Below are 57,671 nucleotides of genomic sequence, written 5' to 3' on the forward strand. Positions count from 1 at the left end.
TCGTATTGTGCCGGCGGTTATAAGCAGCAATATCCCGTTTAGGATAAATACGACTGGAATCGATACAAATCCCGCTAATCCACCACCAACGATGGGGCCAGTCAATGTACCTAACTGAGTGAAGGATTGATTCAAGCTGAACGCTCGACCTCTAAAATCAGGAGTAGTCGCGCGTACGATCAAGGCGTTGAGCGACGGATATACGGCTGCAAAGAACAGACCATAGACGAATCTCAGAACACCAAAAGCAATGAGATTATGGAAGAAGAATTGCAATACATTACCGATACCACCGCCAAGCAAGCCGATCATAAGTGTTTTGCGAAAGCCAATTTTGGCTCCAATCTTACCCCACTGTGGTGCAGCTAGTACCGTGGCAATCCCGACAGCCGAGAAGATAATCCCTGAGCTGAGTGAAGCATCCTCATGGGACACGCCCATATCGAGTACATAGAGACTGAGCAGCGGCTCTATCAGCATGATCGACGCGCTAATAACCATTACCGTGATCAATTGATTGAAAAGTGGACGATTCCTGGATGCCTGCTTCAGATCATCGATGACATGTGAGCGAACACGATTGCGGTCAAACTTCTCTTCTTTAATACCGAATAAAGCGATGAAGGCTGAGATGAGAACGACTGCACCAGATAGCATGAATGTTGTCCGATATCCAAAATAACCACTCATAATCCCGCCAACCATTGGGCCAATAATATTGCCTGATGCGCTTGCTGTTGCCATGATGCCAAGGGCGTAGCCGACTTTATTCTCAGGTGTATTCGTTCCCACAAGTGCAATTGCTGCAGGAACATAGCCTGCAAGCAAGCCAGATAGAATCCTTACTGCAATCAATTCGTAAGGATTCTGCACAAACGAAGTGAGAATATAGATCGCACATAAAGCGAAGCCAGAACGCAGCAGCATCGGTTTACGACCATACTTGTCAGCCAATGAACCCCAGAAGGGAGCAATCAAAGCGCTTGCCAGGAACGTAATACCGAAGGAAAGGCCTGACCATAGGGTCAAATGTGACTCTACATGAAGGTCATTGCTGATAAAGAGCGAGAGGAACGGGACCGACATCGAGAACGCCATACTACAGAAGAAAACACCTGTCCATAGTACAAATAAGTTTCTTTTCCATAATAATTCCATCTCTTCACTTCCACAATTATGACTTAAAATTATTGATATCTAAATATTCTAACATGTTAATTTCATAAATTGAACCTTTTTGCTCGATTTTGTATTGTTAACCTAAGCATTATTTAATTGTTAACCTAATATAAATATTTATGGTTGACAATTAATTTGTTTTCAACGATACTAAAAAAGGCACAAATGAGATGGGAGAAAAACGGGATATGATCTATCAATATAAAGCTGGTCAATCGTTCTTTCATGGGCTCGATCCAATCACCAAGTTTGGATGGTTAATAGGCGTTTCCCTATTAGCCTTGCTATTTGATACCGGCTTAACGCAGCTTATTCTATTGGCGGTTATTATGATCATGGGAAGAACGCTAGCAGGTTTAACTTGGCATGAAATGTGGAGGGGGATGCGGATTCCTTTTTGGTTTGGATTGCCATATTTCTTGTTACAATTGTTATTCCTACCTGGGGATTCTGTTCTGTATCAAATAGGTTCATTCCACTTAACAATTGAAGCAATCGATTATGCGGCTGCAATCACACTTCGATTCGTGACGCTTGTACTCGCATCGTTGCTGTATATTATCTCTACAGACCCAAGACATGTCGTGCTAGCCTTGGCTCAGAAGCTTAAGGTTCCCTATCGTTTTGCTTTTGCGATCAGTATTGCGCTTCGATTCTTGCCCATTCTAGAAGCGGAAGCAGCTACGATACAGTCAGCTCAGCGGATGAGAGGGCTTAGCATGCCAACAGGATGGATCGATAAGTTCTATTGGTGGAAGAGCTTTGTGATTGCGATCTTTATCCATGCAGTAAGACGTGTTGGCCAAATCGCAGATGGGATGGATATGAAGGGGTTTGGAGCTTATCCGGATCGTACATATGTACACATGCTTGAAGTGACAAAGAAAGGAATTGTGTTCGTTGCAATAAGCGGACTCATCACTTTAATGGCAATCATCGTTTGGATTTTATATTAAGGAAGTAAGGGAGTAAATCAGAATGAATAATAAGAAATTTTTTACAACGCTTGATATCGTATTAATGGCATTACTCGCAGTAGGGAACGGGATTTTGACGAATTATTTAGCTTTTGTTAATAAGTCTTTGACTACATTAGGGGGACCTATTGCAACTTCTACAATTGTTGGTTTGTACATGATCTACGGTGTACTTGCGATGTATATTATTCGTAAGCCTGGAGCTGCCGCAATAACGTACTTGATTGGAGCTATTATACAGAGCTTGCTTGGCATTAGTTACGGTATGGCTTCTGCATTTATCGCAGCAGGGTGCTATGCAGTCATGGTTGAGCTCATCTATTTATTGTTCCGTTACAAAAATTGGGGTTATCTAAGCATATCGCTCGCAAGCTTGTTTGCAGTTCCGCTATGGTTTGTATTTGCGGCTAATATGTACGGTTATTATAAATGGGATATCGAAATTCTGATCATTGCTTTTATTGTTAGATGTATTAGTGGGGTCATTCTTTGTGGCTGGTTAAGTAAGTGGATTGGAGATGCGATGGCGAAAACAGGTATGCTGAAGCGTTTTGCTATCGGTAAGCGAAGAGAGGTGTAATTTGTGGAGGAGACTGCTATCATCCAGTTTCATCACGTCAATTATACTTTTGAAGAAGAGCAGAGTCCGTTTATGTGCGATCTTAACTTTCAGATTAAGCAAGGAGAATGGGTATCTGTTGTAGGGGAGAGCGGCTCGGGCAAGTCGACACTTTGTCAGCTCATAGCTGGAACGAAGCCAGCGGATACGAGTCAAGATGGTGGGATATGGATCAATGGCAAGCAGAGGACAGAGATGGAGACAGAGCGAGAACATGCGATTGGCATGGTTATGCAAGACCCTGATGCGCAGATCATTCAATCCTTAGTGGAAGATGAACTTGCTTTTGGTCCAGAAAATTTGCGTGTTGAGCGAAATGAGATTCTAAACCGCATTGAATCAGCCTTATCGGAAGTCGGCTTGTCCGAATATCGCCTGCATTCAACGAATGAACTATCTGGTGGTCAAAAGCAGCGAATCGCTATTGCCTCTGTCCTTACAATGAATCCCAACATTCTCATATTGGATGATGCGATTGCAAGCCTAGATCGTCCAGCAATCGAACAGTTTCGAGAGACTTTGTTGAAGCTTAAGAGACAAGGGCTAACGATTATTAACGCTTCAACCCGATTAGATCCGTTAGATCAGGAACATGGAGATCGACTTATTGTACTTGAACAGGGGCGAATTATTGCGAATGGCCCCACTCCGTCGGTAATGATATCGTTTAAGGAGAAATTGATTCGATTCGGCTGTATCCCTGACAATCTAGCAGAGAATACGCAAGTTATTTCAGAGCAGATGAAAGCTGATGATCGATTGCCATTGCTAGAAATCAAGAATTTAACTTATCAGTATCCTGTAAAAGGAAAGCAAGATCTGCATCAAAAGCCATTGCTTAATGGCATTAACTATCAGCTGTATGCAGGTGAACTTGTCGCTTTAGTAGGGGCGAACGGATCAGGCAAAACGACGCTCGGCAAGCTGATCGCTGGTCTGCTTCCTGCACCACAAGACAGCATTTGGCTTCATGGTCAAGAAAAATCAACTTACTCGACGCATGAATTTGCACGGAAAATCGGGTATGTATTCCAGAATCCTGAGCATCAATTTATCGCAGATACACTGTTAGAAGAATGTGTCTTTGGTTTGAAAATAGCACAAGGATATAAGCCATGGCAGTTAACGCCTGCTTCCATACTTGCTGAAGGTGAACGGGTTCTGGCTGAATTTGGACTGCTGGCTTATAAACATAAGCATCCCTTTGTCTTAAGTAAAGGTGAACAGCGTTTGCTAAGCGTTGCGTCTGCGATTTTGTTACAGCCAGAGCTGATTCTATTAGATGAACCGACAGCAGGGCTGGATTATGCAAGCATGACGCGCTTGATGGAGTGGTGTACTGATTATAAGAAGCAAGGTCATAGTATTCTGATGATTACACATGATTTGGAATATATAAACTCTTGGTTAACGCATACTTGGAAAATAGAGAATTATGTCAGTTAAGGTCAAATTTTGTCGATAAATTTTAAGCCTCTCTTAAGGTTCATACGTTAGTATGGTCTACGGGAGGTTTTTTTATTATGTCTAAATCACAAATAAAGTGGTGGAGCAGACCTTTTATTGTCTTTACTATTTTATTGTTCATTAAGATGTCTGTCAGCCATTCTATTATTTTTAAAACCGTAACTGATTTCAAAGTTGTTTTTACTGCATTGCCTATCATTATGGCAATTTTATTATTGTTAGAGCTATTGATGCGCAAACATAAATTGCTAGGTTATATGCTTGTGAATCTCGTAATATCCTGTATCCTTTTCATTACGATGATGTATAACAAGTATTATGGTGTGATCGTAACTCACCACGCGCTTCAACAGATGGGGCAGGTTGGTGAAGTCAAATCGAGTATTATGGATGTGCTCGATCCCATGTATTTTTTTGTTTTCGCAGATTTGATCGTGCTTGTCCTTGTATTGCTGTTCAGCAGCAAATTACGTAAATGGGGTCTGCCGCGATTGCAGTTTAAACGCAGCATTACATTGATTGGTTTTGTTGCAGCCATAGCTTTGCTTGTAACTAATATGGTTATGCACAAAGATATTGTAAATGAGTTCAAAAAAGCAGAAGAAATGGGCACGCTGAACTATCAGGTGTATCGAATCGTTAAAGATACCATTTTGCCACAAGGCAAATCTGAAACGATAACACAGCAAGATATTTTGGATGTCAAAAATGTGCAGTTGCCTGATTCACCAGAAAAATATGGAGTAGCGGCGGGTAAGAATTTGATTATTATCCAGCTTGAATCATTCCAGAATTTACTGTTGAATGAGAAGGTAGGTGACCAGGAAATCACGCCTGTGCTCAATGATCTAATGAAGCAATCTTATTATTTCCCAAATTTCTATCAGCAGATTGGTCAGGGGAATACATCGGATGCTGAGTACCTGATTAACACATCTTTATATCCATCTCCTGATGGGGCCGCATCGCAGACATACAGTGATAAGGCGCTTCCGAGTCTACCAAAAATCATGCATGATAATAACTACCAATCCTTAACGTTCCATGCAAATGACGTATCGTTCTGGAATCGTAATCAGCTATATCCAGCGCTTGGGTTTGATCATTATTATGATAAATCATTTTTCGGAGATGAGGATGTTATTAGCTTTGCTGCTTCTGATGAAGTTCTTTATAAGAAAACGGCCGAAGAGCTCAAGCGTCTGCATGATGAGGATCAGAAATTCTACGCGCATGTCATTTCACTGACGAATCATCATCCGTTTGAACTGCCAGCTTCTAAGAATCCAATTCAGCTGCCAGCGGAATATGATAACACGCTAGTCGGTAATTATTATCGTACCGCGCATTATACGGACTATGCATTAGGGTTATTTATCGATCAGCTTAAGGAGTCAGGAGTCTGGGATGATAGTATTGTTGTCATTTATGGCGATCATTTTGGTTTACCGCTAAACTCCTTATCCGATCATGAGAAAGAGATGTTGAGCGATCGAGTTGGCAAGGAATACAGTAAAGCCGACATGTTTAACATTCCACTGATTATTTCGATTCCTGGTGTTACAGATGGCACTGTATATGAACAGCTTGGCGGTCAGGTTGACGTAATGCCTACAATTGCTAATTTGATGGGGATCTCACTGAAAGATCACATTTACTTTGGTCAAGACTTGTTCAATAATCAAGATAATTTATTGCCAGAGCGGTATTATCTGCCTACAGGTTCGTTCCTTACAACCGGATCGATGTTTGTTCCAGGGAAAGATTTTGCAGATGGAGAAAATACGAAATTAAAACCGGACTCCACGATTCCATCGAATCAAAAGATGGAAGTAGATTATGCAAAAGCCCTTAAACTGCTTCAAATGTCGGACGATTACGTTAAGAGCTTGCCTGCCAGGTAAAGAAGCTCTCGGTTGGAAAAAAATAGTTGCTATTTTCGTTCCTTTCGTGTAGAGTATGGATAATTTAAACACAAATAATGCGATTATCAAGGATATAAGCTTATGGATGGTTTGTTCAGAGAGGGAGCCCTTGTTCTGTAAGGCACCCCGAACCGCTATATCGCTTCCCACCTTGTAGCTGCAATGGGGAACTTGTCTTGACTATCCATTGCCGGGGAAACACCTCGTTAACGAAATTGAGATGATTGCTTCTATTTCATGATGCAATTCAATATAGGGTGGTACCACGAACACATTCGTCCCTGACGAATGTGTTTTTGTGTTTTTATAAAAGAATATTTAAGGGAGGAATTGAACGATGAAACAGAGTATGATGCTTATTCCAACACTACGAGAGGTGCCAGCAGAAGCTGAAGCTGCAAGCCATCAACTGCTGCTTCGGAGCGGGTTCATTAGGCAAGTAGCTGCCGGAATATATACGTATTTACCGCTTGGCTGGCGAGTTATGGAGAAAATAAAGCGAATCATTCGTCAAGAGATGAATGCTATAGGAGCACATGAGCTCCATATGCCAGCGATGCAACCGACAGAATTGTGGAAATTGTCAGGAAGATATGAGGTTTATGAGGCAGAATTAATTCGATTCGAGGATCGACACAAACGAGAGTTCGCATTAGGTCCAACACATGAAGAAGTCATAACTGCTTTAATCGGAGAGGAAGTAAGCTCCTATCGGGAGCTGCCGCTTGTATTGTATCAAATACAGACAAAATACCGCGATGAGTCAAGACCAAGATATGGGCTATTGCGCGGCAGAGAGTTTCTAATGAAGGATGCCTATTCTTTTCACATGGATCAGGAAGGCTTAGATCATACTTTTACGTCGATGTATCATGCCTACCACAGCATATTTAAGCGCTGCGGTTTACAATTCCGTGCAGTAGAGGCCGATTCTGGTGCAATTGGCGGCGATGGTGAGACATTTGAATTTATGGCTTTAGCAGAGATTGGTGAAGATACGATTGTTTCATGTGATCAATGTGGATATGCAGCAAATATGGAACGTGCTGAATCACGAGAAGGTAAGGGTGTTTATGGTCAAGTAAAGGAAGGAGATCATTGTTTAAAATGCGAAGGAAGCCTTACAATAATTCGTGGAATTGAACTCGGACATATTTTCAAATTAGGAACAAAGTATACAGAGGCGATGCAAATTAATTTGCTCACAAATGAAGGGACACAGCAGCATCCTATCATGGGCTGTTATGGGATAGGCATCTCACGGCTTCTAGCTGCGATTATAGAGCAGAACCATGATCAACAAGGAATCGTCTGGCCAGCTCATGTAGCACCTGCTGATGTGCATTTGATCACTGTATCGATGCAAGATCAAGTTCAGCTTGATTTATCCGAGCAGTTATACAGACAGTTAACGGAGAGCGGTGTAGAAGTACTATGGGATAATCGAATGGAACGACCAGGCGTTAAATTCAATGATGCTGATTTAATTGGCATTCCGATTCGATTGATTGTTGGTAAACAAGCGGAACAAGGAAGAATTGAGTATAGAGAACGCCTATCACAAGATACTATTCTGATGACACTTGATGAGATCGTAGAGCGAGTAACGAATAACTATTCCGTCTAAATGGAGGAATTCAGAATGAAAATGCTGGATTATTGCGTTATTTAAGTTCTTGATACGAAATATAAGCTATATAAGTTACAATAGAGCTATGTTACAATAGGAAACTGTGAGAGATGAAGCGTAGTAAAGGTAAAGTAAGCACAAAATATGATCTAAAAAAGAGAGGCATCTTATGACTAAATCATTTGCCGATATCGGTATCGGATCGGTTCTATCCTTAAAATTAAAACGCTCGGGTTTAACAACACCAACGCCTGTTCAAGCTCAAGCGATTCCTGAATTGCTTGCAGGCAAGGACGTCATTGCTCAGGCGCAGACCGGAACGGGTAAGACCCTTGCATTTGTTCTACCTATATTAGAGAAAATTGACCCAGAATTGCCAGCTGTTCAAGCTTTAATCGTAACGCCAACTCGTGAGCTTGCGATCCAGATTACAGCAGAAGTGAAAAAGCTGGCTCCTGCAGTAGGTGCAACTGTACTTGCGGCTTATGGCGGGCAAGACGTGGAAGCGCAAATTCATAAATTGAATAAGCAATCAGGTGCTCCGCATATCGTTGTGGGAACACCAGGACGGATTCTAGATCACTTGCGCAGAGAGACGATCGATTTGTCTCGAGTATCTAAGCTTGTTCTTGATGAGGCAGACCAAATGCTGCATATCGGCTTCCTAACTGAAGTTGAAGAGATTATCAGACATACGCCTTATAAGCGACAAACGATGCTATTCTCGGCAACGATGTCCGATCCCGTTCGCAGATTGGCATCGGATTACATGCGTAGTCCAATTGACATTCATATTCAGGGGAAAAAAGTTACATTAGAGGGTACCAAGCAATTTATCGTTGAGACGACGGATCGTGACAAGCAGAATAAACTGCTTAGTTTGATTGAGGTTCAGCAGCCTTTTCTAGCCGTAATCTTCTGTCGGACCAAGATTCGTGCCAAGAACTTGACAGCAGCGCTGCAAGATAAAGGCTATGACGCAGATGAACTGCATGGCGATTTAACGCAGGCGAAGCGGGAGAATGTAATGAAACGGTTCCGTGATGCTAGGTTGCAAATTTTAGTTGCAACAGATGTAGCAGCTCGCGGCTTGGATGTTGAAGGTGTATCTCATGTGTACAACTATGACATCCCGCATGATGTTGAAAGCTATATCCACCGAATCGGTCGTACGGGTCGAGCAGGGCAGACGGGGATTGCTGTTACTTTTGCAGCTCCACGTGACAGAGCGCATCTGCTTGAAATCGAGCGCGGTACGAATTCTACTCTCGAACAGATCGATGCTGCAACGGGCAGCCGCATAGCACGAGGTGGTGCTGGCGGTGGTCGAAATGACAGAACTGATCGAAATGACAGAACGGCTGGCAGTCGTAGAGGCGGAGCGCGTAGCGAGGGAAGAAAAGCACCAAGAAAAGAATCCAGAAATGATCGTGCTGCCAAACCAAGTAGAGGTGAGCAAAGTTCAAGGAATACTTGGAACGATGTGAAGCCGGGTGCCGGTAGAGAAAGTGCGGAAGCTCGAAGAGGTCGCAGCGATCGTGCATCTAATGCGCCCAAAGGACGTAATGAGCGTGGATTCAATGCGGCAAGAGGTGAAGGTGATCTGAGTATTGCTGGATTCAGCTCTGAGAGATCAACTCGTGGTGCACAAGACAAGAATAAGCGCAAAGGAGCTCGTGACGGAGCGACAGCAAGAGTTAAGGGAGGCGCAGGCACATCTGATCGCTCTAGAGGCAAAGGAGAGCAAGATCGAAGAGGTGCTTCGGCTAAACCAGCGCGTAATGAGCGTAGAACAACATCACGCGACAACAACCAAAGATCTGGCAGACGCGGACGCTAATAGGCAAAGGTGCATGATCGGATGTTGAGCTATTAGCTTATGATTTGGGGGAGGACTTTGGGGATGGAAACGATAATCTGGCAAGGGAAGCCATTTCAATTTGGTTTCCCGAGTTTTACTAACTATACGATTAGTGATTCTCGATTACTTGTGGAAAAAGGTGTTTTTACCAAACGCAGGGAAGAAATTAGATTATATCGAGTGAGGGATATCTCAGTCACTAGAAGTTTAATTAAGCGTATTTTTGGTATGGGGGATATCACTGTTTTCTCGTCAGATACGAGCAGTCCCAAGTATGTTCTTCGCAATGTCCGCGATACTGCCAAAGTGGCTGATTTACTAGGTGAGGCAGCGGAAGAAGCGCGTCTCAAGTACAAGGCATTTGAAGTAACTGAAATCGCGCAGCAATGACAATTTGATCGGCGGCAAAGAATTCTCAGCTCTGATTAATAAGTGAATAAGCATCAGCAGCAAAAATAGCGGATATTCCAATCCGCTATTTTTGCTTATTGACAGAATAGATCAACAGATCTATATTAATAGTGAACGGGGGTTTATTATTGTGCAAGTTTTGAAAGATGAGATCAAAGAACTGATATTAAAGACAGCCGAGCAGACGTTCCTTGAACAAGGCTACGAGAAAGCCTCGATGAAGGAGATCTCCAAACAAGTCCAAGTATCGACTGGCAACCTATATCGTTATTTTGCGAATAAGGAAGCTTTATTCGATGCTGTTACTTTACCAGCGTATCAGAGCTTGCAGTACCTGATTGAAGCGCATGATCAGAATGATGACTTAAGCATACCGCTTGGCATTGGGATTGTTGATCAGTTAGCTGCCCTATTATCGGAATTATTGGTAGATAATCGCGAAGGCTTGCTTATTCTGATTTATGGAAGTGAAGGAACAAGTAGGGCAGGAGCGAAGGAAGAGCTATGTCAAATGTTCGCAGCCCATATAGAGACACACTTGATAACTGATCATACATCGAATCAAGGAAGTAGAGCGGAGAGATCCATCTTCACTTCCCAGATCGCAAAGCCAATTGCTGTTGCGTTTCTTGAAGGGTATTTTGAAATTATCCGTTTGTATACGGATCGCAGTCAGATTCACGAGGCGACCAGACAATATATTACGCTGTGGTTTATGGGGCTGCAGAGCTTGGCATAATTTTTTTGAACTAATAATGAATTATAGTTCATTATTGGACACTGCATATAAAAGGAGAGAAACAGATGATTACCGTTAAGAATGTAGGATTTACATATCCAGGTCAGATTGCACGAGCCATTCACGGAATAAATTTTCAAATTAAAGCAGGTGAAATATTCGGATTCTTAGGTCCATCAGGCGCTGGCAAGAGCACGATTCAGAAAATACTGATCGGTATCCTGAAACGTTATGAGGGTAGTGTTCAAGTGCTGGGACAGGAGTTAAGGGAAGCAGGTTCAGCTTATTTTGAGCAAATAGGTGTTGCCTTTGAGTTTCCAAATTTCTATAGTCGTTTCACAGCGCTCGAGAACCTTTCTCTGTTCCGTTCACTGTATCAGTCTAACACCGTTGAACCGCGTCAGTTATTGGCAAGACTCGATCTTGAGAAGCATGCGAATGCTAAAGTTTCCGAATTCTCCAAAGGGATGAAAATGCGGCTGAACCTGTGCAGAGCATTGCTGAATCAACCAGAGGTGTTATTCCTTGATGAACCGACATCAGGTCTTGATCCTGTGAATACGAAGCTCGTAAAGGATATCATTCTGGAAAAGAAGGCAGAAGGGAAAACAGTCTTAATAACCACACACAATATGAATATCGCGGCGGAATTATGCGATCAAGTGGCATTTATCGTCGATGGTCAGGTTAAGCTGATCTCTTCACCGAAGGAATTAATGCTTAGTCATAATTCCAGACAAATTCGCGTGGAATACAGACAGGCACGAGAACTCATCCAGCAGGATTTTGCATTAGAAAATTTAGGGCAGAATGCAAGTTTCATTAAACTCCTGCAAGATAAGCAGATCGAAACCATTCATACCCAGGAAGCGTCGTTAGAGGAAATTTTCATCCAAGTTACAGGGAGGAAGCTGGCATGAGATTCACTTCTGCTTTGTTATATGATGTTAAGCTGCAGCAGAGACATGGATTCTATATCGCCTATGGGCTCATCACAATGGTCTATATCATCTTCTTGAGACTGCTGCCGCTTGACGTGAGAGAAACGGTTGATATTGTGCTGACCTTTTCAGATCCGAGTGTACTGGGGTTCTTCTTTATCGGGGGACTGGTACTGCTCGAGAAGGGGCAGGGCATTTATGATAATTTATTCGTAACGCCATACAAGCCCGAAGAGTACATTTGGTCCAAAACTCTCTCTTTGTCTTTGTTATCCGTTTTAACGAGTACCATCATCCATTTAAGTGTATTTGGCGGAATGTCACATGCGTTTTATTTTATTAGTGGAGTAATGATTACTTCGATGTTCTTTACGTTGATAGGAATCGGTGTTGCCGTTCGATGCCAAACACTCAACTCGTTCTTCATGTTAGCATCCGTTTACTCTTTTGTGTTTATCGTTCCGTTAGTCGAGGTTGTTGGATTGTGGCATAGTCCTTTACTAAGCTTGCTGCCGTCCAAAGGTTCATTATTATTGCTCAGCAGTTCTTTCAAGCCAATTCCTTTATTAGAGATCGTATATGCCTATTGCATTTTGATTGTTTGGACGGTGCTTGCATATAGATGGGCAAAAAGCTCATTTAGAAAATTTATTATATTAAACATTAATGGGGTTAAATAAAATGAACCGAATTCTACATCTGATCCGACTGGATCTAAAACAAGTTATGCGTGATTCCATGTTAGCTATCGCTTTAATTGGTCCGTTATTATTAATTCTGGTTGTTCGTTATGGCATTCCATTCATCAGGGAATGGTTATACCAGCAATTCACCTTGGATATTATGACTTACAGTGACTTGATTCTAAGCTTCGTGCTTGTCCTTATTCCACTAATGCTCGGCATGCTCACAGGATTCATGATGTTGGATGAACGGGATGAAAATTTGATTCAATATTATGCGATAACACCTTTGCGTAAAATGGGGTACTTTCTGTACCGATTGACAATGCCTGTTGCTTTATCTTTGTTCTATAATGCTTTGTTGCTTTGCTCAGTACAGACTCAATTACCGCCGCTCGTATGCATCATTCCTGTGCTGTTCATGCTCGCATTAGAAGCACCACTGATCACGCTGCTGCTGGTTGGATTTGCAAATAATAAAATCGAGGGGCTCGCTTTGTCCAAAGGAATCGGTATAGTTGTTTTTGTACCTGCGATTGTTTATTTCGTCCCATTTCCATGGCATTTAGTCGCAAGTTTCATTCCGACCTATTGGGCAGCGCAGACGCTTATCTCTGGCATGCAAGGTAACATAACGAACAGTATGATCTACGCCATCATCGGTTTGCTTGTTCATATCCTAACATTATGGGTGCTTGCCATCCGTTTCAGTAGAAGGGCAGATTAATCAAGAAATCATTGAGTTATCAAGGTCCGTGAATTGATTCTACTGAAAATTATAAGGAATGCAGCCAAGATTCTATGGTATGATAATGAGGTTCATCATATTATTTGACGAGGAGCGATTGCCATGGAAGAAAGACTGAAGCGATCAGAAGTACCAGTAGAAGCAACTTGGAATCTGAAAGATTTATTCGAAACAAAAGAAGCATGGGAAGCAGAAGTTCAGTCCATTCAAGCAAGTGTGTCAGGTATTACACAATACAAAGGCCAATTAACACTTAATGCTGCAACCTTGCTGGCATGCCTGAATGCGCAAGAAGAACTTCAAGGCCGCCTAATCAGGGCTTATGCATATGCGAGTCTACATATGTCTGGCGATGCGACAGATAGTGCGAATGTACAATTAATGGGTCATATGAATGGGGTATATGCGGAAATCGCAGCTGAATTATCTTTTGTTGATTCAGAAATATCTGAACTATCAGAAGATGCAGTGGCACAATTTTACGCATTAGAGCCAGAGCTTGAAGTGTTCCGCAATCATATTCAGGATTTGTTAGATTCCAAGCCACACAAGTTATCTGCTGAAACAGAGCAAGTGCTCGCTTCATTAGGTGGACTAATGGGTTCTCCTTATAAAATTTATCAACGCAGCAAACTATCGGATATGACTTTTGATTCGATAGAAGATGAGAATGGTAAGAAATTGCCTGTATCGTTCGCATTGTACGAGAATAAGTATGAACAATTGCCTGATACACAGATTCGCCGTGCAGCGTTCCAGTCTTTTAGCAATACTTTGCAGAAATATAAGCAGACCATTGCCGAAACCTATGCGACAGAAGTGAAGAAGCAGGTTATCATGTCCCGTCTTCGCAAATATGATTCTGTTACGGATATGCTGCTTGAATCCCATAAAGTAACGCATGAGATGTACAACAATATTCTGGATATTATCCAAAAAGAGCTTGCCCCGCATATGCGCCGCCTCGCTCGTTTGAAGAAACGTGTGCTTGGTCTTGATCGCATGACATTCTGCGACTTGAAAGTGCCGCTTGATCCCGAGTTCAGCCCTTCGATTAGCTATGAAGAAGCAGGCAAGCTGGTTCTGGATTCACTGCAGGTGCTTGGACCAGAATATAGTGAATTTATGTCGAGAGCACTTACCGAGCGCTGGATCGATTATGCAGATAACGTAGGTAAATCAACAGGCGCATTCTGCTCAAGTCCATACGGAGCACATTCGTATATCCTGATTTCATGGGCAAATAACATGAGAGGCGCTTTTACTTTAGCACATGAGCTAGGTCACGCAGGACATTTCATGCTTGCAGGACGTTACCAACGTCATGCGAACGTAAGACCTTCTATGTATTTTATCGAAGCGCCATCGACGATGAACGAGATGCTGCTTGCTGAGCACATTCTAAAGCAATCTACGGATGTTAGAATGAAACGCTGGGTCATTATGCAGCTTCTGAATACTTACTATCACAACTTTGTTACTCATTTGCTTGAAGGTGAATTGCAGCGCAGGGTATATGCTGCAGCTATGGAGAATAAGACGATTACAGCAGATTTCCTATCGAATGAGAAGGGGGCTATCCTCGAATCCTTCTGGGGTGATGAAGTAGAGATCGATGAAGGTGCGAAATTAACTTGGATGCGTCAACCTCATTACTATATGGGGCTGTATCCATACACGTATTCGGCTGGATTAACAGCTTCAACCGCTGTATCACGCCTTATTATCGAAGAAGGCGCTCCTGCAGTTGAGCGTTGGCTGCAAGTACTTAAAGCTGGTGGTTCTATGAATCCGCTTGAACTAATGAAGCTTGCTGGTGTTGATATGAGTGATCCACAGCCGATCAAGAATGCTGTAGCTTATGTAGGGTCACTTGTTGAGGAATTAGAAGCCTTATTTGAATAGTCAGGATTGTAATAAATTATCTCTAGCTTAAATTATTGAAGGCATGTATACTACTACATATGTTTGAACAAACTCGTATAATTGCGGGAATTGGCCCGTTAAGTTTCTACCTGATCACCGGAAATGATCGGACTACGAGAAGATAGAGTAGTGTACGAAGAAGAGCGATCTTCTTTTCTGCATGCATTTGCATACCTTTGCAACAAATAGGTTGTTATTTGGTTATGTCTAATATGTAACTCGAGCTTCTTGTTTCTGATTTTATGGAGAGACAAGGGGTTCGAGTTTTTTTATGTATGATCGAATACAAGGGGGATTAAGAAATGAAACGGCTTGAAGACAAAATTCTAAGTGAAGGCATTGCGTTAAATGAACAAGTACTTAAGGTGGATTCATTCCTGAACCATCAGGTAGATCCGAAGCTTATGCAAGATATTGGCCAAGAATTTGCTAGACGGTTCCGTGATAATGGCGCAACTAAGGTGCTAACTATTGAAAGCTCAGGTATCGCACCAGCCATTTTTGCAGCGCTGGAGCTGGACGTGCCGTTGATTTTTGCAAAGAAGCAAAAATCCATCACGTTAACAGATGAGCTAATTGTTGAGCCTGTTTATTCGTTTACAAAGCAGATGACAAGTCACGTAGCTGTATCGCGTAAATTTTTGAATAGCGAAGATCGCATTCTGATTATTGATGACTTCTTGGCAAATGGTGAAGCTGCGTTAGGACTTGGCAAAATTGTAGAGAAGACTGGTGCTAGCGTTGTAGGCATCGGAATCGTGATTGAGAAATCGTTCCAACCTGGTAGAGACAAGCTGATCGAAGCGGGTTATCAAGTCGAATCCTTGGCACGGATCAAAGCTTTAGCTAAAGATAACATTAGCTTTGTAGAAAAGGGAGAGTAGTTAGCGCGATGCAACCGAAGAATATTTTTCAGACATATGCGCTTGGTCTTCAGCATGTGCTGGCGATGTACGCAGGAGCTGTCATTGTACCGCTTATTGTAGGACGTCAGTTAGGTTTAAACGAGGAACAGCTGACATATCTGATCGCTATTGATTTGCTAACGTGCGGGATTGCTACTTTGCTTCAGTCATGGAAGAACAAATTTTTTGGCATCGGATTACCAGTTGTACTCGGATGTGCCTTCCAAGCGGTTGCACCGATGATTGCCATTGGTCATGAGTATGGAATGAGCGCGATCTATGGCTCGATTATTGCATCAGGTTTATTTGTAGTGATTTTTGCTGGATTTTTTGGCAAGTTGATTCGTTTCTTTCCGCCTGTCGTTACAGGCTCCGTTGTTACCGTAATCGGTGTTACTCTGATTCCAGTCGCTTTAGGTGACCTAGGTGGCGGTCAAGGACAGCCTGATTTTGGCAGCTTGGAGAATATTGGCTTAGGCTTTGGTGTACTGCTATTTATTATTCTGTTGAATCGATTTGCCAAAGGCTTCTGGCGTGCGATCTCGATCTTATGCGGATTAGTTGCTGGAACGGTAGTGGCTGGATTGATGGGCAAATTGGATTACAATCCAATTCAAACCGCGGATTGGGTGCATGGCGTTACGCCATTCTATTTTGGAACACCAACTTTTGCGATTTCAGGAATTCTAACGATGATTATTGTATCAATCGTCAGCGTTGCAGAATCAACAGGTGTATTCATGGCGCTTGGCAAAATTTGCGATCAGGAATTAACATCAAAGGATCTAGCGCGCGGCTATCGTGCTGAGGGTCTGGCAATTATGCTTGGCGGTATATTCAACTCATTCCCATACACGACGTATTCCCAAAATGTCGGTTTAATTCAAATGAGCAAGGTGAAAACACGCAATGTAATCGTTGCTGCAGGTATTATTCTTATCATTATCGGCTTTGTTCCCAAAATTGCAGCTTTCACTATTCTGATCCCGAAGTCAGTCCTAGGTGGTGCGATGATCGCGATGTTCGGTATGGTTGTATCTTCAGGCATCAAAATGATCGGAACACAAGTTGATCTTAATCGTCATGAGAATCTCCTGATTATTGCATGTTCAGTTGCGATGGGACTAGGGGTTACGGTTGTTCCTGGTCTATTTGATCAATTCCCAGATGCCATTCGAATCTTAACAGATAATGGAATCGTAGCAGGAAGCTTTACTGCGATTCTGCTGAATTTATTATTTAATGTGCTCGGCAGCAAGAAGGATAAAACTGAAGAAGTAGTGGATAATGGTTCTGCTAATCATGTATAATACCTGTAATAAAATTAAACGTGATGAAGAGAAGAGTAAATAAATCCATTCTTTAACAGAGAGCTCCAGGTGGTGCAAAGGAGCAAGAATGCTTTATTGAACCAAGCCTCCGAACAGCATGTCGGAACCGATTAGGGGATGGCATGACAGGTGCTCCTGTTACAGAGCTAGAGTATAAGCAGTCCTTAGCATGGAATGCCGTACTCGATGAGGTTAATATGGCGACATATTAGCGAAACTGGGGTGGCACGCGAATGATCTCGCCCCCAAGACAATGTCTTGGGGGTGGGATTTTTTTTATTTAGAGAAATTTTTATCTTAATCAAGGAGGGTATGAAATATGAGCGATGAAATGGGAAGAGTCCCAGATAATTTTATTTATAAGCTGATTCAAGAAGATCTGGAAACGGGGGCACTTAATAGGGAAATATGCACAAGATTCCCACCTGAACCGAATGGATATCTGCATATCGGCAGCGCTTATGCGATCTATACGAATTACAATGTCGCTAAGCATTTTAATGGAAAGTTCAATTTGCGCTTCGATGATACGAATCCGCTCAAAGAAGATATGGAATTTGTGAACGCGATTAAGGAAGATATCAACTGGCTAGGATGCAGTCCTGGTGACCGTATCTATTATGGATCAGACTATTCGGAACAAATATATGAAGCGGCAATCAGGCTGATTCTTAAAGGTAAAGCCTATGTCTGCGATCTATCTCCAGCAGAAGTAACGGAGTATAGAGGCACACTTACGGAACCAGGTAAGAATAGTCCTTACAGAGGCCGAACGGTGGAAGACAATTTGCGCTTATTCCAAGAGATGAGAGAAGGTGTTCATCCGACTGGTTCAAGAGTTGTACGGGCCAAGATCGATATGAGCTCGCCTAATATGAATCTCAGAGATCCTGTCATTTATCGAATTATTCATAAGGAGCACTACAGGACAGGTGATAAATGGTGTATTTATCCCATGTATGACTTTGCGCATCCGATTCAAGACGCGATAGAATGCATCACGCATTCCTTATGTTCTATCGAATTTAAGGATCATCGTCCTTTGTATGAATGGGTGCTGAATGAACTTGATACGGCCCGGGCTCCTAAGCAAAGAGAGTTCGGAAGGCTGAATATTACAGGTGTCGTGACGAGTAAACGATATTTAAGACAACTGGTTGAAGGACAGCATGTAGATGGTTGGGACGATCCAAGAATGCCCACGATTCGTGGTCTGCGGAGAAGAGGCTTTACGCCAGAGAGTATCAAAAATTTTATTGATGAAATTGGACTGATTAGACAACAAAGCACAGTAGATATTGCGATGTTAGAGCATGCGCTCAGGCAAGATTTGAAACCTAAGGTTCATAGCACGATGGTTGTAATTGATCCTCTTAAAGTCGTCATCACTAATTATCCGGAAGACGCAGCAGAATTTGTGAACGTTGAAAATAGTGGAGAGAATAAGGAGCTTGGGCATCGAGAGATTCCTTTTGGCAGGAACATATTTATTGAAAAAGAAGATTTTATGGAAGAACCAATACCCGGATTTCATCGGCTATCAATTGACTCAGAAGTAAGGCTTAAGGGTGCTTATTACATTAGATGTAATGAGGTCATCAAAGATGAACAAACAGGTGAGATTATCGAGCTTCATTGTACTTATGATCCGCTGACAAAGAGTGGAACTGGCTTTACAGGTCGAAAGGTGAAGAGTACGATTCATTGGGTATCTGCCGAGCATTGCGTACCTGTTGAAATCCACCTATACGATAAGTTAATTCTGAATCCAGAGTTAGTGAAAGAGGATAATCAATCTTGGGAGACACTGATTAATCCGGACTCGTTCATCCGGCTTGAGAATTGCATGGCTGAACCTTCTCTTGCTGGTGCGGAGGTAGAGGATAAATTTCAGTTCATCCGACATGGATATTTTTGTGTGGACTCCAGATATACGACAGCTGATAAAAAGGTATTTAACCGTATCGTATCGCTTAAGGATACGTGGAAGAAGCAGCAATAAACAAACAAAATGGATAGCGGGAGAGATCAGGTTCTCATCTTGCTATCCATTATTTATATTAATCTGCTAACCGATATCCAATTCCTCTAATAGTCGCAATGTATGTCGGTGATTTAGGATCATCCTTAAGTTTATTACGAAGACCCTTAATATGCGCATCTACCGTATTACTGCCACCATAATATTCAGCACCCCACACAGCATCAAGCAGCTCTTGGCGGCTAAGTGCGGCACCATCGGCAGCGAGCAGCACTTTAAGCAAATCAAACTCTGTCCGTGTCAGGTCAATGCGTTCGTTATTCTGAGTCACAACGATTCGCTTGTAATCAACTGTCAAATCCTTGAAAGCTACGAGAGTAGACATTCCTATATTTGAAGTACAGCTTGATTCCATAAGCTGTACAATTTGGGCAGTTATTTCTTGTATGTCAGCAGGCCATACGATGCATTGATTAGATAATTGATCCGAATCATCAGATGGCTTGGCTAGGAGATTCAGGGTTGAGATATTGGAATCGAGAAGGGGCATTAATGCAGATTGATTTAACGGCTCATGACGTTGATCAAGTATTAAAAGATCAGGATTTAGCTGTGAGAACAAATCGGAATCTAAATGATGCATCACCAGAACGTCATAACATTTGGCTGTGAGTTCACCAACAAGCTCGTGAAGGGAGGAAGGATATGGACTGAGTAGGATGATTCGCTTCGTTGTATTGCAGGCGGCACCATGATGACTTGATTCATTCGTTAGCTTGACTGACAATTCGGACACACTCCTTTAAATACAATATGCTCCTCTTCAATTTGATAGCCCGTTTCAACCCCGATCGCCTTGATCCATTCTTCAGGTATTTTAATGAATACTTCATCCACTTTGCCACAGACTCTGCAGATAATATGCTGATGATCTTCAACCTGCCCATCATAACGACTGGCATCACCCTCAAGCTTCAATTCACGAATTAGACCTTCTTCAATCAAATATTTGAGCGAATTATACACAGTCGCATAGGCCAATTGGTGTCCCTGAACACGTAACCGTTCGATAATATCTGCGGCAGTCGGATGATCATGAGATGTGGAAACGATCTCATAAATAATTTTACGTTGTGGGGTTAGAATTCCTTTTCTAGTCATGTGGCAAGCTCCTTTAGATCTTAAGTAGATTTAGACTTAGTATAGATCTATTGTTGAGATAACTCAACCTCTAAATACTTTTGCAGCTATAGGATAGATGAGTTTGATTCCTAGCGCAATGGGTATGCTGTAGAAGAGGTGATCGTAATGGAAATCATTGTCGGAATCAGCGTTGTGATCTTACCATTCATTGTGTTATTCCTATACAGGTTGCTTGGCAAATGGAGGTTCATTATCGATGTAGTCGCAGCTGTAGCAGCCATGTCATTTGCTATCGTTTCAACAGTTGCGGTATATCAAATCCGCCGCGACGGAACGATCTTTATGACCAATATCCATCGTTTGTTTGATAACTACATTTTCTTAATCAGCGGGGCGTATTTAGGTATGTATGGCTTATGTCAGTTGATTAGATATTCGATAAAAAAATTCCTTTATAGAATTTAATCTATAACGGGATTTTTTTTGTCCAACTATAAAGATTCGCATTGTTAAATACTTATTGTGGTTTCAAACAAGTTGTGTTATTGTGAATCATAATTTTTGAAAATTATGTGTATACCGAAAATTCTTAAAACATGGAGGAAGCAGGTGAAGTATGGGGAGGTACATTCTCAAAAGGCTTATCGCAATCCTAATAACCTTATTTATGATTATTACTTTAACTTTCTTTCTGATGCACGCCATCCCTGGCGGTCCGTTCACAGGCGAGAAGAATGTACCAGAAATCGTCGCTAAGGCTTTGAATGAGAAATACCATTTGGATGATCCCCTGTGGAAGCAGTACTTAGATTATCTGAAAGGCATCATTCAATTTGATCTAGGCCCATCCTTTAAATATGAAGGGATGACCGTCAATGAATTAATCAGCTCAGGCTTTCCAGTGACCGCCAAAGTAGGACTATTCACGGTAATTGTCATTTTATTGATCGGGATACCTATTGGGATTTTTGCCGCAATTAATCAGCATAAGTGGCCAGATACGGTTGTCATGCTGATGGCGACACTTGGGGTGACAATCCCATCCTTTGTTATTGGAACGATGCTGCTATACGTATTCTCATTAAAACTTGGGTGGACACCTGCTTATGGGGTGGAGGAGTGGCAGGGATATATCTTGCCTGTGTTAGCACTAGCAGGTTATTCTCTATCCTTCATCTCCAGGTTGACTAGATCGAGCATGATCGAAGTCTTCCAGCAGGATTATATGCGAACAGCAAGAGGCAAGGGACTTAGACCATCGAAGGTTATATTCAAGCATGGGCTTCGCAATGGCATGATTCCAGTAGTGACAGTTGTTGGACCGCTTGTTGCGTCCATGTTAACAGGATCGTTTGTCATTGAGAAAATATTTGCGCTTCCTGGTATCGGCAGGCATTTTGTCCAGAGCATCACGAACCGCGATTACACGACAATAATGGGAATAACGGTGTTTTACGCTGTCATTCTTGTGGTGATCGTATTTATTGTAGACCTAATCTACGGACTCATAGATCCGAGAATTAAACTTAGTAAATAGAAGGAATGATATGATGAGAGACCCTATTAATCACGTTACAAGTGTTAACCAAGGTACAGCTATCGATCCTTCTCTTTGGAATAAATTGCGTGATGAAGATAAGGATGAGGCAAGTGTAGCAAGCGTCAGTCTTACTTATTGGCAAGATGTATCGAGAAGGTTTCGCAAGAACAAAGCAGCAATGCTGGGAGCAATCATCATTGTACTGCTCATCTTATTTGCTCTAATTGGACCTCTATTGTCCAAGCATTCCTATGAAGAGCAGAATCTATCATTTGCGAATATGCCGCCGAGATTCGATCTCTATCAGGTTGGAGATCAATATTTGTATCTACATAAAAATATTAAACTCTATGAAACAACCGCAGACGGTACGCTGCTAGAGCTCATGTCCAAGAATAAAGAGGATATGGTGAAGAAGCAACTCGTTTATACAACAATTAGCGGTGATGTGATCGTCGATTATAGCAAGAAGAATACGTTAATTCTTAAGGATGCCAAAGGTAACACATTAGAAACCGTTAAGAATGTATCCAATCAGACTTACTTGCTCGGTACAGATCATTTAGGGAGAGATCTACTGACAAGAATTATGTATGGCGCAAGAATATCCTTGCTGGTTGCTGTAATCGCAGCACTTGTTAATCTCGTAATCGGGATGATGTACGGAGGGATTGCAGGTTATTTTGGCGGTAAGGTAGATAACATCATGATGCGGATTGTGGATGTAGTCAGTATAATTCCGCTAACGCTCTATGTGATTCTTATTATGGTCGTGTTAAATTCAGGGCTGCTCAGCATCATTATTGCGCTAGGTTCTGTCTATTGGGTCGATATGGCTCGGATTGTACGGGGTCAGATGCTGTCTTTGAAAGAAGAAGAGTTTGTTTATGCAGCCAAAACAATCGGTACGAAACCGCTCCAAATTATTACAAGACACTTGCTGCCGAATGCGATGGGCTCCATCATCGTGACGATGACGATGCTCATTCCAAGCGCGATATTTATTGAAGCTTTCATGAGCTTTATCGGTCTTGGTGTTACAGCTCCTATGGCATCATGGGGAACGCTCTGCAATGAGGCACTTGAGTCTATACGTTCTTTTTCGTATCAGCTATTCTTTCCAGCGATTGCGATTTGTATAACGATGATCGCTTTTAATTTTATCGGTGATGGGTTAAGAGATGCTTTGGACCCAAGACTTCGTAAATAGGTGAACGGAAGGGGTATAACGATGAGAGGTCCAAATAACGATGATACGGTGCTGCTGGAAGTAAATCATCTGCAAACTTCGTTCTTTTCCCATTTTGGAGAAGTAAAGGCTGTCCGACATGTGGATATGAAACTGAATAAAGGTGAAGTGATCGGAGTTGTTGGGGAATCGGGCAGTGGCAAGAGTGTGACGGCGATGTCCATCCTCAAGCTGCTTCAGAATACAGGCAAGATAGTAGGCGGTCAGATTCTATTCAAAGGTGAGGATCTTGCGAATAAGTCAGAGAAGGAAATGAGACGTATTCGAGGAAACGAGATTTCGATGATTTTCCAAGACCCCATGACCTCCCTTAATCCCGTCATTACCGTAGGGGAGCAGATCATAGAGACGATTAGAGAGCATCAGGGTTTAAGCAGGAAAGAAGCAAGAGAGAAAGCGATCAAGCTTCTTAAATTGGTCAAAATCCCAGACGCAGAGAAACGGATGTCAAACTATCCCTTCGAATTTAGTGGTGGGATGAGGCAGCGTGTGATGATTGCCATTGCTCTATGCTGCGAGCCCGATCTGTTAATTGCGGATGAGCCTACAACAGCACTTGACGTAACCACTCAATCTCAAATTCTGAAATTGATGAAAAGCTTAAAGTCGGAATTCAATATGTCGATCATGTTGATTACGCACGACTTAGGCGTTGTGGCAGATATCTGCACGCGCATCGTCGTCATGTATGGCGGTATGGTGATGGAGGAAGGGTCGGCGGAAGATATTTTCTATCAACCAAAGCATCCCTATACGTTGGGACTTCTTCAGTCTGTACCTAGATCTGAGATGGATCAACAAAAGCGTCTCACACCAATAAAAGGATCTCCACCTAATCTCGTGAATCCACCCAAAGGTTGTCCTTTCGCGCCAAGATGTGACTATGCAATGGGTATTTGCGCTGAGGCTTGTCCAGACTATACGGAATTAAGCAATGGACATCGTTCGATGTGCTGGCTGCTGCATAAAGACGCGCCAGTAGAAGGAAATCCATTCCTGCAAGGCATTGGAGGTGGTATTCATGGCAAATGAGAACATGTTAGAGGTTCGCAATATTACCAAATATTTTCCAATTGAGCAGAAGCTATTCTCCAAAGAAAAGACAGTGCTCAAGGCTGTAGATGATGTCAGCTTTACGATCAAGAAAGGGGAGACGTTAGGTCTTGTAGGGGAATCTGGCTGCGGGAAGTCTTCAACGGCTCGGACGATTATTCGGCTGCATGATCTAACAGCAGGAGAGATTATTCTGGACGGTGTGGACATCAGCCGTATGAATGAGAAGCAGCTGCTGCCGCATCGACGCAAGATGCAGATGATTTTCCAAGACCCCTACGCATCATTGAATGCAAGGATGACAGTTAAAGATATCATTTCGGAACCACTCCATGTTCATCGTATAGGAACGAAGAGTGAAAGAAACGAGATTGTTGAGAATCTTTTACACAAAGTGGGCTTAAAAAAAGAGCATGCCATGAGATATCCGCATGAATTCAGTGGTGGTCAGCGTCAGCGGATCGGCATAGCAAGAGCGCTAGCCGTTAATCCGGAGTTCGTGATTTGTGATGAGCCGATCTCTGCGCTCGATGTATCAATTCAGGCACAAGTAGTGAATATGCTGCAGGATCTGCAAGAGGAACTAGGGCTAACGTATCTATTTATTGCGCATGATCTGTCGATGGTGAAGTATATTTCGAATCAGATGGGCGTGATGTATTTAGGTAAACTGGTCGAAATCGGAAGCAGTGAAGAGGTTTACAAGCATCCAGCACATCCTTACACGCAAGCATTGTTAGCATCTGTCCCTGCTCCAGATCCGAGAGCCGTTCAAGCCGAAGAGGATGTCATGCTAGAAGGGGATATTCCAAGTCCCATTAATCCACCACAGGGCTGCCGATTTGCTTCACGATGTAAATATGCTGATGAGCGCTGCAAATCGGAGGAGCCCGAACTAAAGCAGATTGGGCTGAACCACTTGGCTGCTTGTCACTTGTTGTAACGCGAATATCATGATTGTAACCCATGAGACAGATTGGAGTGCCAGCAGCTTATAACCGTTTTACTGACAAGGATAGGGTCTCAGTGGGGGAAATCATTTATGCCATACATCATTTTAAATTAATTAAGGGGGAATATCTGTGTTAAAGAAGAATGGGAAGTTTATGCTACTTGCACTTATGATTCTGACACTTGTTGTTGGTTGCAGCAGTTCACCAAAGACAGAAGTAAAGGATGCAGGCAATGCAACTCCAGCACCCGAAGCGACTAACGCTCCTACAGCAAGTGGAGACACACAAAAGATTGTTTATGTACTCAATAATGAAGCGGATAAGCTTGATCCAGGTCTTACGGCCGAAACTTTTGCAACACCTATTATTTCAAATGTGTTCGAAGGTTTAGTCCAAATGAATGATAAATATGAGCCATTGCCTGGTGTTGCCAAGGAATGGAAAGTAAGTCCGGATGGTCTTGTATACACTTTTACATTGAGAGATGATGCGAAGTGGTCTGACGGCAGCAAGTTGACTGCCAAAGACTTCTTCTATTCTTGGAAGCGGGTAATGACTGCCGAAACAGCATCTGATTACTCATTTATGATGTATCCTTACATTAAGAATGGGGAGAAGTTCTTCAAAGGCGAAGTGAAAGAAGATGAGCTTGGAATCAAAGTCATCAATGATACAACGCTAGAAGTTACATTAGAAGCACCATCACCGTATATAATGCAATTATTTGCTTTCTCTTGCTATATGCCTGTGCAGCAGGCAGCCGTAGAGAAGGATAAAGATGCATGGCATCGCAAAGCGGAAACATTCATCAGCAATGGTCCTTTTAAAGTGAAGGAATTGAAGTTTGGTGAGTCATATACGCTTGTAAAGAACGAGAATTATTGGGGTAAAGACAATGTAAGGCTAGAAGAAGTTAAATTCAGTATCGTGCCAGAAATGGCAACAGGTCTTACGGCAATGGAATCCAAGAAAGTAGATGGAATCAATGGCGTTCCAACAGCTGAAATCGCTAGATTAAAAGCAGGCGATGATCGCTTCATCGTGCTGCCAGCACTAGGAACAACCTATTACTTGCTTAACAACAAAGTCAAGCCTTTAGACGATGAGAAGGTTAGAAAAGCGCTTGCTCTAGCCATTAATCGCAAAGAAATCGTTGAGAACGTTACACAAGGCGGTCAGCAGCCTGCTTTTGCACTGATTCCAAATGGAATGACGCTTGAAGGCAAAGACTTCAGAGAAGCGGGTGGCAGCTATGGCTTAACAGAAACAGGTGACGTCGAAGCAGCTAAGAAGCTGCTTGCAGAAGCTGGTTATCCAGATGGCAAAGGCTTCCCAAAACTATCCCTAAAATATTACTCCGGCGATATTCCGAAGAAAGTAACAGAAGCTCTACAGCAAATGTGGAAGAAGAACTTAAATATCGATTTGGAATTGAAATCTTCCGAATGGAAGGTATACTACAAAGAAATTCAAGATTATGATTACGGCATTGCATCGATGGGTTGGGGTGGCGACTATGCACATCCAATGACATTCCTAGATGTATTCAATTCAAAGAGTCCGAATAATATGACGAACTGGGGTAGTAGCGATTATGATCAGCAAGTTGATTCAGCTAAGAAAGAGCTAGACCCTGCTAAGCAACTAGAGGCGATGCATAAAGCGGAAGATATTCTGATGAATGAAATGAGAATTCTTCCTGTATATCACAGTACGAATGTCATGATGATGGCAGAATATGTTAAAGGCTGGAATCGAAATATTCTTGGTAATATTTACTTTAAAGATGCATATGTAGAAGGCAGAGGCAAGTAAACTGGAGGAGAGTTATAAGATGCAGAATAATCCAATCGTTACCATTAACATGGCCAATGGGAAGCAGATCAAAGTCGAGCTTTATCCAGACCTTGCACCGAATACAGTGAGGAACTTTATACAACTGACAACGAGTGGCTTCTTCGATGGTTTAACTTTTCACAGAACGATTTCAGGCTTTATGATTCAAGGTGGCGATCCACTAGCATGCTGTGAAGGAGGACCTGGCTATTCCATCGTTGGAGAGTTTACCGAGAATGGCCATCTAAATGATCTGAAGCATACGGAAGGCGTTATCTCAATGGCAAGAACCGATGACCCGAACTCCGCAGGTTCACAGTTCTTCATTATGCACAAGCCAGCAGCTAGACTAGATGGCAAATATGCGGCATTTGGCAAAGTGATCGAGGGTTATGATGAAGTTGAGCGTATTGCGAACGTCGAGAAGGATGAAAAAGACAAACCGCTAGAGGCGCAGCAAATGACATCAGTTATTGTTGAATTGTTCGATAAAGTGTATGACAAACCAGAGATAATTCCTGATCAAGCATAACAAGATATTCATTAGAAAGGCTATTCCATAGGCAATCCATTGCTTATGGGGTAGCCTTTTCATTATACTTAGACAAAGAAGCTTAAAACAATAATTAGTGGTGTTAACGGCGAGACACTTGAAAGAGGTAATTGAATTGTATAATGAAATCGCAACGAGCGAGTCAAGCCTATGACGCCCATTATTCATTGGAATGAATTTATGTCACCGATATGGTTATCGCTGCGAGTATCCATCGTATCCAGCGTGATCGTCTTTATACTAGGCATTATTGTCGCAAGAATGATGACTCGGCGGAAGGTAAGGGGCAGAATCTGGATTGAAACTTTTTTCATGCTGCCGCTTGTCCTGCCACCTACTGTAGTAGGTTTCATTCTGCTAGTTTTGCTTGGTAGAAGAGGCTTCATAGGAGAAACAATTGAATATTTATTTAGGCAGCCGATTATCTTTACATGGATTGCTGCTGTAGTTGCTGCTGTTGTTGTTGCTTTCCCGCTCGTATATCAGACAATGAAAGTTGGATTCCAGTCGGTTGATCCTAGTTTGGAGGATGCAGCAAGATCCAACGGTGCTAATGAATGGCAGGTTCTATGGCATGTTACACTGCCTTTAGCTTCAAGATCGCTATTTGTTGCTTTTATACTTGGTTTTGCAAGAGGACTTGGAGAATTTGGAGCGACACTGATGGTAGCAGGGAATATTCCGACAAGAACGCAGACACTGCCGACGGCAATTTATGTGGCTGTTGATACGGGCAATATGCAGCTTGCTTGGTTATGGACAATCGCAATTATGATCATTTCATTCTTGCTGTTAATGATCACGAATCTCAAAAAGAGCTGATACTGCGCATAGTTTGCATAATTTAGGCTTATAATGGTGTAGACAAACATATATTTTGACTATTGTAACTTATCTCATTATTCCTCCGTCTATATAGATGAAAGGAGAGGATAATAATGAAGTTAAAAATCAATCGCATCATGATGCTAGCACTTGTATTTATCATGATGTTATCAACATCTGCATATGCCTTCGAGGATATTAAGGGTGATCCTGCTGAAGCTAGCATTATGAAGCTGAAGGAAGCTGGTATCGTGAGTGGAGAAGATGCAAAGCATTATAATCCCCAAGGTAAAGTTTCATTTGCACAAGGCGTTTCTTTGATTACGAAGGGGATGGATTTAAACATTAATCACATTAAATTTGTAAAAGCACCTATGGCCAGTGATTATTTTTCATCCGTACCTAACGACGCTTGGTATGCATCGGCATTTATCAACGCGCATCTGAATGGTCTGCCGATTGACCGAGATGTGGATCCAAACCAAGCGATGACGAGGGAGCAGTTTGCGAATCTGCTTAAACATGCGATCGATGAGAAGGGAAGCTATCCCTTGATCCAGATTTACTTGGAGATTGCCGACATGGATGAGGTTCAGCAAGACTATGCAGCAAGTGTCCAAGCGATAACGATTCTTAAAATTGCCCAATTAGACGACAAGCAGAAATTCTATCCGAAGGAAGCGATCACTCGTGGTCAAGTTGCAGGGTGGGTTGACGCAGCCAGAGAATTTGTCGGTAAGATGAAGCCAATAATCGTGTCTGGAGAGCGTCCTGAGTATACAAAAGACATCACCATGAAAATTGAGAAGGAATCGAGCAATGTGAACAAAGTAACCATTACATGGCATGATCGTCCGAACTCAGGGTATGGCATTGTGATCAAAGGCATTGAATTTACTAGTAAAAATGAAGCGATAATCACATATGACCTGCAGTTTCCTACGAAGGGTTCGAATTACTTAACTGTCATATCGAATCCCACAGCCATTACTTATATTTCAAACCAGTACACCCCCGTACTTAACCCGTAAGCGTATTTACTTTGTATATTTATTGAATATAGGATAGGACATGGATTACTTCGGTAGTCCATGTCCTAATTTTCTGTGCAATATAAATTGTTTAAGGGTAGAATGATAGTATGTGAATTAATTCATTTGCTAGATATCGAATCATTCGAAAGGATGGAACGATCATATGGATGACATTGAACGATACTCCAACTATCAATTCAAAAGGGGTAGCTTAAAGGAAATGTTGCATTTTGATGCGTTGACAGGTCTCTATAACAGAGGCACGACTGAATACTTGATTTGTAAAGTGATAGAGACAGAAGGACCTGATGCTTTGCATGCTATGATTGTGCTGGATTTGGATAATTTCAGGACAATTAATGATGATCTTGGGAATCAATTTGGTGATCAAGTGTTAGCGAATACGGCTAAGAGATTACAGACGATACTCCGAAACAGTGATATTGTCGGACGTATTGGCGGAGATGAATTCGTTATTCTCCTCAAGGATATTAAATCGCCTGAAACAGCAGCCCAGAAGGCGGAAGAGATCGGGCGGATCATTGGTGAAGCGCATGAAATTAATGAGCATACGATTCAACTTTCATCCAGTATGGGGATTGCATTTTATCCGTTTGATGGAGTTATGTATGAAACTTTGTTTGAAAAAGCGAATATTTCTCTATATGAAGATAAGCGGAAGGGGAAGGAAGGCGATCGAAAGAGCAATAAACCAAATTTGAGAAATTACGAAAATCAGTTGGTAAAGTATGCGTTTGATCTAATGGGAGAGACAAAAGATGCAGATGATGCGATCAAGCAATTGCTAGGTAAAATTGGAACTGAGCTAGATTTAAGTAGGGTTTATATAGGGGAATTCATTCATGAATGTGATCATATGGAAATTTCGTATGATTGGCACAAACAACTTGTTCCATCTATTACTAGTTTCGATATAAATACATACACTTGGAAGCAATATATACGGAAATACTATGAGAACGGTATATTTATATGCTCGGATTGTACAGATGCAGGTTTACCTGAAGCATTTAGAGAATTGTATGATTGCTTAGGAATTAAGTCGCAAATATCAAGCTTAATCGTCGTTAAGGGCGTGACGAAGGGGTGCATAAGCTTTGATTCTTGCAAGGAAATGCATGCATGGACACAGCAGGAGATTGAAGTGATCACCACCTTATCCGATATAATCGGAGAATATTTGCTGAACATGCGGACGGTGCAGCAGCTAGAAAATGAAAGGCGGATAACAGAAGCCATGCCTCAAGATCAGAATGTGCTTACATTCGTCTTTGAACCGAAGTCGCATAATTTGATCTATATGAGTCCTAATCTAAAGCAGATATTTCCGAATGCAAGAGCTGGAGAATCCTGTTACCAAGCGTTTGCTTCAAAAGACGGTTCTTGTCAAATTTGTCCGATTCGGATGGAAAGCGGGGATGTTGTCGAGGTATTCAATGATAAGGTTGGCTGGTGGCTAAGCTCTAGCGCTAGCGAAATCGAATTTAAGAATGGACAGAAGGCTCGAGTGATCTCAATGACCGATATAACTGATTTTAGGGAGCGGATGGTTTCAACCGATGCGTTAACAGGAGTGTCTTCATTCACAAAGTTTGGCGAGGACATAAATTCTTTATTTGAGGAAAATAATGATGAGCATTATGCATTGATGTTTACAGATTTTGATAAATTTAAATATATAAATGAGGAGCAAGGCTATAATATTGGAAATCGTGTGCTGATATCATTTGCTAAATTGTGTTCCTCACTACTTACTGAGCAGGAATACATCTGTCGATATTCTTCTGATATATTTATCACGCTAATTAAATACCAGGATCTTGATGGACTGAATGAACGGCTTATCAACGTATATCGTAAAATTGATGAATGGAAAAAAAGTCATTTTAGCGGTTTTACAATCTCAGTAATTAGTGGAATCTATCTTGTTCAACCGGAAGATCGCGATATATCAACGATTCTGGATAAAGCGAATATGGCGAGGAAGTCGATCAAAGGCTCCCATAATCGTCCATATGCCTTCTATGACGACAAGCTTCATGAGCAAATCATCAAGGAAGAGCGGATTGAGCTGCTAATGGAAGATGCTTTAGCTAATCAAGAGTTTATCGTATATTTGCAGCCGAAGGTAAATCTCATGACAGAGCAGATCATTGGAGCAGAGGCGCTTGTCCGCTGGCAGCGTCCTAACGGGAAGATGATTACACCAAATGATTTTATCCCGTTATTCGAGAAAAATGGGTTTATTAAACAGCTGGATTTCTACATTTATGAACAGGTCTTTGGCTATTTAAGGAAGAGAATGGATGAGGGAAAGTCAGTTGTACCGATATCGGTTAACGTCTCTGGTGTCCATATCAATGATGAGCAATTTGTACCCAATTTAACTGATCTGCTCAATCAATATCAGATTCCACCTCGAATGATTGAGCTTGAGCTAACCGAAAGTATTTTTATCGGCGCACTGGATGAACTGATAAAAACGCTGAATAAGCTAAAAGATGCGGGCTTTATTTTCTCGATTGATGATTTTGGAAGCGGCTATTCATCGCTTAATCTGCTCAGACATTTGCCGATCGATATTATGAAGCTCGATAAATGCTTCTTTGATGCAGCTAATATTACCAAAATCACACCGAAGGAAAAAGCAGTCTTATCGAACATTATACGGCTCGGCAAAGATCTCGATATTCTCGTCTTATCTGAAGGTGTAGAAACGAAGGAGCAAGCTGATTTCTTACGAGAATTCGGATGCGATCTTGCTCAAGGCTATTTGTTCGCGCGTCCAATGCCACTCGCGGAGTTCAATCTATTGTTGGAAAAGTAACTGAGATAGAAAAGGGGCGTCACCTAAGTCATTTATTGACTGAAGTGACGCCCTTTGTAAGTGATATAGAATTTATAACATTCGTCTAATAAATTCTAAGTATCACCTTAAGAAACGCTGCCGTCTTTAAAGACAGCGAAGCCGTTTCTCTTGTTGTGAAGAGTCTTAACTCTCGATGTGATGTTTTTTCGATTGGATTAATACAGTTAAGCTAACCAAGCTAACGAAAATTGTTGCGCCCATATCGGATAGTATCGCTATCCATAGGGTGAGAAGACCAGGAATGGTAAGCAGAAGCGCGAATATTTTGAGCCCGAGTGCTACACCTATGTTAAATTTAATAATCCGATTGACTTTCTTGGCAATCGATACTGCTTCTGGCAGCCTTCCAAGATGATCTTGCATTAAGACAATATCAGCGGTTTCAATCGCACTGTCTGTTCCCTTGCCCATTGCAATCCCTAGATCAGCCGAAGCAAGAGCAGGGGCGTCGTTAATTCCATCCCCGATCATAGCAACTTTGCCTTCTTTGGCAAGTGCTTTGACCTTATTGACCTTATCCTCAGGAAGTAATCCGCCGTAATAGTCCGTCACACCAACCGCTTTGGCTACTTTCTCAGCCGTTTTGGCATGATCTCCTGTTAGCATTACTGTTTTGTTGATACCCGATTGGTGTAAGGCGGCAATGACGGCTTTACTCTCAGCGCGGATCTCATCCGCGATACCGAAAATACCTAGAATCTGCTCATGATCTGCAACGATCACTAGCGTTAATCCTTGATCCTTCAGTGAATTAATCTCACTCTGAATCGAAGCGGGTACGTTCAAATGCAATACCGTTTGTTCATTCCCTAATGAATATTTAACGCCGTTAATTGTTGCTTGAATGCCACGACCTGTCACGGTTTGAATATCTTGAAGTTTGTAAGGCGTAACTTCATGATCTGCAATTTTCTTCATAACGGCTTTAGCAAGTGGGTGAGAAGAAGCATTCTCGATGGCCGCTGCAATTGAATAGAAGCGGTCCTCATCATATACGATAGCTTGCTCTACATGCGGTTCACCTTTAGTCAAAGTACCTGTTTTGTCAAATGCCAGTGTTGTAATTTTCCCTAATTGCTCAAGATATACACCGCCTTTAACGAGAACGCCATTGCGTGCATTGCGTGTGATACCTGAAACGATTGCGATTGGTGATGCAAGAATTAACGCACAAGGACAACCTACAATAAGAACAGCCAAGCCTTGATATAACCAGTGAGTCCAATCACCACCAAGGAGTAGTGGAGGGACGAGCATTACAATGGCAGCGATGATCATAATGATCGGTGTATAGTATTTTGCAAATTTGTTAATGAATAGTTCAGTTGGCGTCTTCGTTTCTTGCGCTTCTTGAACTAAGTGAAGAATTTTGGCTAGAGAAGAATCTTTATATGCTTTATTAATTTGAATTTGTAGAAGTCCTTCATTATTAATACTTCCACCATATACATTCTCGCCTACAGCTTTCTCAACAGGGAGTGATTCGCCAGTAATCGCTGCTTCATTCACTGAACTTCTGCCAGCGCTTACGGTACCATCAGATGGTATTTTGCCGCCTGGTTTAACAATGACGATATCGCCAACAGCAAGTGATTTAATTGGAACAATGATTTCTTCACCATTCACCAGCTTAATCGCTTCTTTGGGAGCAACCTGAAGTAGAGTTTCCATCGAGCGGCGAGCCTTCTCCATTCCAAGGCCTTCAAGCAATTCATTAAGTCCAAAAAGTATGGCGACTAAAGTTGCTTCTTTCCATTCACCGATAGCAACTGCGCCGATTAATGCGATAGACATTAGCGTATCAATATTGAATTCCAAGCGGAACAAGTTTTTGATCCCACGTATGAACGTTGTATAACCGCTGATAATAATAGCTAATAAGTACATCGGGATGGTAATATAGCTTGAAATATTGCCGTCTAAGAAGAATGCCGCGATATAAATAGCAGCAGATCCGATCAGCAATCGCAGCATCGTTGAATTACTACCGTGGCTGTGATCATGTCCGTGTGAGTGACTGTGATCGTGGTGATCATCATGCTCATGATGATGAGACTCCATTTCTTCTTTTACAAGATAAGCACCATCGGTTTTTAAAATTTGCTCAACCTTCGTCATTGATATTTCAGGGTTTAACATTAGTCTACCCGTATTGTAGCTTAGAGTAGCCGTATCCCCGTGTTCAAGCTTTTGAATTTCTCGTTCTATCTTTGCTGCGCAATTTCCACAAGATAGGCCTTTGACTTTGAACTCATTCATTGTGCCAACCTCTTTTCAATTAAGTAGGAGATATAATATATGAATACTTGCTCATATGATATTCCTTGTCATAAATTTTGTCAATATTAAAATAGACTATTTTCCAAATTAGGTTGCCCAATAGTAATCATTCCGTATAAGGCATTCTTTTGCTATAATATGTGACAAGAGAATTGAATTAAGATCGATTGAAGAAGGTGAAATGGATGGAACAACCTATCGTAGTTACTGATGATTGTGATTCAACTTGTGAGGGAACGAATACGGATTTAGAGCAAATAAAAGCGGGAATGATTGAAGAGCACTATGCAGTTCAGTTAGCCGATTGGTTCAAAGCATTCAGTGATCCGACTCGTGTTAAATTGATTTATGCTTTATTGCAAAAAGAATTATGTGTCCATGATTTAACTGTCCTGCTGGATATGGGGCAGTCCGCTGTATCGCATCAGCTTCGCTATCTTCGGAATATGCGAATCGTTAAGCGGCGTAAAGTGGGGAAGACGGTATTCTATTCCTTGGACGATACCCACATTGAAGAGATCTTTAATCAGACTTTACAGCATACCAAACATGTTTGATTAGCAAGATGAATCAGGAAATGAAACTGATTCATTTTTTTGTGTTTAAAATGTGAAATTTCTGAAAACTAGTTGCTCTTTGGCGTAATTACATTTACTATATAAAGTAAGTCGATTACGTAAGGAGGCAGCATTATGAGTACTCATGTCATTTCATTATGCCAAGACAACTTGATTGGTTCTTTCACACAAGAAGCAGGTTCCATGTTAACGATTCAATCAGGCGATCGTCTGCAGTTTGCATTGCTTGATGCCAGTTGGGGGACAGGTGTCAGCTACCAAGAACGTTAAAAGCCATTTACTTTAAGGGAGAAAATTGATAGGGGTCACTCGTTAGTAGGTCCGATCTATGTCGAGGGAGCAAAGAAGGGAATGACGCTAGAGATTCAGTTGAACGAAATCCAGATTGGACGATATGGATTTACTGCAGCAGGATTTTACCCGAATTGGCAGAATAAGCAGCTTAAGCTCACCGAATTCCCAGAAATTATTTTGGAGTGGCAGTTGGATCCAGATTCGATGAAAGGAACTTGTGTGTTGAAAGAGAAGGTGTTTGCCGTTGATCTCAATCCCTTTCTTGGTGTGATCGGAATGCCTCCAGAAGAGACGGGAATCCATTCGACGTTCCCTCCACGATATTGTGGCGGCAATCTGGACTGTAAGGAACTAGTAGCGGGAAGCACATTATATCTCCCGATATCCGTTGATGGAGCTTATCTCGCGCTTGGTGACGGTCATGCTGCACAAGGGGATGGAGAAGTAAGCTGCCAGGCGATTGAATGCCCGATGGAGCTTGTTGACGTAACGGTGAAGCTGAATAAAGAGCTAAAGCTAAAAAATCCAAGAGCGAATAAGCCATCAGGCTGGATTACATTCGGCTTACATGAAGAATTGAATGAGGCGACTGTTCAAGCATTGGATGGAATGCTAGATTTAATAGGAGAATTGTATGGATTAGACCGAGTGCAAGCCATTGCAATCGGAAGCTCGGTAATCGATTTAAGAATCACGCAAATTGTTAATGGCGTTAAAGGTGTGCATGCCTGCTTGCCGCATAACGCCATCACAATTAAGTAATCGCAAGCATTTTTCTATTTTATATAAGGAGGTTATGATCATCGAAGATCTTCAGCTTAACGTTGCACTACTCCGTAAACGAGTGCCGAATTTGACGACAGCAGCCAAGAATGTTGGATTACGACCAGCTACCGTATCGAATCTCTGTACAGGCAAAATTCCAATTGGTCGGGCAGAGGTCCGTACATTAGTAACACTGGCTAACCTTGCGGGTTGTACTTTGGATGAACTTATCTTAAGAGGGGGAAGGTTGAGTATGATTGAAACAGGAATTAAGGTGCTGGATTTATTCGCTCCGCTTGTAAGAGGGGGAACGATGGGGATTATCGCAAGACCAGGAATGGGGCAGCTCGTGATGCTTGGAGAATTATTCCGCCGAGTGAAGCAGCGTAGTTATGTAACGATCCTGTGGCTGCCGAAGGAGCTAGTGCCAGGCATTGAGGATTGTGTTAATGAAGCCGAGCATACATGTTCATCCATAGACGAGCTTGCTAGCTTGGTTATGGATTTGAGAGCTCAGCATGATGTTTTTATAGGGGCAGATCGGAGCACTGTATTATCTGGTGAATTAGCAGCTCTTCGCGAGCGTATTCAAATGCCTGGTGTCATGCCTGTAACGATCGCTTTAGTTGATTGTGCTGGTGAATCAGTGGATGAAGATGCTCCTTACGGACCACTTGATACGTTATGGAAATTCGATATGGATTTGTCAACGCGGCACTTCTTTCCTGCGGTTAATCCGATTGCATCGACCTCTATTATTCTCGAAGGTGCGCAATTAGAGGCAAATCATCTTGCTGTACAAGGACGCGCTCGTAAACTAATGCGTCGTTATCGCGAGTTAAGACCGCTGGTTATGGCTAAGGGGATTGAAAGCTTAACAGGTGAAGATAAGATGATGTATGAGCGCGGAGAGCGTTTAGAAGCTTATTTTACACAGCCATTCTATATTGCCGAGCCATATACAGGTAAAGCGGGTGTTTCGGTATCTCTACAAGAGACAATCGAGAACGTACAAGGTATAATGGATGGAGTCGCCGATCATTATGACATCAAGGAGTTGACCTACATCGGTAAATTAAGCAAATAGCAGGTGATATTTAAGCATGAAGATGAAAATAATTGACGCACATATCCATTTATCGCGAATTGCCAGCTTTCAGCATACGGCTGATCATAAATCATTCGTCACCTATACGAGTGAAGGGCTGAAGCGAGAATTTGATGAATGCGGCGTTGTACTTGGAATTGGGATGGGCGTAACCGAGCAGACTGATGGCGCATTCCCCGATTATACTTCGCCGAATCCGATGCCGCTTGATTTAGAAGATGAACTTCCAGATTTTTTGCTGGAGTGTGTCGGAATTAATCCGAATCTTCTCATAAATGATCGCGCAGAGCGTGAAATACAAGCGATAGAACTGGCATTACAAAAGCCAACAACAGCGGGCATTAAGCTATATGCAGGCTATTATCCTTATTATGTGTATGACAAAGTTTATGGCCCGATTTACGAGCTTGCAGCACAATACAAGGTACCTGTCGTTATTCATACCGGCGATACGTATTCACCTCGTGGCTTGCTAAAGTATTCTCATCCGCTTACAGTTGATGAACTAGCAGTGGCGAATCGAAATGTTAACTTTATGATCTGCCATATCGGTGACCCGTGGGTAATGGATGGAGCAGAGGTTATTTCGAAGAATGATAATGTATTCGGGGATATTTCTGGATTACAAGTAGGTAATCAGGTGTTGTTCAACAAATTTCAAAATGAGCCTTTGTACATGGATCATTTGCGGAGAAGTCTTGTTTTTGCCGATCGTTATGATAAAATTCTGTTTGGTACAGATTGGCCGCTTGCCCCAATAGATGTGTACATTAACTTTGTAAAAATGCTAGTGCCTGAGCAGCATTATGAGGATGTGTTCTATAACAATGCATTCCGTGTTTTTCCGAAAGTGCAGGAGCGATTAGGTAAGAACAATGCCTAAGGTCTTATTGACAATTCACTAGATATTGATATACTCTTGTTGAATATCAACTACATATAGTAGGCATTTCTTCTTTATGTGCAAAAGGAGATTTGCCTATTTGTTTGCGAGATATTGTGATATTTTTCACACATAAGTTATTGGATCTGCAATACCCATCATTCAGAGAAAGAAGGCTTATGGATGTACGTAATTAAGCGAGATGGCAAGCGTGTAGCGTTTGATCCGACAAGAATTTACCAGGCAATTGAAAAAGCAATGTGTGAGACAGGGATTATTCATTCTGAGTTGTGCCTTTCGGTCGCCCAATCGATTGAAGCGTATGCGAGAGATGCTCAGATTGATTTAACAGTCGAACAAATTCAAGATCTGGTAGAAGAAGAGCTTATGAAGAGCAAGCGCAAGGATGTCGCTAAGAAATATATTTTGTATCGCGATAAGAGAACCGAAGAAAGATTCAAACGCACACAGTTGTATCAGGTAGGCCAGAACATTGTACACACGCTAGATATGGATTTGATTAGGGAGAATGCGAATTTGAATGGAGAATCGTTCTCTGGCAAAATGTCCAAGTTCGGATCAGAGTTTGCTAAGTGGTGTGTAAATTTCTCCTTGCCACAGCATATAGCTGATGCAGTAGAGTCAAATTATCTTTATATCCATGACCTTGATCAATATTTGATTGGAACGACGAATTGCATTTTCATTCCATTCGGTCAATTGCTGAGAGAAGGTTTTAGTACGAGCAACGGGTCAATCAGACCACCGCAATCTATTATGACGGCTGCAGCGCTCGTAACGATCATTTTCCAGAATCAACAAAATGCGCAATACGGAGGCGTTAGTGCGAACATGATTGATCATGACTTAGCGCCGTATGTCGGTAAGTCATTTCGTAAACATTTTGCCAAGGGACTTCAGTATTTACACGAAAATACAGCAAGCAGAGAACTGATCGCTGAAGATTGTATTTGTATGGAGAATGAATGGCTGCAGGAACAATACCCGATTACGTATAATTATGCTCTGAATGAGACCGTTAATGAAACGTATCAAGCGGCTGAGAGTATGATTCATAACTTGAATACGATGAGCAGCAGGGCGGGTGGTCAGATCCCATTCAGCTCTGTGAATTATGGAACTTGCACATCACCAGAAGGCAGATTGCTTATTCAGGCGATACTGGAATCAACGATCAGCGGACTCGGTAATGGAGAGACTCCGATCTTTCCGCAACAAATTTTCAAGTGTAAAAAAGGCATTAACCAGCGCCCAGAAGATCCGAACTATGATCTCTTTCTTCTGGCAGTAGAGTGCTCGGCGAAACGTTTGTATCCGAATTTTGCCAATATCGATGCGCCGTTTAACTTGCAATATTATGTGGAGGGCAATCCAGATACGGAATTTGCCACGATGGGTTGTAGAACACGTAATATCAGCGATCGATTCGGGTGGAATCATTTATCAGGCAAAGGGAATTTATCGTTTAACACGATTAACCTTGTACACATAGGATTAGAGCATGGAATAGCGTTAGGGGAGCGTACAGAAGCGGATGAGGAGAAGTTCAACTCTGCGCTCGATCATGCTATGCAGAAAGCCCTAGATGCACTGCTGCATCGATTCGAGATTCAAGCTGTGCAGAAGGCGAAGGCATCTGATTTTATGATGCGTGAAGGGGTCTGGAAGAACGGCAAGACGATCAGGGAATCTGATTCCGTGCGGGAACTGATCAAGCATGGTTCATTATCGATTGGCTTTATCGGACTAGCCGAATGTATGAAGGCGATGTATGGGAAGCATCATGCTGAAGATGATGCCGTTTATAAGCGTGCACTTGAAGTGATCCAGAGAATGCGCAGCAATTGTGATCGATGGTCAGAAGAGCATGACCTGAATATTTCGCTATTCGCAACGCCTGCTGAAGGACTATCAGGCAAATTTGTGAAGAAGGATAAGCAGATATATGGCAGCTTGGAAGGAATTACAGATCGTGCGTATTACACGAATTCCTTCCATGTACCGGTATATTACCATCTCTCAGCTGCACGTAAAATTGAGCTGGAAGCCCCATTCCATGAGCTATGTAATGCAGGAGCAATTTCCTATATTGAGCTGGATGGGAATGCACGCAACAATCTGGAGGCATTCCGTAAAATTGTTCAATATGCCTTAAATAAGGATATTAGTTATTTCTCCGTTAATCATCCGATTGATCGTTGCCATGCTTGTGGATATGAGGGGGTTATTGGAGATACATGCCCGAACTGTCATGCAAATGAATCTGAACAAAGCTTTAGTCGCTTGCGACGCGTCACTGGCTACTTGACAGGCTCGTATACGGAGAGATTCAATCCTGCCAAGCAAGCAGAAGTACGAGACCGAGTTAAGCATCTATGAATATATGTGGTTTCTATCCAGAAAGCATCAATGAAGGTTCAGGTATTCGAGCTGTCGTCTTTATTAGCGGGTGTAGGCATTACTGCCCAGGCTGCTTCAGTCCTAAAACATGGAATTTTGAGTGTGGGAAGCCCTTTGATGAAGCCGAGCAGCAGCGTATAATATCTGATATCCAAAGTAATCCTTTAATAGATGGACTGACAATATGTGGAGGAGATCCGTTCTTCTCTGCACCCGAGTTAATACCGTTCGTGCAGCACTTTCGTGCTGCATGTCCAGACCTTACCGTATGGGCATATAGTGGTTATATGTTTGATGAAATTATGCAAGATAAGGCAATGAAACCATTGCTAATGCTATGTGATGTGCTGATTGATGGACGGTTTATCTTGGAACAGAAGGATTTGACATTGCCGTTCAGAGGCAGCCGTAATCAACGAATAATTGATGTAAAACGTAGTGTTAGTGAAGGCAAAGTAATTGAGCTGAAGTAAGGAAGGTGTCAAGATGAAGTCAGAAAAAGAAAAAATGTTAGCTGGGGAGCTCTATAATGGTGCAGATGAACAGCTTGTACTTGAAAGAGAGCATGCTAGGAAGTTAACCAGGCTCTTTAATCAAACCAATGAAACAGAACATGCTGAGCGCCTAAGCATACTCAAACAATTATTTGGCTCGACCGGCGACAAACTTTATATAGAGCCAACGTTTCGATGTGATTACGGATCTAATATTCATGTTGGGGAAAACTTCTACGCGAATTTCGATTGTGTCATTCTGGATGTAGCGGAAGTTAGGATTGGTGATAATTGCTTATTCGCACCTGGCGTTCACTTGTACACGGCAGGTCATCCGCTTGACCCTGTGACAAGAAGCAGTGGATTAGAATTTGGTTACCCGATTACGATTGGAAATAATGTTTGGATTGGCGGAAGAGCCATTGTTAATCCTGGCGTCACAATTGGTGATAATGTGGTGGTAGCTTCTGGAGCAGTTGTAACGAAAGATGTGCCAGCCAATGTCGTCGTAGGAGGCAATCCCGCACGCATTATTAAACATATAGAAGTGTAAGGATGCGAAGTATTAATCAAGAGCCTCTAGAGCTTAATTGCGATAGGGGCTTTGATCTTTTGCGTATTATAGAATTTATAACTTACGTATCATAAATTCTAAGTAATACCTTAAGAAACGCACCCGCCTTTAAGGAGGGTGTATTCGTTTCTTCTTGTGTCAAGACGATGATGTTTCTACCTGATCTCGAATGATGCCATGGCTAGAGCCGATTAGTACTTCTTTGCCATTTTGATTATGATAAATGGATTGAAGCGCTACTTTACGATAGCCGTCGCACTGCTCGACACTCGTAATGGTTACTTTGCAAGTGATCGTATCACCAGTAAAGACGGGTCTTATATAATCGCTGATCATTTCTTTGCCTATGTAATTGAGATCGCCACCGATTTTGGTTCCTATACTTGCCGTATGCAAGCCATGAACCATCAATCTGCCTTGCTCATCTGGCTCAATATGATGCTTGCCGCGATCGCCTGTTAATTCAGCAAACATTATCGTGTCATGCAAAGTGAATTTACGAGTCCATTCAAAGATGTCTCCGACATTTAACTCCATAAACAATGAACCTCCTCTTATTGTTTAACCCCAGAATTTTGCTGCTGAAACCTAACAATTTATACCTAGTACAAAAGAAGTAAGCTTTTTTAGTCAATTTTATTATATAATTGGTTGTATGCATTTAGAAGAGCAGCTACCAACGATCGGATAAACGCCGTAAAAGGAGAATATAGCGTCGTATGATTATTGTTAAAGGCTTAAAGAAAAAGTACGGAAATAATCAAATATTATCAGGTGTTGATTTTGCAGCATATGCTGGTGATTTTATCGTGCTTCTGGGAACTAGCGGCAGCGGCAAGAGTACGGTATTTCGTTGTATGACGCTTCGTGAGAGCTGGGATGAGGGCGAATTAATCTATAATGGTGCAAATGTCGATAAGTCATCCTGGAAAGAAAAGCTAAAATTACGCAAAGAATGGGCTTATCTAGAGGAAAAGCCGAATCTAAACAAGAATCGCACGGCATTAAAGAATGTCATCAGTGGACGATTCCTAATGACATCGATCTGGAAACTGCTCGGGGTAGAAGAGAAGTTTGATGCCCTTGATATGTTAGATAAGGTAGGCTTGCAGAACAAGGCGCATCTAGTACTGGACAAGCTTAGCGGTGGGGAAAAGCAGCGTGTAGCAATCGCCAAGGCACTTGTTCAAGGTGCCAAAGTGTTAGTGATGGATGAACCGATTACTGGACTTGAACCCGAATCTGCGACTAGAGTCCTGGATGACTTGAAAAATTTATGCGAGACGCAAAATATTACGGTTATTTGCACCTTGAATCAGATTAATTTGGCAGAGAAGTATGCTAATCGCATTCTCGGGCTTTCTGACGGCAAAATTGTCGTTAACGTGAGTGGAAGACGTCTAACCCAGCGTGAAAAAGATCTTATTAACTGAATTTTAATCAAATAAAAAATTACTTGCTTTTCGTCCAAAAAATCGGTATGCTACAAATTAACGCGATATCTAGTATAGAGACTAGTGATGGACTACTAGATATAGACGAATGGAATAACCAAGGGGTATAAGGTGTCGCTCGCGACTTGATAGGGAATCTGGTGTGAAACCAGAGCTGTCCCCGCAACTGTAAGTGCGGATGAATTGAACATAACCACTGTATATGCTCGTCTGATGGCAGCTTATATGGGAAGGGTTCATGTAGGATGAAGCACGAGTCAGTAGACCTGCCTATTCTCCTTAAGTTTCAAAATCTTCGGGGCATGAGAAGTTGAAACGATGTAGCAGATCGATCCTTGATCGGTTGCTTTATTTTGCTGCGTCGTTTTGGACAACCCATCTTATGCGAGATGGGTTTTTTGCTGTGATGATCCTTCCTAGTAGCGGTCATTACACAGGCATCAAGAATAAGGAGTGGTAACATGCTCATCGTTTATGATTCGAAGACAGGGAATGTGAAGCGATTCATACAGAAGCTTGACATGAAATGTGTTCAAATCACCCCAGACTTAGAGATTGATGAACCTTATGTTTTAGTTACATATACGACTGGATTCGGACAAGCTCCTCAGGCGACACAGAATTTCCTTGCGACGCAAGGGCATTTATTGCAAGCGGTCGTCTCCAGCGGAAATATGAATTGGGGAACGAGATACGGACTGGCAGCAGACCATATTGCTAGGCAGTATGAAGTTCCGATACTGATGAAGTTTGAGTTAAGCGGAACAAACAAAGATGTGATGAAGTTCAAACAGGAGGTTAGTCAAATTGTCTACAATCGCAAAGTGGATTCAGCTTAATAACGAAATTATGGTGCAAAAGAACGGAAGCTTCCAATTCGATAAGGATCGTGAAGCAGCTAGAAGTTATTTTGTAGATTATGTAAATCAGAATACCGTATTCTTCCATAACCTGGAAGAGAAAATCGGTTATCTGCTAGATAATGAATACTATGAGAAAGCTATTTTCGATCAATATGAGTTTGCAGATGTGAAGCGTTTATATGAATATCTCTATTCCAAGAAGTTCAGATTCCCGTCTTTCATGAGCGCATTCAAGTTTTATAACAACTATGCCTTGATGACAGATGACGGAACGAAGGTCCTGGAACGTTATGAGGATCGTATTGCAGTCGTTTCCTTGTTTCTAGCTAGAGGGGATATGCAAAAGGCGATGAACTATGCGGACATCCTAATTTCCCAAGAGTATCAGCCAGCAACGCCAACATTCCTGAATGCGGGTAAAAAGAGACGTGGCGAGTTAGTAAGCTGCTTCTTGCTTGAAGTGAATGATTCGATGAACTCGATCGGCTTTGCGATCAATTCCGCCTTGCAGCTAAGTAAAATTGGTGGCGGTGTGAGCTTGAACCTTAGTAAAATTCGCGGTGCAGACGAGCAAATTAAAGGGCTTGACGGTAAGGCAAGCGGAGTTTTGCCTGTTATGAAGTTGTTTGAGGATGCATTCTCATATGCGAATCAGCTTGGACAACGCGATGGCAGTGGTGTCGTATATTTGAATATTTTCCATGCGGATATTCAAGAATTTTTGGATACGAAGAAGATTAATAGTGATGAGAAAACGCGGATTAAGACACTATCATTAGGCGTCGTTGCACCGAACAAATTCTTTGAACTAGTAGAGAATGATAAGGATATGTACTTATTCTATCCACTTACAGTGTTCAAAGAGTACGGTAAGCATCTAGATGATATGGATATTACTGAAATGTACGATGAGCTTGTGAATAATCCAAATGTACGTAAGAAGAAGATTGTGGCAAGAGATCTGATTTTGAAAATAGCCCAGACGCAAATGGAATCTGGTTATCCATACATTATGTTCGTCGATAATACGAATGAATATCATGCACTCAAAGAGCTTGGCCGTGTTAAATTCTCGAATCTGTGCAGTGAAATTGCGCAGTTAAGTGAAGTTTCTACGATCAATGATTACGATGAAGAAGATATCATCAATCGGGATATTTCCTGTAACCTAGGCTCACTTAATATTGTGAATGTCATGCAGAATAAACGGATGAGAGCTACCGTTCATCACTCGATGGATGCACTAACGGAAGTGAGTGACCGTTCGAATATTCGCATCGTACCATCTGTTGCTAAGGCGAATCGTGAGCTTCACTCCGTAGGTCTTGGAGCGATGAACCTTCATGGGTACTTGGCGAAGAATAGAGTAGCCTATGAATCGAAGGAAGCAAAAGATTTTGCAAGAACATTCTTTATGATGCTGAACTTCTATTCCTTGGAGCGTTCGATGCTTATTGCCAAGGAACGTCAAGAGACGTTCAAAGACTTTGAACAGAGTGAATATGCGAATGGCAATTATTTTGATCGATATTTAGAGACAGATTATTCACCAGTTACGGACAAAGTGAAGCAATTGTTTGAAGGACACGAGATTCCAACGTTAGAAGACTGGAAACGTCTGAAAGAGCTAGTAGCCGAGCATGGTCTGTATCATGCCTATCGTTTGGCGATTGCGCCAACTGGGTCTATTTCGTACCTACAATCTTCGACTGCATCCATTGCACCGATTACGCAGAAGATTGAGGAACGCGAATATGGAGATTCGAAGACGATCTATCCAATGCCATTCCTAAGCGAAGAGAACTATTTCTATTATAAAGAAGCTTATGATATGGACATGTTCAACCTGATTGATCTCGTAGCAGAAGTTCAAGTGCATATTGACCAAGCGATTTCAACGATTCTGTTTGTCAAAGACGATTTGACGACTCGAGATCTTGCCAAGTACTACATTTATGCACAGAAGAAGGGGCTTAAGACGCTCTATTATACAAGAACGCGCAAGAAGACTATCGATGAATGCGTAAGCTGCGTCATCTAAGGGGGATATAACCGATGAATAGATTTGAAGCAGTTAACTGGAACGCACCTGAAACGGATTATACGGAGCTCTTGTGGACGCAGAATACGACGCAATTCTGGTTAGATACGGAAATTCCGATCTCTAAGGATTTAAAAACTTGGTCCAAAATGAATATCAACGAACAATTAACCTACATGCGTGTATTAGGTGGCTTAACTCTACTTGATACAGAGCAAGGTAATGTAGGCATGCCGATGATCGCGCAATTCGTACAGGAGAAGCAGAAGAAAGCGATCTTGATTTTCCAAGCGGCAATGGAGGAAATTCATGCGAAGAGCTATAGTACGATTTTCACAACGGTAGCTAGCGCTGAGATGATTAATGAAACGTTCGAATGGGTTAAAGATAATAAGCAATTACAGTATAAGACTTCGATCATTGACGGCCTATACCGTGATATTAAGCCAGGTGATGGATTAAGCTTGTACAAAGCGATGGTTGCTTCTGTATTCCTTGAGAGCTTCTTGTTCTATTCAGGTTTCTTCTATCCATTATACCTGGCAGGTCAGGGTAAAATGGTTGCAAGTGGAGAAATCATCAAGCTGATCATTCGTGATGAAAGTGTACACGGTGTATTCGTAGGCTTGCTTGCGCAGGAAGTATACAATAGCTTAAGCATTGTAGAGAAGCAGTCGGCTAATGAATTCGTACCAGCGCTGCTTGATGATCTATACCATAATGAGCTTGAATACTCCGAGAAGCTGTACGATGAAATCGGCTTGACTCATGAAGTAAAGAAATACATTCGTTACAATGGGAACAAAGCAATGATGAACTTAGGACTTGAGCCTGTATTCCCAGAGGAAGAAGTGAATCCTGTTGTCTTGAACGGTATTCGTACCGAGACAAGCACGCATGATTTCTTCTCCACAAAAGGTAATGGTTATCAGAAGGGTAAAGTTGAACCTTTGCAGGACAAAGACTTTACATTCCTGAACGATCGAGTTAAGCAATCGCAAATTTTCTAATTAGATAATCAAGGGCTATTCTTAGTAAATTTTACTGAGGGTAGCCCTTTTCTAATGAATTTGATTGTCATATAATTACATAATAGATGATTAAAGGTAATTATGTTGAATTGCAAAGGAGAAAATTGAGTGAAGATATCTAAGATGATTACGATATTACTCCCTGCACTTGTCATGGTTGTATACTTATTGATATTTAATTATGATTTGCTGGGTATTTCAGGTTTAAATCGGAAGGGTTGGTTGCTAACGATTTTGCCAGCAGCTTTCTTGATCCAAGGGATCGCTAGCGTAATAACGAAGACAAATATTTTCGTAACGTTAATCGTATCCTGTCTTGCTTATTTCGGCTTATTATACTTGAGTCTTGAAACCTCAGATATAAGCTACCTGATCTTGTACTTAATTGTTTATGCAGTTGGGTATGTGATTGGATGGTTTGTGAGGAAGTCTAAGTAATCTGAATGATGTAAGGCTCGTAGGAGCGGGTTATCAAACCATGATGTTTCAACAAATGTTGAAGTATCATGGTTTGTTTTATTGTTTCTTCACTTATTTTTCTCCTCAAACATATGATCAGGTTTAACTGGATTATCTTTGGCTGAAATTGTTTCAGGCAGAATTCGATAGATGAGGGCTCCGCTTCCATAGGAAGAGCGATACTTATCCACGTGATTTTTAGATAAAGGTCGATCATAATATCCTGGTACATATTTATTTAGCATTTGTTGCAGGGCAGCAGTCGCTTCATCCAGATCAGTTACGCGTTCCCCTCTACCGAACAACATGACACTCATATACGCTGTATCCGTATGAGCAGGAACAGGATCTGTGATTGTCCCATATGCCTGACTCACCGTAAAACAGACATTCGGATTGTTATCCATCATCGTAACCTTACGTCCTGTATCTGCTCCATGAAAATAAATTCTCTCATTCCACCACACATAATTAAGAGGCACGACGTAAGGTTGATCGTCATTAGCTAGACCGAGAAAGCCAACCTCTGAAGTGGATAGGAAATGATTGATCTTGTCTTGGTCCAAGCATTCTCTACGGCTATATCGAATGGTATTCATTTTCACAAATCTCCTTTGCATTCAAATTCTATATTGGTTATTATAGGGAATAATTGACCACTTCAATAGATACAATTATGAGTTATTTAACCAGTACAGATTGGGGCTGTCCGGATGGATATTAGTCTACATTTAGATGATAACAGGCATGAACCGCTGTATATTCAGCTTTATCAATATTTTAGAGAAGAAATTACAACGCTCAGAATTGCACCTGCCACGAGATTACCATCGATACGCCAGTTATCGGAGTTTTTGCAAGTAAGTAAAACAACGATTCAAATGGCGTATGATCAGTTGCTTGCAGAAGGGTATGTTGAGAGTAGAGAGAGAAGCGGCTATTATGCTGTTAAGTTAGAGGATGAGGCATTTGGTTCGATTCGCCCAAATCATCAGAAAAACTTGGCGGCTATTGATCGATCCATGAAATCTCATCCGATTGATATTGATTTCTATATGTCTAGCGTAGATGTGCATCATTTTCCTTTTGATACTTGGCGTAAATATACGAATATGGCGACAACCTTTGAACAGAAGGAACTATTAGCTTATGGAGATCGGCAAGGTGAGTTTGAGCTGCGTAACTCGATTAGTCATTACCTGCGCCAATCACGTGGTGTGAATTGTACACCAGACCAAATCGTTCTGGGATCTGGCACACAAACCGTGCTGCAAATTTTATGTCAACTGATCGGGTTAGATGGTAGACGTGTCGCAATTGAGGAGCCAGGTTATCGTGGTGCACGTCAGGTATTTCAATTGTTTGGGTATAAGCTGGTTCCGATCTCTCTGGAAGAGGATGGAATTAGTGTGCATGAGCTATCACGAAGTGACGCGAAACTCGTCTATATCACACCTTCACACCAATATCCAATCGGAATGGTTATGCCAGTTCAGAAGCGTCTTAAGCTGCTTCGCTGGGCGGAAGAGAATCAAGGGATCATCATCGAAGATGATTACGATGGAGAATTTAGATACCGCGGCAAGCCTATTCCGTCATTGCAAGGGCTAGACACACATGGTTTGGTTGTCTACGTGGGTACATTTTCCAAGTCGTTAATGCCAGCAATTCGAATCAGCTATATGGTATTGCCAACGCATTTGCTTACTATCTATCAACAGAGATTTAATTCCTTTGACCATACCGTATCCAGATTACATCAGCGCACCTTACAGCTATTTATGGATAATGGAGAGTGGGATCGTCATATCCGAAGAATGCGCACCTTGTATCATAAGAAGCATGCATTTCTTTTGCATACGATAAAGACTGTGATGGGCGAGCATGTCAACATCATGGGGCAGGACGCAGGGCTGCATATTGTAATAGATGTCAAAAGCACAATTCCTGCAGATGAACTAGTAGAGATTGCAGCACGTGCTGGTGTTCAGGTCTACAGTACGTCGCATACTTGGCATCAGTTGCCGCCGAAGGAGCAAATTTTGATTCTATTAGGTTTTGGTGGGCTATCGATGGAGCAAATCGAGCAGGGGATTAAGCAGTTGGACGAGGTATGGAGGGTGTTCTATTTATAGTAAAAAAATGATTGTCAAAGATTGGTATCATATATTATCATAATACATAGATATTCGATGCATAGAATTACAATATATAAATCCTAACGGAGGTTATATGACAATCAATAAGGAATTGATGAAAGGCAGTACTGTCACACTAATACTAACGATGCTAGATCATAAAGATATGTATGGATATGAAATGGTGAAGGAACTTGAGATGAGCTCAGGGAGCATTTTTACGTTAAAAGAAGGGACCTTGTATCCGATCCTTCATACACTCGAAACAGAGAATTATGTAGAAGCGTATTGGAATGAGCAACAAGGTCGCAAGCGGAAGTATTATCGAATTACGGCAGAAGGGAAGGGACTTCTCAAGGAGAAAAAACAGGAATGGGTCTTGTTCCGTACAGCAGTTGATCGAGTGATTGGAGGGGAGCATGCTTGATGGAAATGAAGCGGCATCCGAAGGTTATTGCTTTCTTAGATAAGGTATGCGAACCGATCAAGGTGAAGGAAATGCATAATGAAATTAGACTGGAACTCACGAATCATTTACAGGAGATCGTAGAAGATCGTTTAGATAATCAAATAGAATTAGAACAAGCTATTGAGCAGGCTATAGATCAAATGGGAGACCCCGATAAGCTAGGTAAGCAGTTTCATCATGTTCATCGGCCAAAGGTTGAGTGGCGAATAATCGGACTGATTGGGATACTGCTAGTCATTGGTTTGATTGCGATGTATGCAACTGAATTAAGTGGGATGCCGATATATCAACCACATCTTTTGATTACAAAGAGTATATATACCATTCTTGGTATCGGATTGATGGTATTATGCTATTATTTTGATTTTCGCAAATTACATACATTTTCTTGGTTCATCTATGGCTTTACATTATTTACGATGCTGTATTCATCGATCTACGGTAATCAAGTGAATGGACAGATCTGGTTTGTCATTGGATTTACAAGAATTAATTTTACAGTTATATCTACCTTTCTTTTCATTATAAGTCTGGCAGGTATAGCAACGATGCCCAAGTGGAAAGCATATCGTTGTTATACAAAGGTCTTAATCCTGATTGTGTTTCCTGGCATTATGTACCTACTCAATCATTCGTATAGTAATTTACTACTCTATTTAGCAGGTGCTATGCTAATTGCCTATATCACCCGTTCGAATAAGAAGGAATTTCTCTATTTATCAGGCACTGTGCTTGGATTTGGTATTCTTATGATAATTTGTGATCGAGATTATACTTTTGATCGTTTATCGATGTACATTAGTCACTATACAGGTATGACAGATAATAATTTTATTTCGATACAATCAATTAAGGCGGTTCAGGACGCTGGTTTATGGGGGAAAGGTTTAAATTCAGTTTCAATAAATATGCCTAATATCCCAAATCAGGCGATTTTCACTTATCTCATATACTGTTTTGGTTGGGTCATAGGAATTGTGATTTGTGCTATTATTCTACTATTTCTATATCAAACAGCTAGGATGGCAATGGCAATAAAGAATCCATATGGAAAATTGATCGTCGCAGGAATACTTGTTATATTTGCCGTTCAATTCATATGGTCGATTTTTATGTCTGTCGGATTATTACCTTACCTCGATTATGAATTTCCATTTATCAGCTTTGGCGGAATCTATTTTATTTTCCATTTAGGTTTAGTCGGCATGATGCTTAGCGTGTATCGGAAAAAAAATATGATAAAGTCAAATGCTTGAATCATGTGCTTGATTAGCGATCATTTTAAATGGTCGCTTTTTTTGTGTTTGAACTTCTATCTTACAAGATTGTCATTCTTACATCACCGAATCAGATGGTTGCTAGAGGGCGATTGGCGTTACACTCCTTGTAGATAAAAGAAAGTGAGTGGAGGATAACCAAATGACGAACTCAGTAGTTGAAGTAAGTAATGTACAGAAGATTTATGGCAGCAAAGGTCAGAATCAATCGATCGCGTTGGATCATATTTCTCTTAATATTGAAGAGGGCGAATTTGTTGGCATTATGGGACCGTCTGGTTCTGGTAAAACAACACTGCTCAACGTTATCTCAACGCTTGACCGTCCTACGAATGGTCAGATCCGTATCGCGAATACGGACATTACGCGAATGAGCGAGAAATTCCTAGCAGATTTTAGAGCGCAGAAGCTCGGATTTATATTTCAAGATTTTAACTTGCTAGAGAATTTGACGGTTTATGAGAATATTGCTTTGCCGCTGTCCTTACAAGGCGTATCTGCTAAGAAAATTCGCGAAAGTGTGAAGCTTGGGGCGAATAGGCTTGGAATTAGCACCATTCTTACCAAATATCCCGCTGAAATCTCTGGCGGACAGAAGCAGCGTGCTGCTGCTGCTCGTGCACTTGTACATGATCCAGCGCTAATTCTTGCAGACGAACCTACAGGTGCTTTGGATTCTAAGAGTGCCAAGAGCTTGCTTGAAACGATGACTGAATTAAATGAAGCGCAGCAAGTTACCATTATGATGGTTACGCATGATGCGTTTAGTGCGAGTTATTGCAAAAGAATTTTGTTCATCCAAGATGGCAAGTTATTCAAGGAAATTAAGCGTACTGGCAATCGCCAATCCTTCTTCCAACAAATACTGGATGTGCTAGCTGATCTTGGGGCATCCCACGAAATGGAATAGGGGGAAAACGATATGCTGTTCAAAATTTCTCTATCTAGTATGCGTAAAATGATGAAGGACTACATCGTACTGCTCGTTGGTTTGGTCATCTCTATTTCGATTTTCTATATGTTTCAGACGTTAGCGGTAAATGAAACCTTTATTAAATCGAATTCCATGATCAATTCAATTGCACTCGTATTTATTGTCGGTTCTGTGCTGCTATCGATCATTACTTTTTTCTATATTATTTACGCGAACTCATTTCTTCTATCGCTTAGAAGGAAGGAATTCGGCATGTATATGACGCTTGGTGCCAAGAAGGGTAAAATCATTAAGCTTATGTTCATCGAAACGATGGCAGTAGGGATTATAGCTTTAATTATAGGCATTGTGCTTGGCACAGGAATGGCGCAAATTGTAGGAAACTTGCTGATGAATCAGTTAGACTTTGCTTCGTCTGATTATCATCCATTCTATATGCCAGCTGTAGGACTTACCGTTGCATTTTTTATTATCATATTCTTCATAACGGCGCTACTAAATGCATTTAAGCTTGCTCGTACCACGATCTTGAATCTTGTTCATGCCGATTCGCAGCAAGATCGCATTGAGAAAAAGCGTCGCTTTACCTTCTTAATTGCTATTTTGGCATTGATTTTCCTAAGTGCAGGGTACTATGCGATTGTGCATATGGAGCAATTGGCGGAAATGGGTTTACTTATAGGTACTTTTGCTACGACAATTGGTACGTATTTATTCTTTATTGCTGTACTTCCATTTATTGTTAATCTTCTAAAAAATAATGAGAAACTAAACAGCACGGGTCTGAATTCTTTTACATTTTCTCAATTGAAGTTTCGTGTGAATAGCCTTACGAAGCTGCTCGCTACAATTGCCATGCTTATCGCACTTGGCGTGGGTGCAATTACAGGCGGTATGGCTTTTAATCATAATACTAGTCTGATGTCTGATCTATTTTATGCATATGATGCGGCAATTCATGATCCGGTAGATGCGGATGTGCAAGCCATTGGGAAAATGAAGGTCGTCGAAGATAAGCAGTATCATTACAAGTTGACGGATACAGGGATTTATTTTGCCAAGGATGAGCTGCTTCAAGATCCGCCGCTTGGAGTTGACAGTACTTCCAAGAAGGCAGACAAGAAACGTGAACCACAGATCATTCGATTGAATCAGGAACTGCCTGATCAATTGTATAGTGACACTAGAGATGATGTGGACAAAAAGACAGCTTCTCAGATACCAGAGATTTGGAGAAGTACGCTTGAATATGAATTCAATGCGGGATACCGCATGTTCGACAAGACGATTTATATTGCGGATCAGAACACCTATCGTGCAATCGAAGGCAATGAACATGTCGTGAGAGTCGTCAAATCCGATGATTTCGTAGCTAACAAAGCGATATTTAAGGATATTAACGAACGACAAGTCAAGAAATCACTAGTTGCACAAAATAGTGAGGATTTGGGTACAAAATACTCGATGTATCAAAGCTTGCATACGATGTCCAGCGGGACAATGTTCATGGGCTTCTTCCTGGGTATTGCTTTCCTTGCGATGATGGCTAGTTGTCTCATGTTCAAAATATTGTCAGGTGCTTCAAGAGATACAAGTCGTTATCAAATGCTCCGTAAAATCGGTGTTCGTAAACAATTGCTGACGAAATCGATCTACAAGGAGCTGGGCATGCTGTTCCTATTCCCAGCAATTGTAGGATTGATCCATGTGGTCGTGGGCATGAATATTTTCTCATTTATTCTCGTAAATCCTTATTTTAAAATTTGGCTGCCAATTACGATGTTCGTAGCCATCTATGCCGTGTATTATTTCGTGACAGTTCAACTTTATCGCGGTATCGTTCTTCCGAAAGAACCTACCGAGTAAAAAACAAGGGTGCTATTTAGTCTTCCGACTAAAGGCACCCTTTCTTCATTATTCAGGCTTATTCCCTACGGTTGGATCTGGTGTGTAATTGCTATTGTAATCGGAATAATGCACATCGGTTACCATTCCAGCGGAGGCATGATGGAGGTCATGGCAGTGAAACATCCAATCTCCCGGGTTATCTGCTTCAAAGGCTACTACATATTCCTCGCCAGGCTTAACGTTCAGTGTATCCTTGATGATCGGCGATCCTTCGATAGGCTTTCCATTTTTACTTAGGATTTGAAAGAAGTGACCATGCAGATGCATCGGATGATCATCCTTTGGTGATTTATTGATGAATTTGACTTTGACAATGTCGCCTTTTTGTACATGGATCTTATCGGTATTCGGAAAAACCTTGTCATTGATGGTATACACCGTCTCGCCATTCAAAACGGATGTATTTAAGTTAAGCGTTTCTTCGTGATCATATGGTTGATTGAGCGTAAATTTCATATTGGTTGCAGCGCCGTATTTCGTTAAGTCGAATAGAGGCTGATCTTCTTTCCAGTCTGAAGTTACGCTACTGTTAGATCCTTCATAAGCAATTACGGTACGCATATTTTTCATACGATCCTCGTCACCATGCTCTTCAATTAACCATTTGCCAGGATTATCAGCCGTAAACTCAATATCATAGCGCTCACCTGGAGCAATTGCGATCAACTGATTGCTGATTAATGCTGGACTGTTCACAGGCTGACCGTCTGTTGCAATTATGCGGTAATCATGGCCGTGAATATGAAGCTTGTGAGTAAGATATCCAGCATTAATGAAGCGCAGACGCACTTTATCTCCTTTTTTCACAGGTAGGGAATTGATCGCATCACCAGTTTTACCGTTAATCGTGTAGATGTCGTACATGCTCATGTCATGGCTACCTGCAGCAGGAGAATCACTAGACGTGTTTGTTCCATGATTGCTGTTCATATTGCCATGATCCATTCCTGGCATGCTGCTGTGATCCATTCCGTTCATATTGCCCATGTTGCTCATATCCATTAGGCCCATGCTCATCCATTCATCAAGTACGAGGGTATAGTCACGGTCGTATTGCTCCTTAGGATCTTCCACAATAAGTGATCCGTAAAGGCCACGGTCCAGTTGGTTGACACTATCCTGATGCGAATGATACCAGTAGGTGCCAGGAACTGTTGCCTTGAACTCATAAGTGAAGGTTTTACCTGGTACAACGGCGTCTTGTGTCACACCAGGTATGCCATCCATTGCATTAGGTACAGGGTAGCCATGCCAGTGAATGGATACAGGTTCAGGTAATTCATTCTTTAGCGTTACGCGAACGGTTTCACCTACTTTAACGCGAATTTGCGGCCCTGGAACCGAGTTGTTGAATGTCCACACAGGTAAAGTAGTACCCGGCTTCACTTCAAGTGAACTTTCTGTGGCAACAAGCGTTAAATTCTTGCCATCCACAATGTTCGAATCGCTAGTCTGGGTTGAAGCAGAGACAGGCGGAGCCGTATTACTCATATTTATTGACGAGTGATCCATTCCCGCCATATTGCTATGATCCATAGCTCTAATGTTTGAACTGCATGCCGTTATGATCGCAGTTAACCCTGCGAGTAGGATAAACCCGTATCTGCGTTTAAATTTGTTCAACATGTATACACTCCTAATAGGTAAAATTATTGTGATTTGAGAATCATTCTATCCAGTAAATGTGTGGAAATCATGTGTTTGGTATCATTTAGTCCAATATCCTTATAGAAATTACACAATTGAAATGTATAATAGGTGTAAATGGACGGATGGAGGGATTGGAGTGAATCAAGGCCGTATCCTCATCGTAGATGACGAAGCACAGATGCGCAATTTACTGCGCATTTATTTAACGAAGCAGGGGTATGAAATTACAGAGGCCAGCAGCGGACAAGCAGCATTTGATCAGCTTGCTAACTATACATATGATTTAGTGATACTAGACGTCATGATGCCAGGACTTGATGGATTCACCGTATGTGAGCAGATTCGAAGCATATATCAAATTCCGATCTTAATGCTCACTGCAAGAGTTGATATCAAGGATAAAGTACGCGGTTTAACGATTGGCGCGGATGATTATTTGACGAAACCTTTTGATTCAGAAGAACTTATAGCAAGGGTTGGTGCATTATTGCGCAGGTCTGTATTGCAGCAGCAGGCTATGGAACAACAGATGTTGGAATTCGGACAGTTGAAAATTAACCCTCTAAGTCGCGAAATCATTATCGATCATCAAACGATTGATTTTACACCGAAGGAGTTCGATCTCCTGCTACTATTAGCTAGCAATCCACATCGTGTATTCGCTAGAGATATCATCATCCATCGCTTATGGAGTTATGATTATGAAGGCGATGTTCGCTCTGTCGATACGCATGTCAAAAATATCCGTGAAAAATCGACCAACGCCGATCTTGACTATAATCCCATTCTTACCGTATGGGGTGTAGGGTACAAATTTAACGATAAGGGTGCGAGCAAGTGATGCGACGTCGGATCGATATTAAGCTGGGATTAGCGATTTTGCTTATTTTTTTGCTCGTTCTTCTGCCGTTAGGATTTGTTGTCGATCGACTATTTGTTACTTTCTTCTATAACAAAGCGCATCAGCAAGTGAACGAGCTGGCAGCTCACTATGTCAAAATGTCCGAAGCCGAGCATGGCTTAAGCCCTGATCTGCTTCCGACGATGGAGGAATTTTCTAAATCTGCGGTATATATTATGAACGCTGATGGTGAACTAGCTGGAACTTCGCGGCACAGCAATCAGGATCTTAGCTTGCTTATTACGAAGGAAGATTTGGTGCAATTGGAACGAGAGGGATCGATTGATAAAGAGGTGACGGACTCGCATCGACAAGATTATTATGTTTCGGGTAAATCGATCATTGTGAATGGACAGCATCAAGGAGGCGTTTTCGTAGCGTCTTCAATGTCAGAAGTTCAGCAATCGATATCTTCTATCCGTAGAATGCTCACTATCGCGGGAATCGGAGGCTTTCTGCTTGCAATTGGCTTCTCCACGATCTTCGCCAGAAAGATGTCGAGACCACTTATGCAGATGGAAAGAGCGACACGCCAAATTGCGAAAGGAAAGCTGGATACACGGATCGAAGTTCAATCCCAGGATGAGATCGGTACGCTTGCGATTGCCATTAATGAAATGGCGAGAGATCTACAGCATTATCAAGATTCACGCAATGAATTTATCGCAAATATTTCACATGAGTTAAAAACCCCGATCACTTATCTCGAGGGATATACGGATATTGTGCTAAATGAACTGTATGATACGG

General features: G+C 41.7%; 52 protein-coding genes, 2 riboswitches and 1 other annotated feature (2 of these 55 only partly in view). Of the genes, 45 read left to right on the forward strand and 7 right to left on the reverse strand.

Going from position 1 to position 57,671, the window contains the following annotated elements; translation table 11 throughout:
- Positions 1-1,158, reverse strand: partial view of an MFS transporter gene (locus E0485_RS04245; RefSeq protein ID WP_132416721.1) — the 5' portion only. 51 nt of this gene lie to the left of the window's left edge; only the first 1,158 of its 1,209 coding nucleotides appear in the window; its start codon is at positions 1,156-1,158; the stop codon falls past the left edge of the window.
- Positions 1,159-1,367: 209 nt separating this feature from the next.
- Here E0485_RS04245 and E0485_RS04250 point away from each other — a divergent pair, with 209 nt between their 5' ends.
- From E0485_RS04250 to E0485_RS04320, 15 genes are all read left to right on the forward strand, one after another.
- Positions 1,368-2,135, forward strand: coding sequence for an energy-coupling factor transporter transmembrane component T family protein (locus tag E0485_RS04250; protein ID WP_165921070.1), 768 nt, complete (start codon positions 1,368-1,370; stop codon positions 2,133-2,135).
- Between the two features lie 22 nt (positions 2,136-2,157).
- Positions 2,158-2,736 (forward strand): ECF transporter S component, encoded by a 579-nt coding sequence (locus tag E0485_RS04255; RefSeq protein ID WP_132416723.1) that lies wholly within the window; start codon positions 2,158-2,160, stop codon positions 2,734-2,736.
- A gap of 3 nt (positions 2,737-2,739) precedes the next feature.
- Complete coding sequence (locus tag E0485_RS04260) at positions 2,740-4,221, forward strand: ABC transporter ATP-binding protein (protein WP_132416724.1); 1,482 nt, start codon at positions 2,740-2,742, stop codon at positions 4,219-4,221.
- A gap of 77 nt (positions 4,222-4,298) precedes the next feature.
- Positions 4,299-6,146 carry an LTA synthase family protein gene (locus E0485_RS04265; RefSeq protein WP_132416725.1) on the forward strand — a complete coding sequence of 616 codons (1,848 nt, stop codon included), beginning with the start codon at positions 4,299-4,301 and terminating at the stop codon, positions 6,144-6,146.
- 358 nt (positions 6,147-6,504) lie between these two features.
- The gene (proS, locus tag E0485_RS04270) at positions 6,505-7,794 is read left to right on the forward strand and encodes a proline--tRNA ligase (RefSeq protein ID WP_132416726.1); all 1,290 of its coding nucleotides are present in this window, start codon (positions 6,505-6,507) and stop codon (positions 7,792-7,794) included.
- Between the two features lie 172 nt (positions 7,795-7,966).
- Positions 7,967-9,637, forward strand: coding sequence for a DEAD/DEAH box helicase (locus E0485_RS04275; RefSeq protein ID WP_132416727.1), 1,671 nt, complete (start codon positions 7,967-7,969; stop codon positions 9,635-9,637).
- Positions 9,638-9,700: 63 nt separating this feature from the next.
- On the forward strand, positions 9,701-10,048 hold the full coding sequence (locus E0485_RS04280) for a PH domain-containing protein (RefSeq protein WP_165921071.1): 348 nt from the start codon (positions 9,701-9,703) through the stop codon (positions 10,046-10,048).
- A gap of 151 nt (positions 10,049-10,199) precedes the next feature.
- The gene (locus E0485_RS04285) at positions 10,200-10,808 is read left to right on the forward strand and encodes a TetR/AcrR family transcriptional regulator (protein WP_165921072.1); all 609 of its coding nucleotides are present in this window, start codon (positions 10,200-10,202) and stop codon (positions 10,806-10,808) included.
- 65 nt (positions 10,809-10,873) lie between these two features.
- Positions 10,874-11,728 carry an ABC transporter ATP-binding protein gene (locus tag E0485_RS04290; RefSeq protein WP_132416730.1) on the forward strand — a complete coding sequence of 285 codons (855 nt, stop codon included), beginning with the start codon at positions 10,874-10,876 and terminating at the stop codon, positions 11,726-11,728.
- Positions 11,725-12,429, forward strand: a complete 705-nt coding sequence (locus tag E0485_RS04295) for a fluoroquinolone export ABC transporter permease subunit (protein ID WP_132416731.1) — start codon at positions 11,725-11,727, stop codon at positions 12,427-12,429. Before E0485_RS04290 ends, E0485_RS04295 begins: the two co-directional genes overlap by 4 nt.
- A 1-nt stretch (position 12,430) precedes the next feature.
- Entirely contained in the window at positions 12,431-13,159 is a 729-nt protein-coding gene (locus tag E0485_RS04300; RefSeq protein ID WP_132416732.1) for a hypothetical protein, read from the forward strand.
- A 123-nt stretch (positions 13,160-13,282) separates the two neighbouring features.
- On the forward strand, positions 13,283-15,085 hold the full coding sequence (pepF, locus tag E0485_RS04305; protein ID WP_132416733.1) for an oligoendopeptidase F: 1,803 nt from the start codon (positions 13,283-13,285) through the stop codon (positions 15,083-15,085).
- A 53-nt stretch (positions 15,086-15,138) separates the two neighbouring features.
- A riboswitch (purine riboswitch) is annotated at positions 15,139-15,240 on the forward strand.
- A gap of 168 nt (positions 15,241-15,408) precedes the next feature.
- Positions 15,409-15,990, forward strand: a complete 582-nt coding sequence (locus E0485_RS04310) for a xanthine phosphoribosyltransferase (RefSeq protein ID WP_132416734.1) — start codon at positions 15,409-15,411, stop codon at positions 15,988-15,990.
- An 8-nt stretch (positions 15,991-15,998) separates the two neighbouring features.
- A complete protein-coding gene (locus E0485_RS04315; RefSeq protein WP_132416735.1) occupies positions 15,999-17,321 on the forward strand; it encodes a nucleobase:cation symporter-2 family protein in 1,323 nt (440 codons plus the stop codon).
- A 14-nt stretch (positions 17,322-17,335) separates the two neighbouring features.
- Positions 17,336-17,592, forward strand: a binding site (T-box leader).
- Positions 17,593-17,661: 69 nt separating this feature from the next.
- Complete coding sequence (locus E0485_RS04320; protein WP_132416736.1) at positions 17,662-19,344, forward strand: glutamine--tRNA ligase/YqeY domain fusion protein; 1,683 nt, start codon at positions 17,662-17,664, stop codon at positions 19,342-19,344.
- Between the two features lie 58 nt (positions 19,345-19,402).
- Here E0485_RS04320 and E0485_RS04325 read toward each other — a convergent pair whose 3' ends face one another.
- Together E0485_RS04325 and E0485_RS04330 are read right to left on the reverse strand one after the other, a co-directional pair.
- A complete protein-coding gene (locus E0485_RS04325; RefSeq protein ID WP_132416737.1) occupies positions 19,403-20,110 on the reverse strand; it encodes a winged helix-turn-helix transcriptional regulator in 708 nt (235 codons plus the stop codon).
- On the reverse strand, positions 20,095-20,484 hold the full coding sequence (locus tag E0485_RS04330) for a Fur family transcriptional regulator (protein ID WP_132416738.1): 390 nt from the start codon (positions 20,482-20,484) through the stop codon (positions 20,095-20,097). Before E0485_RS04330 ends, E0485_RS04325 begins: the two co-directional genes overlap by 16 nt.
- A gap of 147 nt (positions 20,485-20,631) precedes the next feature.
- Here E0485_RS04330 and E0485_RS04335 point away from each other — a divergent pair, with 147 nt between their 5' ends.
- From E0485_RS04335 to E0485_RS04380, 10 genes are all read left to right on the forward strand, one after another.
- Positions 20,632-20,931 (forward strand): hypothetical protein, encoded by a 300-nt coding sequence (locus tag E0485_RS04335; protein ID WP_132416739.1) that lies wholly within the window; start codon positions 20,632-20,634, stop codon positions 20,929-20,931.
- A 151-nt stretch (positions 20,932-21,082) separates the two neighbouring features.
- Entirely contained in the window at positions 21,083-22,003 is a 921-nt protein-coding gene (locus tag E0485_RS04340; RefSeq protein WP_132416740.1) for an ABC transporter permease, read from the forward strand.
- A 10-nt stretch (positions 22,004-22,013) separates the two neighbouring features.
- Positions 22,014-23,216 (forward strand): ABC transporter permease, encoded by a 1,203-nt coding sequence (locus E0485_RS04345; RefSeq protein WP_207910926.1) that lies wholly within the window; start codon positions 22,014-22,016, stop codon positions 23,214-23,216.
- A 21-nt stretch (positions 23,217-23,237) separates the two neighbouring features.
- Positions 23,238-24,287 (forward strand): ABC transporter ATP-binding protein, encoded by a 1,050-nt coding sequence (locus E0485_RS04350; RefSeq protein ID WP_132416741.1) that lies wholly within the window; start codon positions 23,238-23,240, stop codon positions 24,285-24,287.
- Positions 24,277-25,251, forward strand: a complete 975-nt coding sequence (locus E0485_RS04355; RefSeq protein WP_132416742.1) for an ABC transporter ATP-binding protein — start codon at positions 24,277-24,279, stop codon at positions 25,249-25,251. The genes E0485_RS04350 and E0485_RS04355 overlap by 11 nt, the downstream gene beginning before the upstream one ends.
- A gap of 139 nt (positions 25,252-25,390) precedes the next feature.
- Positions 25,391-27,076 (forward strand): peptide ABC transporter substrate-binding protein, encoded by a 1,686-nt coding sequence (locus E0485_RS04360; RefSeq protein ID WP_132416743.1) that lies wholly within the window; start codon positions 25,391-25,393, stop codon positions 27,074-27,076.
- A gap of 19 nt (positions 27,077-27,095) precedes the next feature.
- A complete protein-coding gene (locus E0485_RS04365; protein WP_132416744.1) occupies positions 27,096-27,629 on the forward strand; it encodes a peptidylprolyl isomerase in 534 nt (177 codons plus the stop codon).
- Positions 27,630-27,800: 171 nt separating this feature from the next.
- On the forward strand, positions 27,801-28,472 hold the full coding sequence (modB, locus tag E0485_RS04370) for a molybdate ABC transporter permease subunit (protein WP_132416745.1): 672 nt from the start codon (positions 27,801-27,803) through the stop codon (positions 28,470-28,472).
- A gap of 116 nt (positions 28,473-28,588) precedes the next feature.
- Positions 28,589-29,506 (forward strand): S-layer homology domain-containing protein, encoded by a 918-nt coding sequence (locus tag E0485_RS04375; protein ID WP_132416746.1) that lies wholly within the window; start codon positions 28,589-28,591, stop codon positions 29,504-29,506.
- A 166-nt stretch (positions 29,507-29,672) separates the two neighbouring features.
- Positions 29,673-32,357 carry an EAL domain-containing protein gene (locus E0485_RS04380; RefSeq protein WP_132416747.1) on the forward strand — a complete coding sequence of 895 codons (2,685 nt, stop codon included), beginning with the start codon at positions 29,673-29,675 and terminating at the stop codon, positions 32,355-32,357.
- Between the two features lie 165 nt (positions 32,358-32,522).
- On the opposite strand, the gene E0485_RS04385 is transcribed toward E0485_RS04380, so the two are convergent.
- On the reverse strand, positions 32,523-34,658 hold the full coding sequence (locus E0485_RS04385; RefSeq protein ID WP_132416748.1) for a heavy metal translocating P-type ATPase: 2,136 nt from the start codon (positions 34,656-34,658) through the stop codon (positions 32,523-32,525).
- Between the two features lie 206 nt (positions 34,659-34,864).
- On the opposite strand from E0485_RS04385, the gene E0485_RS04390 reads away from it, so the two are divergent.
- The 8 genes from E0485_RS04390 to E0485_RS04420 all read left to right on the forward strand — a co-directional run bounded on the left by E0485_RS04390 (position 34,865) and on the right by E0485_RS04420 (position 41,775).
- Positions 34,865-35,236, forward strand: a complete 372-nt coding sequence (locus E0485_RS04390) for an ArsR/SmtB family transcription factor (protein WP_132416749.1) — start codon at positions 34,865-34,867, stop codon at positions 35,234-35,236.
- Positions 35,237-35,371: 135 nt separating this feature from the next.
- Positions 35,372-35,527: a hypothetical protein gene (locus tag E0485_RS25420; protein WP_235857403.1), complete on the forward strand. Its 156-nt coding sequence runs from the start codon at positions 35,372-35,374 to the stop codon at positions 35,525-35,527.
- Between the two features lie 81 nt (positions 35,528-35,608).
- Complete coding sequence (locus E0485_RS04395) at positions 35,609-36,313, forward strand: acetamidase/formamidase family protein (RefSeq protein ID WP_235857405.1); 705 nt, start codon at positions 35,609-35,611, stop codon at positions 36,311-36,313.
- A 40-nt stretch (positions 36,314-36,353) separates the two neighbouring features.
- Entirely contained in the window at positions 36,354-37,403 is a 1,050-nt protein-coding gene (locus E0485_RS04400) for a P-loop NTPase family protein (protein WP_132416887.1), read from the forward strand.
- A gap of 22 nt (positions 37,404-37,425) precedes the next feature.
- Positions 37,426-38,307, forward strand: coding sequence for an amidohydrolase family protein (locus E0485_RS04405; protein ID WP_132416888.1), 882 nt, complete (start codon positions 37,426-37,428; stop codon positions 38,305-38,307).
- A gap of 183 nt (positions 38,308-38,490) precedes the next feature.
- Complete coding sequence (locus tag E0485_RS04410; RefSeq protein WP_132416750.1) at positions 38,491-40,707, forward strand: anaerobic ribonucleoside triphosphate reductase; 2,217 nt, start codon at positions 38,491-38,493, stop codon at positions 40,705-40,707.
- On the forward strand, positions 40,704-41,201 hold the full coding sequence (gene nrdG, locus E0485_RS04415; RefSeq protein WP_132416751.1) for an anaerobic ribonucleoside-triphosphate reductase activating protein: 498 nt from the start codon (positions 40,704-40,706) through the stop codon (positions 41,199-41,201). The genes E0485_RS04410 and nrdG overlap by 4 nt, the downstream gene beginning before the upstream one ends.
- Positions 41,202-41,214: 13 nt before the next feature.
- A complete protein-coding gene (locus E0485_RS04420) occupies positions 41,215-41,775 on the forward strand; it encodes a sugar O-acetyltransferase (RefSeq protein ID WP_132416752.1) in 561 nt (186 codons plus the stop codon).
- Between the two features lie 159 nt (positions 41,776-41,934).
- Here the strand turns inward: E0485_RS04420 and E0485_RS04425 are convergent, their stop codons facing one another.
- Complete coding sequence (locus E0485_RS04425) at positions 41,935-42,333, reverse strand: hotdog family protein (protein WP_132416753.1); 399 nt, start codon at positions 42,331-42,333, stop codon at positions 41,935-41,937.
- 182 nt (positions 42,334-42,515) lie between these two features.
- Between E0485_RS04425 and E0485_RS04430 the strand changes: the two genes are divergently transcribed.
- The 5 genes from E0485_RS04430 to E0485_RS04450 all read left to right on the forward strand — a co-directional run bounded on the left by E0485_RS04430 (position 42,516) and on the right by E0485_RS04450 (position 47,623).
- Entirely contained in the window at positions 42,516-43,229 is a 714-nt protein-coding gene (locus E0485_RS04430) for a phosphonate ABC transporter ATP-binding protein (protein WP_132416754.1), read from the forward strand.
- A 113-nt stretch (positions 43,230-43,342) separates the two neighbouring features.
- Positions 43,343-43,538: riboswitch (cobalamin riboswitch) on the forward strand.
- 173 nt (positions 43,539-43,711) lie between these two features.
- Positions 43,712-44,089, forward strand: a complete 378-nt coding sequence (gene nrdI, locus E0485_RS04435) for a class Ib ribonucleoside-diphosphate reductase assembly flavoprotein NrdI (RefSeq protein ID WP_132416755.1) — start codon at positions 43,712-43,714, stop codon at positions 44,087-44,089.
- A 10-nt stretch (positions 44,090-44,099) separates the two neighbouring features.
- Positions 44,100-46,154 (forward strand): class 1b ribonucleoside-diphosphate reductase subunit alpha, encoded by a 2,055-nt coding sequence (gene nrdE, locus E0485_RS04440; protein WP_235857416.1) that lies wholly within the window; start codon positions 44,100-44,102, stop codon positions 46,152-46,154.
- Positions 46,155-46,168: 14 nt separating this feature from the next.
- Positions 46,169-47,164, forward strand: coding sequence for a class 1b ribonucleoside-diphosphate reductase subunit beta (gene nrdF / locus E0485_RS04445; RefSeq protein ID WP_132416757.1), 996 nt, complete (start codon positions 46,169-46,171; stop codon positions 47,162-47,164).
- Positions 47,165-47,293: 129 nt separating this feature from the next.
- Entirely contained in the window at positions 47,294-47,623 is a 330-nt protein-coding gene (locus E0485_RS04450) for a hypothetical protein (RefSeq protein WP_132416758.1), read from the forward strand.
- An 89-nt stretch (positions 47,624-47,712) separates the two neighbouring features.
- On the opposite strand, the gene E0485_RS04455 is transcribed toward E0485_RS04450, so the two are convergent.
- Complete coding sequence (locus tag E0485_RS04455; RefSeq protein WP_132416759.1) at positions 47,713-48,243, reverse strand: pyridoxamine 5'-phosphate oxidase family protein; 531 nt, start codon at positions 48,241-48,243, stop codon at positions 47,713-47,715.
- Positions 48,244-48,357: 114 nt separating this feature from the next.
- On the opposite strand from E0485_RS04455, the gene pdxR reads away from it, so the two are divergent.
- The 5 genes from pdxR to E0485_RS04480 all read left to right on the forward strand — a co-directional run bounded on the left by pdxR (position 48,358) and on the right by E0485_RS04480 (position 54,328).
- On the forward strand, positions 48,358-49,779 hold the full coding sequence (gene pdxR / locus E0485_RS04460) for a MocR-like pyridoxine biosynthesis transcription factor PdxR (protein WP_132416760.1): 1,422 nt from the start codon (positions 48,358-48,360) through the stop codon (positions 49,777-49,779).
- Between the two features lie 97 nt (positions 49,780-49,876).
- Positions 49,877-50,209, forward strand: coding sequence for a PadR family transcriptional regulator (locus E0485_RS04465; RefSeq protein WP_132416761.1), 333 nt, complete (start codon positions 49,877-49,879; stop codon positions 50,207-50,209).
- Positions 50,209-51,507 carry an FtsW/RodA/SpoVE family cell cycle protein gene (locus E0485_RS04470; protein WP_132416762.1) on the forward strand — a complete coding sequence of 433 codons (1,299 nt, stop codon included), beginning with the start codon at positions 50,209-50,211 and terminating at the stop codon, positions 51,505-51,507. The genes E0485_RS04465 and E0485_RS04470 overlap by 1 nt, the downstream gene beginning before the upstream one ends.
- Before the next feature lie 163 nt (positions 51,508-51,670).
- Positions 51,671-52,438 carry an ABC transporter ATP-binding protein gene (locus tag E0485_RS04475; RefSeq protein ID WP_132416763.1) on the forward strand — a complete coding sequence of 256 codons (768 nt, stop codon included), beginning with the start codon at positions 51,671-51,673 and terminating at the stop codon, positions 52,436-52,438.
- Positions 52,439-52,450: 12 nt separating this feature from the next.
- Complete coding sequence (locus tag E0485_RS04480; protein WP_132416764.1) at positions 52,451-54,328, forward strand: ABC transporter permease; 1,878 nt, start codon at positions 52,451-52,453, stop codon at positions 54,326-54,328.
- 48 nt (positions 54,329-54,376) lie between these two features.
- Here E0485_RS04480 and E0485_RS04485 read toward each other — a convergent pair whose 3' ends face one another.
- Positions 54,377-55,996, reverse strand: a complete 1,620-nt coding sequence (locus tag E0485_RS04485; RefSeq protein WP_407944824.1) for a multicopper oxidase family protein — start codon at positions 55,994-55,996, stop codon at positions 54,377-54,379.
- Positions 55,997-56,156: 160 nt separating this feature from the next.
- Between E0485_RS04485 and E0485_RS04490 the strand changes: the two genes are divergently transcribed.
- Positions 56,157-56,861: a response regulator transcription factor gene (locus tag E0485_RS04490; protein ID WP_235857407.1), complete on the forward strand. Its 705-nt coding sequence runs from the start codon at positions 56,157-56,159 to the stop codon at positions 56,859-56,861.
- On the forward strand, positions 56,861-57,671 hold the 5' portion of the coding sequence (locus tag E0485_RS04495) for a sensor histidine kinase (RefSeq protein WP_235857420.1). 572 nt of this gene lie beyond the right edge of the window; only the first 811 of its 1,383 coding nucleotides appear in the window; the start codon lies at positions 56,861-56,863; the stop codon falls past the right edge of the window. Before E0485_RS04490 ends, E0485_RS04495 begins: the two co-directional genes overlap by 1 nt.

Origin of the sequence: Paenibacillus albiflavus, assembly GCF_004344915.1 — a bacterium.
GTDB classification, from domain to species: domain Bacteria; phylum Bacillota; class Bacilli; order Paenibacillales; family NBRC-103111; genus Paenibacillus_AM; species Paenibacillus_AM albiflavus.

What these genes read in the sequence shown, in the direction of transcription:
- E0485_RS04335 (WP_132416739.1), top strand. Translation starts at nt 20,632, where the DNA reads ATGGAAATCATTGTCGGAATCAGCGTTGTGATCTTACCATTCATTGTG.
- proS (WP_132416726.1), top strand. Translation starts at nt 6,505, where the DNA reads ATGAAACAGAGTATGATGCTTATTCCAACACTACGAGAGGTGCCAGCA.
- E0485_RS04310 (WP_132416734.1), top strand. Translation starts at nt 15,409, where the DNA reads ATGAAACGGCTTGAAGACAAAATTCTAAGTGAAGGCATTGCGTTAAAT.
- E0485_RS04395 (WP_235857405.1), top strand. Translation starts at nt 35,609, where the DNA reads ATGACGCTAGAGATTCAGTTGAACGAAATCCAGATTGGACGATATGGA.
- E0485_RS04390 (WP_132416749.1), top strand. Translation starts at nt 34,865, where the DNA reads ATGGAACAACCTATCGTAGTTACTGATGATTGTGATTCAACTTGTGAG.
- E0485_RS04430 (WP_132416754.1), top strand. Translation starts at nt 42,516, where the DNA reads ATGATTATTGTTAAAGGCTTAAAGAAAAAGTACGGAAATAATCAAATA.
- pepF (WP_132416733.1), top strand. Translation starts at nt 13,283, where the DNA reads ATGGAAGAAAGACTGAAGCGATCAGAAGTACCAGTAGAAGCAACTTGG.
- nrdG (WP_132416751.1), top strand. Translation starts at nt 40,704, where the DNA reads ATGAATATATGTGGTTTCTATCCAGAAAGCATCAATGAAGGTTCAGGT.
- nrdF (WP_132416757.1), top strand. Translation starts at nt 46,169, where the DNA reads ATGAATAGATTTGAAGCAGTTAACTGGAACGCACCTGAAACGGATTAT.
- modB (WP_132416745.1), top strand. Translation starts at nt 27,801, where the DNA reads ATGACGCCCATTATTCATTGGAATGAATTTATGTCACCGATATGGTTA.
- E0485_RS04365 (WP_132416744.1), top strand. Translation starts at nt 27,096, where the DNA reads ATGCAGAATAATCCAATCGTTACCATTAACATGGCCAATGGGAAGCAG.
- E0485_RS04345 (WP_207910926.1), top strand. Translation starts at nt 22,014, where the DNA reads ATGATGAGAGACCCTATTAATCACGTTACAAGTGTTAACCAAGGTACA.
- E0485_RS04320 (WP_132416736.1), top strand. Translation starts at nt 17,662, where the DNA reads ATGAGCGATGAAATGGGAAGAGTCCCAGATAATTTTATTTATAAGCTG.
- E0485_RS04340 (WP_132416740.1), top strand. Translation starts at nt 21,083, where the DNA reads ATGGGGAGGTACATTCTCAAAAGGCTTATCGCAATCCTAATAACCTTA.
- E0485_RS04475 (WP_132416763.1), top strand. Translation starts at nt 51,671, where the DNA reads ATGACGAACTCAGTAGTTGAAGTAAGTAATGTACAGAAGATTTATGGC.
- E0485_RS04425 (WP_132416753.1), bottom strand. Translation starts at nt 42,333, where the DNA reads ATGGAGTTAAATGTCGGAGACATCTTTGAATGGACTCGTAAATTCACT.
- E0485_RS04295 (WP_132416731.1), top strand. Translation starts at nt 11,725, where the DNA reads ATGAGATTCACTTCTGCTTTGTTATATGATGTTAAGCTGCAGCAGAGA.
- E0485_RS04330 (WP_132416738.1), bottom strand. Translation starts at nt 20,484, where the DNA reads ATGACTAGAAAAGGAATTCTAACCCCACAACGTAAAATTATTTATGAG.
- E0485_RS04250 (WP_165921070.1), top strand. Translation starts at nt 1,368, where the DNA reads ATGATCTATCAATATAAAGCTGGTCAATCGTTCTTTCATGGGCTCGAT.
- E0485_RS04465 (WP_132416761.1), top strand. Translation starts at nt 49,877, where the DNA reads ATGACAATCAATAAGGAATTGATGAAAGGCAGTACTGTCACACTAATA.
- E0485_RS04290 (WP_132416730.1), top strand. Translation starts at nt 10,874, where the DNA reads ATGATTACCGTTAAGAATGTAGGATTTACATATCCAGGTCAGATTGCA.
- E0485_RS04275 (WP_132416727.1), top strand. Translation starts at nt 7,967, where the DNA reads ATGACTAAATCATTTGCCGATATCGGTATCGGATCGGTTCTATCCTTA.
- E0485_RS04420 (WP_132416752.1), top strand. Translation starts at nt 41,215, where the DNA reads ATGAAGTCAGAAAAAGAAAAAATGTTAGCTGGGGAGCTCTATAATGGT.
- pdxR (WP_132416760.1), top strand. Translation starts at nt 48,358, where the DNA reads ATGGATATTAGTCTACATTTAGATGATAACAGGCATGAACCGCTGTAT.
- E0485_RS04375 (WP_132416746.1), top strand. Translation starts at nt 28,589, where the DNA reads ATGAAGTTAAAAATCAATCGCATCATGATGCTAGCACTTGTATTTATC.
- E0485_RS04350 (WP_132416741.1), top strand. Translation starts at nt 23,238, where the DNA reads ATGAGAGGTCCAAATAACGATGATACGGTGCTGCTGGAAGTAAATCAT.
- E0485_RS04485 (WP_407944824.1), bottom strand. Translation starts at nt 55,996, where the DNA reads ATGTTGAACAAATTTAAACGCAGATACGGGTTTATCCTACTCGCAGGG.
- E0485_RS04315 (WP_132416735.1), top strand. Translation starts at nt 15,999, where the DNA reads ATGCAACCGAAGAATATTTTTCAGACATATGCGCTTGGTCTTCAGCAT.
- E0485_RS04470 (WP_132416762.1), top strand. Translation starts at nt 50,209, where the DNA reads ATGGAAATGAAGCGGCATCCGAAGGTTATTGCTTTCTTAGATAAGGTA.
- E0485_RS04255 (WP_132416723.1), top strand. Translation starts at nt 2,158, where the DNA reads ATGAATAATAAGAAATTTTTTACAACGCTTGATATCGTATTAATGGCA.
- E0485_RS04455 (WP_132416759.1), bottom strand. Translation starts at nt 48,243, where the DNA reads ATGAATACCATTCGATATAGCCGTAGAGAATGCTTGGACCAAGACAAG.
- E0485_RS04410 (WP_132416750.1), top strand. Translation starts at nt 38,491, where the DNA reads ATGTACGTAATTAAGCGAGATGGCAAGCGTGTAGCGTTTGATCCGACA.
- nrdE (WP_235857416.1), top strand. Translation starts at nt 44,100, where the DNA reads ATGGTGCAAAAGAACGGAAGCTTCCAATTCGATAAGGATCGTGAAGCA.
- E0485_RS04380 (WP_132416747.1), top strand. Translation starts at nt 29,673, where the DNA reads ATGGATGACATTGAACGATACTCCAACTATCAATTCAAAAGGGGTAGC.
- E0485_RS04265 (WP_132416725.1), top strand. Translation starts at nt 4,299, where the DNA reads ATGTCTAAATCACAAATAAAGTGGTGGAGCAGACCTTTTATTGTCTTT.
- E0485_RS04300 (WP_132416732.1), top strand. Translation starts at nt 12,431, where the DNA reads ATGAACCGAATTCTACATCTGATCCGACTGGATCTAAAACAAGTTATG.
- E0485_RS25420 (WP_235857403.1), top strand. Translation starts at nt 35,372, where the DNA reads ATGAGTACTCATGTCATTTCATTATGCCAAGACAACTTGATTGGTTCT.
- E0485_RS04355 (WP_132416742.1), top strand. Translation starts at nt 24,277, where the DNA reads ATGGCAAATGAGAACATGTTAGAGGTTCGCAATATTACCAAATATTTT.
- E0485_RS04405 (WP_132416888.1), top strand. Translation starts at nt 37,426, where the DNA reads ATGAAAATAATTGACGCACATATCCATTTATCGCGAATTGCCAGCTTT.
- E0485_RS04385 (WP_132416748.1), bottom strand. Translation starts at nt 34,658, where the DNA reads ATGAATGAGTTCAAAGTCAAAGGCCTATCTTGTGGAAATTGCGCAGCA.
- E0485_RS04480 (WP_132416764.1), top strand. Translation starts at nt 52,451, where the DNA reads ATGCTGTTCAAAATTTCTCTATCTAGTATGCGTAAAATGATGAAGGAC.
- E0485_RS04280 (WP_165921071.1), top strand. Translation starts at nt 9,701, where the DNA reads ATGGAAACGATAATCTGGCAAGGGAAGCCATTTCAATTTGGTTTCCCG.
- nrdI (WP_132416755.1), top strand. Translation starts at nt 43,712, where the DNA reads ATGCTCATCGTTTATGATTCGAAGACAGGGAATGTGAAGCGATTCATA.